We start from the raw sequence: 57,671 nt of genomic DNA on the forward strand, positions 1-57,671 counted from the left end.
CCGAATATTCAGTATCACTTCCTGCCGGTGGCGATTAACTACAACGGTTCGAACGCGGTGGAAGCACACGGCTTCCAGTGCCACGTTGGTTCGATGCGCTCACCGAGCCGCGGTCATGTGCGCCTGAAATCACGCGATCCGCGTCGCCATCCAGCGATTCTGTTCAACTACATGTCACATGAGCAGGATTGGCAGGAGTTCCGCGATGCGATTCGTATCACGCGCCAGATCATCAACCAGCCGGCGCTGGATAAATATCGCGGTAAAGAGATCAGCCCTGGCCTGGATTGCCAGACCGATGAGCAGTTAGATGAGTTTGTGCGAAATCACGGCGAAACGGCTTATCACCCGTGCGGCACCTGTAAAATGGGTAACGACGAGATGTCTGTCGTCGATGGTGAAGGCCGCGTTCACGGCGTTGAAGCCCTGCGCGTGGTAGATGCTTCAATCATGCCGCTGATCATCACCGGTAACCTGAACGCGACGACCATCATGATCGGCGAGAAAATCGCAGATAACATTCGTGGTCGACAGCCGCTGCCGCGCAGCGAAGCGGATTACTTTGTTGCCGGTGATAAACCGGTCCGCGCTGAACCGATGCGTGGTTGAGGTTGATTTAGGGGCGACGCTGGTCGCCCTTTTCTTTGGTGGCTAACTAGCCCAATCCTGAAGATCCAAATCAACTACCCGAGCGAATTCCCGAGTATTGTCAGGGACTAAAATTGTGCCTGCCGCAATGGCATGTCCGGCGATCGCCGCATCATTAGCACCAATCGGAGTACCAGACGCAGCCGAGGACATTGTCACTTTCGTCGTAGCATCTATAGCCGCGCTTCACTGTCACAACGACAACCGCACTGCTGCCAGGCTCACGATTAAGAAAACTATTAAAAGTATGTTGTAACTACAAACCTTAATGCTTGTCCCCTCGCATTTGTTCATACATAGCAACGCCCTCTTCATCTTTTCTGCTGATTTATCTGCTTCAATAAATCTCCGATTTCATGAGGAGCTGCCATGAAGCGCCGCCATTTTTTGTCGTATCTCACTCTTTCCGCGCTGACAGTGCGCAGCGTGCTAATCTGGGCTGCTTCGAAACGCGTAACAACCCAAATCTTGCCGCTATGGCCAGATTTACCGCCGGGCGGTGGCGGTCCTGCTGGCGCTTTGGTGATTTCAACCAAAGGCGCGCAGCGTAATATCGTACAGCCCACACTCACCGTATTAACGCCGCCCTCGCCTAATGGTCGCGCGGTATTGATTGCCGCAGGCGGCGGCTATACGCGCATTGAAATGGGTAAAGAAGCCTGGCCCGCTGCAGCCTGGCTGACGGCGCGCGGATATACCGCTTATGTGCTGAGTTATCGTTTACCGCATGAAGGCTGGAAAGATGGTGCGATGGTTTCACTGCAGGATGCACAGCGCGCGCTACGCATGGTGCGGCAACGGGAAAAATATGTCAGCGTGTTGGGCTTTTCCGCTGGCGGTCATCTGCTCGGTATGGCGGTCACGCGAGCAGATTTTCGATCTTACAGGGCAACCGATGCCCTGGATAACCTGCCCGCCACGGCCGATCGCGCGGCGCTGATCTATCCCATCATCACGCTGGAAGCGCCTTACACCCACACTTCAACCCACAAAATGCTGGTTGGTAACCACGCGCCCGCCAGTGAAAACGCCGCATGGTCAGTGCAGGAGTTTGTCAATCCGCAATCGCCGCCCTTCTTGCTGGTGCAGGCAGAGGACGATCCGATTTCCGATCCGCATAACACGCTGATTATGGCTGACGCCTGTAAGCGTGAGCATGTGCCGGTTGAGATGCATCGCTACAGCAGCGGCGGACATGGATTTGGTATGGGCAGGCCTGGCACGCCGACCATGGCGTGGCCAGAGCACTACGAAAAGTGGTTAAAGAGCTAATCCACCTCAACCGTTTGCTTGCTAATTAATCCCGCCAGCAAGGTCTGCGAACTGGCCACTGCACCAAAAATCCCGCCCTGCATATGGATCATGCTAAGCGCCGCTTCGTGGTGTTTCAGCTCCGTCGCCGCGCAGCAATCTGACAACACCAAACACTCAAAACCGCGATCGTTAGCCTCGCGCAGCGTGGTGTGGACGCAGACATCAGTGGTGATGCCGCTGATGATCATATTGCGAATGCCGCGGCTGCGCAGAATCAGTTCGAGATCGGTAGCGTAAAACGAGCCTTTGCCCGGTTTATCGATGATGATTTCTCCCGGCAATGGCGCCAGTTCCGGGATAATTTCCCAGCCCGGTTCACCGCGCACCAGAATGCGCCCGCACGGACCCGGCGCGCCGATCTCCGCCTGCATGCGTCTGGATCGCCAATGCTTATTCGCTGGCAGATCACTTAAATCCGGCCGATGCCCTTCGCGCGTATGGATGATCGGGAAGCCCAACTCGCGCATCGTTGCCAGCACCTGCTGCAGCGGCTTGATAGGCGCGCGCGTTAAGGCAATATCGTAGCCCATGCTATCGACGTAACCGCCCTTACCGCAGAAATCGGTTTGCATATCGATAACGATCAGTGCGGTATCCTGCGGGCTGCAGCGACCGTCATACGGCCACGGGTAAGGGGTTGAATCAATGGCGTAATCAGGCATTTTTTTCCTCCATCACTGTTACTGTGCTTTCACCTTTTAGTTTCACAATCAGCGTATAGCTGGCGGCAGCAGTCACCAGGCCAATCACCGCTTCACCGAACTGTGGGAAGGCGATGTGCGCAATCACCGCACACAAGCTACCAATCGCCCAGGCGGCAAAGGCGCTGCCGCGCATACGGCGCAATTGGCGCTGCTCGCTGATTTTGGCCATGAAGATCAAATCAACAATCATCACTGCGCCAAACGGCGGCACAACGATGCCGAGCAAGCTCAGCCATTCGAGGAAATAGGACCAGACGCCAGCCAGCGCCAGCGCCCCGCCAATCACGCCAAGGATCACCGTCCACAGACGCATTTTGCTGCTGAACAGATGACTAAAGCCGACTGCGCCGTTATACAGGCAGTGCGTACACACCGAACCGAGATTGATAAACACAAACAGGAAAGCAATCACCGACAGCAGCATGCCGTGCCCCATTAGCATTGGCAGGAAGTTGCCGCCGTTACTCGCCGGATCAACCGCCGCGCCCACCGCCACAATCACCACGCCAAACAGATAAGAGATAACGTTCGCCACCGGGAACGCTGAGAACGCGGCAATCACCGCCGATTTACCGTCTTTTGACCAGCGGGTGAAATCTGCCGTCATGGTGCCTGAATCGGCGAAACCGGCCACCACCATGGTGACGGCGGTGCCCATGCTCATCGCGCCCACTGCGCTGCTGCTGCCGGTAAACTGCGTGATGGTGCTGAAATCGTGATCCTTACTGATCAGCCACAGCGCCACCAATCCCAACACCACGAACAGCGGCGCAGCGATCATGCCGAGCACGGACAATGCGCGCACGCCGAGGAAGGTGATGGCGGTATACAGCACCATGGCAAACGCCGTCACCGCCAGTGCATTCCAGCCAAAGGTTTGATTAATCACCGTGCCGGTTAACCCGGTCTGGAAGGCGTACCAACCGATCACTACAGTAGAAAGGAAGCCCGAAACCAAAATGTAGCCTTTGGTGCCAAAGGTGCGTTTCGCCTGTAGCGCGAAGTTCATGCCGGTATTACCGGCGAACCAGCTCAGCGCACCCACATAGGCAAACAGCACAAGATTTCCCAGCAGAATGGCGATAAGCGCCGGCCAGAAGCCGAGATGCCAGGTAATGATGCCGCCAAATAGCGCATTGGTGAGGATCATCGGGAAACCAAACCACACCGCCGATACCGAACCCGTCGAGTGGCGATGGCTGAGCGGAACCGGTTCATGCTCGAACTCCTGCTCTAAAGCCGGTGAATTTTTGTTAGTCATGGGCAACTCCGATTGAAACAGGTGTGATGTGATTCCAGGGTTGTATGCGCTCGAACGCGGCACTCGCCGCCAGCACCAGGCCATCGTCCAGATGACGACCCACGATTTGCATGCCAATCGGCAATCCGCTGGCGGTAAAGCCCGCAGGAACAGACGCCGCCGGTTGGCCGGTGAAATTGAACGGGAAGCAGAATGAGAGCCAGTGATCGCTGCGCACCATGCGGCCATCGATGATCTCGGGTCCCTGCATATTGAGCGGGAACGGCGGCACCGCCAGCGTCGGCGACAGCAGCAGATCGTAATGCTGCATAAAGCGCCACATCTGGTTACACAGCTTTTTGCGTGTGGTATTGGCGTCGGTAAAGGTTTCAGCGCGCCAGTCGCGTTGCAGCATGGCGCTGAGATGCGGTGACATGCGTGCACCCAGTTCAGCTTGCATGTGACGCATGCCGGTGAGATCGCTCTCAAAAGCCACCAGCGCGGCAAAGGTGGCACCTTCATCGGTGATACCGGGATCGACTTCATCCAGTTCAGCGCCGAGCTCACGGGCAAAACGACGCGCGGCTTGCGTGACAATGTCACGCACTTCGTGATCAACGGCGATGTAGCCGAAATCCGCGCTGAAAGCGATGCGCAGACCGCTCAGCGGTTTTTCCAGCGAGGCCAGCCAATCCACGTCGTTGCAGGGAATCGAGTGGCGATCGCGCATATCTGGCCCCGACATCACCGACATCATCAGCGCGCTGTCGCGCACCGAACGCGTCATCGGGCCGATATGCTCCAGCGACTCCCAGCTGGAAACGCCGGGATAACGCTCGTCGCGACAGCCCGGCCATAAGGGTACGCGCCCCATCGACGCTTTCAGGCCAAACACGCCGCAGTGCGCGGCGGGGATTCTTACCGAACCGCCGCCATCGCTGCCCAGCGCAATCGGACACAAGCGCGCCGCCAATGCCGCTCCGGAACCGGCGCTCGATCCGCCCGGCGTTTTAGAGAGATCCCACGGATTACGCGGTGATGGAAACAGTGGATTGTGCCCAACGCCGCTATAGCCAAACTCCGGTGCGGTGGTTTTCCCCAGCAGCACCGCATCGGCCGCCAGCAGGCGCTCAACGGTGATATCATCTTCTTCCGGGATAAAATCAGCGTAGGCATGCGATCCAGAAGTGGTTTTCACGCCTGCGGTACAAATCAGGTCTTTCACCGCCAGCGGAACGCCCGCCAGCGCCCCCAGCGTTTCGCCGCGCGCGCGTTTTGCATCAACAGCGGCCGCCTGTTGCAGCGCCAGCTTTGGCGTAGCGGTACAAAACGCCTGAATCTGCGGCTCGCGCTGCTCCATGCGATTGATGGCGGCTTGCGTCACTTCCTGCGCCGAAACGTCTCCGCTGCGGATTAACGCCGCCAGCGTAGTGGCATCTTCATCCAACAGTGCATCAAACATGCGAATACTCCCGATTTATCACTTATCGGAAACGTTGCAGTTTGCGTGCCAGAAAATTCCATAAACGAGGGCGCTAGCGGCCAGGCCAGATGGGATACGCTCTTGGATACAAGATCGAATACTTATGTTTCTTTACAATGCAGCGGTTGCGATAGGAAGCACGAAAATGGCGCAGTCTTGCGCCACGATGGAGAGCGGCTTAATCGGCCGCAGGAATTAACGCATCCACAACCTGTTCGATCACTTCCACCACACGTTTGACGCGCAGCGGGATAAAGCGCGCATCGGGGAATACCGCGTAGAGAAAACGGTCTGGCAGACGATATTGTGGCAAGATGCGTACCAGCGAAGCTGATTTTAATGCCTCCTGCACCAGTGGTAACTGCATGCCGCCGACGCCGATGTCCGCCTGAAGCGCCTGCAACAACCCTTCGCTGCTGTTGGCGCGAAACACGGTATTCACGGTTAGCGCGACGGTTTTCTGGTTGGATATCAGGCGCAGCGGTGCCTGTTTGTCGATACCGCTAAAGCGAACATGCGGATGCGCGGCCAGCTCTGCCAGCGAGGTAATCGGTGTTGCGCGTACCCGCTCAGGCGCAGCAAACAGCGGTGTTTCAATACGCGGCAGTAAGCGCGCCGGAAACATCTCCGGCGGCGTTTCACTCAGGCGCAACGCAATATCCACGCCTTCACTCACCAGTTCGGCCACGCGATCGTCGAGCGCGATGGTCAGATGCAGTTCTGGGTTCGCGCGTTGCAGCCCCAGCAAAGGCGGCAGCAAGCGCTGGCCTAATCCGCTGGGTAATTGGATATGCACGCTGCCTTGCAGCGCTTGCTGTGCCGGCCGCAACTGACTTTCAACGTCCTGCATCGCGGCCAGCAGCGGCTGCATCTGCTGTAAGTATCGCTCGCCCTGCTCGGTCAATTTCATCGCACGCGTGGTGCGGTGCAACAACACGATGCCGAGTTCCTCCTCCAGCGCCGCGATTTGCTGGCTCACGGCGGATTGCTTCATCCCGCTCAGGCGCGCTGCTACCGAAAATGATCCGGCTTCCGCCACGCGAGGGAAGGTATTGATGGCGTTGAGTTTATTATTCATTTAATGATTTTTCTGATAAGTGGCATCTGGATAGTGGGATATCAGCAATAAAAATAATAGATAACACTGTGCCTGTCTTGTTCACAGGAGAATCATCATGTCGCAAACACATCACGTCGCGCTGGTCGCGGGCGCAACCGGCATTGTCGGCAGTGAGTTGGTAAAAACGCTGCGTCAGCAGGATTGGCAGGTGATCGGCCTGACGCGCCAGCCTGCAATCTCAACGCAGAATATCCCTTTCATCCATGTCGATCTGCTGGATGCGCAGCACAGTGCACAGGCGCTGGCCCCGCTCAATCAGGTCACGCATATTTTCTACAGCGCGTGGCTGAATGCTGCCAACTGGCGTGAAATGGTCGAACCCAACGTGACGATGCTGCGCAATCTGGTGGTTAACATCGATAAAATCGCGCAGTTGCGCAGCGTCAGTTTGATGCAGGGATACAAAGTGTATGGCGCGCATCTTGGACCCTTCAAAACGCCCGCGCGCGAAAGTGATCCCGGCGTCGCGGGAGCCGAATTCAATGCGCAACAGCTGCGTTGGCTAAGTGACTTTCAGCGCGGTAAAAGCTGGCACTGGCACGCCTTGCGACCCGGCGTGGTCGGCAGCGCGGTACCCGGTAATGCCATGAACCTGGCGCTGAGCATCGCGCTCTACGCATCGCTGTGTAAAGCTCAGGGCTTACCGCTACGTTTTCCCGGTTCATCGCACGCCTGGCACAGCATGGTCGATCATACCGATGCGGGATTACTCGCGCAGGCCACGCTGTGGGCGGCCAATGCGCCCGGCGCGCGCAATCAAGCTTTCAACGGTAACAACGGCGATTTATGGCGCTGGAGTGAGCTGTGGCCTGCGATTGCCCGGTGGTTTGAACTGGAAAGCGCGCCGGCGGTGAATCTATCGTTTTCTCAGCTGTTTCAGGATTACCGCGCGCTATGGCAAACCATCGCTATAGAACATCAGCTGATCGCGCCGGATATCTTGCAGCTGAATGATGGGCTGTTTGCCGATTTTGTTTTTGGCTGGGATTACGACATGTTTGGTGACGGCAGTAAAATACGGCGCGCGGGTTTTAACGGCTATCAGGCAACGGATGAGATGTTCTTTGCTCTGTTTGCGCAGTTACGCGCAGCGCGCATTATCCCTTAACGCTAACAGGGAAGCCTGTGCTTCCCTGTTATTACTTCATTAATGCAGAATGGTTTTGGAGAAAACCTGAATCACCACAATGCCTAACCCGATTAACATCAAGCCCGCCATTGCAGCGAAATCTAGTTTCTGGTTGTAGAAAAAATAAGACATGACCGACACCAAAAATATACCCATTCCGGCCCAGATAGAATAAGCAATGCCGACATTCATCTGTTTAACCACTTGAGATAATCCATAAAATGAAATGGCATAACCTATTACCACAACTACGCTGGGAATAAGGCGTGAGAATCCTTGCGAGGCCTTCATCATGGTTGTGGCAATCGTCTCAGCGACGATGGATATCGCCAGTATCACGTAAACATTTTTCATAAAGCCCTCTTAAATGTCCGAGAGTAAACATGCGTTATAGAGTAGCTGTTAGAGGTTGTTTTTCCAACGGATTAAATCGCGCTCCAGTAACGTCAGACCAATCGCCACCACCATAATATCTTTAAAAATAAACGAATCGAGTCCGCCTAACTGCGGTAACAGACTTAAGGTAACTAACCCGGTAAGTATCAACAATCCAGCGCCGATCATACCTAACAGTGGACGTTTAAAGCCTGCGATGAGCAGAATAACCGTCGTCATCTCTACTACGCCCAGGAAATAGCTGCTGCCATGGAGACCGAGGAAGTAGGGAAATATACTCAGCCATGTTTTTATAAATATGGGTTCCAGCGCCTGAACTTCGAATTCAAACCACTTCGCCACACCAAAAACCAGGAAAATAATAATCACCGATAATCGCAATACCATCGGTTCTTTGCTCGCGAGGAAATGGACCACTCGTGAAGTACAGACTTGATTAGCTGTTGTCATAATAAACTCTCCAGTGATTTATGCAGCCAGCTCAATAAGAAATGAGCTGGCATAAAGTCATGGTTCATGATCTCGATTACATCTCAACGCTGTCGTAATAGGTAGCGGGCGCTGACACATCTGCTGCGTCACGGGCCTTCCTCGCGCCGCCGGTCCGTCAGGCAGACGAGCGAAGTGAAGGTACCGCGCAAGCGGCGCGAGGACCGCCGGACCAAAAGTGACTTCGGCCTGCTCACTCGCGCTGGCTTAACTGACAAACATGAGGCCATGCATTGTGATGTTAAAAACAGCCATATCTCCGCTTACTTAATCGCTATATACTCCGGTGCATATCGAATTCAGGAGCTTTTATGCATACCTCTTTTAAGCGGATTATTCTGGCGGGATTACTCACTTTCACCTCGTTTCATAGCTATGCCAGCCGCATCGTCACCGATCAAATTGGCCGTCAGGTGGAGATTCCGGACAAGATTGATCGCGTGGTGGTGCTGCAGCACCAAACTCTGAACCTGCTGGTGCAGCTCAACGCCACCGATAAAATCGTCGGGATTTTGGCGAACTGGAAACAGCAGTTAGGTGAGGGTTATGCGCAATTAGTGCCGGAACTGACGCACAAAGCGATGCTCGGTGATTTGACGCATGTCGATCTCGAAAAGCTGGTGGCACTGCATCCGCAGGTGGTGTTTGTCACCAACTATGCGCCGAAAGAGATGATCGACCAGATTTCTGCCCTGGGCATTCCGGTGCTGGCGATCTCACTGCGTCACGATGACGCCGGTCAGCAAGGCAAAATCAATCCCAGTATGCAGAATGAAGATCAGGCTTACGATCTCGGCATTAAGGAAGGCATCACTCTGATTGGCAATGTGGTCAACAAGCCAAAACAGGCGCAGGAACTGATTGATGCCGCCTTTGCCGGACGAAAAATTATCAGCGATCGTTTAAAAAATATGTCTGAACAGCAGCGCGTGCGTGCCTATATGGCGAATCCCGACCTCACCACTTACGGCTCGGGCAAATATACTGGCTTGATGATGGCGCATGCGGGCGCATTCAATGTCGCGGCCGCGACCGTGCAGGGTTTCAAACAGGTCAGCATGGAACAGGTAGTAGCGTGGAATCCGCAAGTGATTTTCGTGCAAGATCGCTATCCCAACGTGGTGCAGGAGATCCAGCAGGATGCGCGCTGGCAAACCATTGACGCTGTGAAAAATCATCGGGTGTGGCTGATGCCGGAATACGCCAAAGCGTGGGGCTATCCGATGCCAGAAGCGATTGGCCTCGGAGAGCTGTGGATGGCGAAAAAGCTCTACCCGGAAAAATTCCGCGACATCAATATGCAACAACAAGCCGATCGCTGGTATCAGCGCTTCTACCGGACGCACTATCATGACCACGCTGAAGATTCTGGCGGCCGGTAGTTTGCGCGGCGTATGGCCGGATTTAGTGGTGGCATTTAGCGCGCTTTCCGGCTTCAAAGTCACCACCGATTTCGGACCGGCGGGCCTGCTGCGCCAGCGCATCGAAGCAGGTGAACCCTGCGACTTTTTTTGCTTCCGCCAATCGACGGCATCCCAAAGCGCTGTTGCTGTCGGGACGCGCAGCAGAAGTAGGATTGTTTGCCGCTAATATGCTTTGCCTGACAGTGAAGCGTGACAATGTCACGCAAGCGGATGATTGGTTATCGTTGCTATGCCGGGATGATTTGCGCTTAGCGACCTCAACGCCGCTCTGCGATCCTTCGGGCGATTACACCTGGCAACTGTTTGATAACATTGAGCAACGCCATCCCGGATTAGGGATGATGCTGAAAGCCAAAGCGCGTAGTTTGGTCGGCGGTCCAGATAGTTTGGTGATGCCTGCTGGTAAGCTGGCGGCACAATGGTTAATTGAGCAGCAACACGCTGACATGTTCATTGGTTACGCCAGCTATGCGCCGCGTTTGCGGCGCTGCCCGCAGCTACAGGTGATAAACATCCCCGCGCCCTTCAACATTCATGCCGAATACGGCTGGGCGTGCTGCTCAGCTGCCGCGCAGCCTTTTGCTACTTTCCTCTCATCCGCAGCAGCGCAAACGATTCTGCAGCAGCACGGTTTTATGCCGTTTATGGATCGGTAGCCGAACGCTTATTACCAGGTTGCTGCTGCAGCCAACTCGCCGCCCTTTTATAGCGACTCAAGCGCTCTGCCGGTGCCAAAACCTGGCGCAGCAGCAGGCAATAATCCATCACCAATCCCGGCGTCCAGGTCATGCCTTCCGCGCGACTGCGCACCAGGCTCAACAGCCAGAAGTCAGGATTGAACAGCACCCATAAACCCTGCAAACCGCGCTCGCCCAATAGACCTTCGGTGGCGACATCCAGCGCCTGAATCACGCTGGTGGAACAGTTACGTGAGGTCAGGTTATAGCGCGTGTCGCTGGCGTTGCTGAGCCAGAAATTACGCAGCGCCTGCTGATTGTAGTGAGGCAGCGTCAGGCGTTTGTCGGGCCGACACCACGCTTTGATCTCTTTCTCCAGTGAAGGCAGGAAACAACCTTCTACATCAAACTCCTCTTTCGCCCGCAACGTTTTCAGGAAGCCACGAAAATCGCGAGAAACGTCATCCGCAGGATAGAGGCTGATGTAAACCTCTTCGCCCATCTCCAGCGAAGTATGGCCGGTAGAGACTTCGCCGCGATGGTCAATAGCTGCCACCCAGCGATCAAACCACGGACGACGCCCCACCACATCGCCGGAACCCACCGGCGTCCAGATGTAGACGTTAAGTGGCGTGCTCACCGCATGCTGACTCATCGGCGGATGCACATAGCCTAATCCGTGCGGCGCACGCAGACCGGCACGCGTAAATATTGGCAATGCGGTGACGCTGGTGTTAGCGGGCAAGGCGTGGATTTGTGCCGTCATCACCAACAGATTGATGCCCCAACCCAACAGCAACAACGCAAAACACAGCGGCACAATCATATGCGGTGATAGCGGCCAGTTGGTGGCAATCAGCACGCTGAACACCAACTCGCTACAGCCGAGCGTTAATTTGCGCGTCCAGCGCCGACAGCGCATCAGGCAACATGAGATGACGCGGAAACCGCCATCGAGTAAAAACACCGTGGCGAATGCCAGTGAAAGGCAAACGCCGCTGTCGTGAGGAGCGAGAAACACCAGCGCGCCAAAGATCAGCAATACCGTTGATTTCAGCAGTGACGGCCAGGCGATAACGGCAGGTGCGTAAAATGCATTTAACGCTTCCGCTCCGCCCTCTAATGCCAAAAAAATGCCTAAAAGCTGCAAGGGAAAGGAGACCGTTCCATGTTGCAGCAGATCCATCACGATCCCGGCACTGGCCCCCAGACAAATCACACCTAACGCGGCGAGATAAGGCCAGCCGGATCTGAGTGCCGGCCCACCCATCAGCAGAAACAGTAATCGCAACAAATGAACACTCCAGCGCTTAACTCAAAGCTCAGTAAGCTCTGTAGACGCGGGCAATCTGCAGGAGTTCGGCGATCACCCTCTCATTCTGACTTCGTTTACTGATGGTTGTAACAATGAGGGCACTGTACGTGGCGAAGCTTAGAATTGGCTTAACGATTAACCGGTTTACACAGCGATAGCCAACAATACCATGCACAACAGCAGCACATAGACACGCGCATGCAAGACATCGGGCACCGCCGGAATACAGCGCCGGGCAAACAGAATTCCTAAAAATCCGGCGACCACCAGCAGCAACAATATCCTCAGGCTGATAAAGCCGAGATAACCGCTGACGGGAATCTGCTGCCAGCCGCTGACGGCGTAAGTTATCGCGCCAAAAACGGCGACCGGCAGCGACAGCGGATTGGCCGCGCTGACGCAGTCGCGCATGGCATAACCATGACGCCGCAGCAGCGGCACGGTCATTACGCTGCCGCCAACGCCGAGCATGGCGGCGATCACACCAATCACTGTGCCGCCCGCGCTGACGGTCAACCGTGACAACCTTCGCGGTGCAGTGCGGCTAATGAAGCCTTTCCGCAGCAGGCAATCAGCGATAGTCACCACCATGTAAAACATAAACAGCCTGCGCACCCAAATGTCGCTCATCACGCCCGCCAGCCACGATCCCATCACTGCTCCGAGCGCGATAAACCCGATTAGCGGCAGTAAAATATCTGTATTTAATTTGCCAGCCCGCCAGTTTTGATAACTGGCCCAGCCGGCGTTGAAAATCATCACGGCGGTCGAGGTCGCCACCGCGGTATGCATAGCCTGCGCCGCCAGTAACGGCTGCTGCAACAACAATTGATAGACAAACGGCACCACGACAAAACCGCCGCCAAAACCAAACAGCACCGTGGAGATGCCGGTAGCAAAACCCGCCAGCCCAATTATTAACAGCTCGTTCATCGCCTTTCTCTGCATCATGAAAAGAGTGATGCAGCTTACGCAGCAAGCTGCCCACTTCCCATTTGCGCAGCGCTCATTTACCCTTGCAAATCAGTCAATTTGCGGTGGATGTCGGGGATGCGAAATAGCCACATTGATGAATACGACCATATTGATCGTGACGTGGTGGCGCTGGGCAATGACTACGCGCAGAGATTTGTGCTGCCAGAGCATCGCCATCGCCGCGCGCAGCTCCTGTATGGCGCAACGGGTTTGATGCACGTCGCAACGCAGGCGGGCGAATGGGTGGTACCGCCGCAGCATGCGGTGTGGATTCCGCCAAACACTGCGCACAGCGTGAAGTTTGTGGGTGTTTCGACGCGCAGTCTTTATATCGAGCCGGTTTGTGCGGCAGCTCTGCGTGAAAGCGATCGCTGTCGCGTCATCAGCGTCTCGCCGCTGCTGCGACAGCTATTGATTGAAGCCGTTGATTTACCGCTGTTATACGCATCCGATCGCGATAGAGCGCTGGTGCAGTTGCTGCTGCTGGAGTTAGCGGCGATGCCTGCACAGGAATTCGATATTCCGCTGCCGCAACATCCGGCGCTGTTGGCGCAATGCCAGAACTTCTTACAAGCACCAACCATTCACGACCCGGCCGATCGTTGGGCCAACACACTGTTTATGAGTCCCAGCACCTTCCGCCGCCATTTCCTGCAGCAGACCGGTTTGTCTTTTTCCGCCTGGCGACAGCGCGCCTGCGTGGTGACGGCGCTGGCGTGGCTGGTGGCGGGCAAATCCGTTAACGACGTGGCGCTCTCGCTCGGCTATGACAGCAGCTCCGCTTTCTCCACCATGTTCCGTCGCGTCACCGGTCAGGCGCCATCATTTTACATCGACCATAACTGAGCAAAGTTTCACCACTCATTTGGCGATTTCAGGCTGAAATCGGATTTATGAGGATACGATCTCATGCATAACACACTGAAAATAATCTAATTTCTTTTGAAACAGATACGTGTCGAAATTCAGGCGGTTAACTGCTGCTGCACCGCATCTAAAAACGCCCGCAGCGCCGCCGGTTGCCGTTCGCGTGACATGTAGAGGCCATAGATCGCCAGCGTTTTTGGCTGATAAGCCGGCAGCACGGTTTGTAGCTTTCCATTGTCGAGGGCGTGACGTGCCTCCATTTCCGGCACCATCGCTAAACCGCAACCGGCAATCGCCGCATCACACAACACCGACGAGATACCGGCGCTGAAATTCCCGTGCACTGCCGCTGAAAGGGTTTCGCCCTGCGCATCAGAAAACTGCCAGCTCTGCCCGGCGAAACGGCTGTAATGCAGGCAATTATGCTGTGCGAGATCGGCAGGCGTTTGCGGCGCACCACGCGCCTGCAGATAGCCAGGCGAGGCGCACACCACCGAAACACATTCGCCTAAACGTCGGGCAATGGCGCCAGGTTCGGGATCGTCGGTAATCCGCACCGCCACATCAATGCGTTCGCCGATTAAACTCACCGGTTGATTGTTGATCTCCAGTTCGATACGCACCGCCGGAAAACGCGCGAGAAATGCCGGAATTATCGGGCCCAGAATATGCGTGGCGGTGGAATGTGCGCAGGCGACGCGCAAGGTGCCGTGCGGTTCGCTATCCGCGCCCTGATCGGCAATCTCTTCAGCCAATCTCGCCAGCGCGCGCGATTTTTCGAGGATCTTCTCGCCAGCGGGCGTAATGGTCAGTTTGCGCGATGATCGGTGCAGCAAACGTGCACCGGCCCACTTCTCCATTTCATCCAGATAGCGGCTGACCATCGGCCGCGAAATATCCAATGCACGCGCCGCAGCACTTAAGCTGCCCAGCTCGCAAATGCGGTTAAACACCGTTGCCGCCGTGACTCTGTCCATGTGAGCTCCATCTGATCGTTTTATGAAACTGATCATACCCAGTTTCGGGAATTCTACCAGCCAGCAATTTCTCTACAATAAAGCCCTCAAAGACGGCGAGGTGCCGGATAAAGGAAAATTCGATGAAAATGAAAACGTTGACGCTGGCATTGGCCTTTGCCGCCCTGCCGGCCTTCGCTGCGCCGCTTAATTTAGACGTGTATAACCAGCAGGAGAACGGCATTTTCCCGGTCTCTTCGACGCTGGTTTCTGGTCCGCATGAAGCGATACTGTTTGATGCGCAGTTCAGCACCAAAGACGGCGAAAAGCTGGTGCAGATGATCAATGCCAGCGGCAAGAAGCTGATGCAGATTGTTATTACCTCCGGCGATCCTGATTTCTATTTTGGTCTGGAACCCATTGTTAAAGCGTTCCCGCAGGTGAAGATCGTGGCAACGCCGGAGGTGGTACAACACATCGAAGCCAGTAAAGCCGCCAAGCTGGCATATTGGGGGCCGCAGATGAAGGACGGCGCGCCAAAGCAGCTGTATGTTCCGCAGGTTACGCATGCAACGACGTTTAAAATTGATGGTGAAACGCTGGAACTGCGTCACGCCAATGATTACGCGGCTTACGTGTGGATCCCGGCGAACAAAGCGATTCTCGGCGGCACTGGCGTGGCTTCCGGCATTCACGTCTGGACCGCCGAAACGCAAACGCCTGCCATTCGTCAGCGGTGGCGCAATGTGCTGAGCGAGATGCAAAAGCTGCAACCTAAGCAAGTGATTCCGGGCCATTATCTCGGCGAGCGCCCGGCGGGCGATGCGGCTGTTACCTTTACCCTGAACTATCTGCAAACCTTTGAGAAAACGCTGCAGCAGCACAAAGGTTCCGCGCAGGTGATCGAGACCATGAAAGCCGCTTATCCGCATCTGCCGGAGGAGAGTTCATTGGATTTGAGCGCCAAAGTGAATACCGGCGAGATGAAGTGGTAATTGATGTTCCTGTGAGTGAGGTCGCTATTAATGGCGACCGTTATTCCAACCCGCACAAAACCCAACCATCGCAAATATCCATATTCCAGCAATCCAAAGCCATTTTAGTTAATAGGAAAAACAGAATTCGCCTGTTAATTTCCCTGAGCCTGTATCGTTACTGATTATTCTCACCAAGGGTTATTACAATGAATTCATTACGGCTATTAGGTCGAATTTTATTATTTACACTATTGGGAATGCTTGTAATTAATTCTGCTAACGCAGAAACGCCGCAAAAAGGCGGTACGCTGACGCTGATTTTGCCAAGCGAACCTTCGGCGCTGGTGGCGCTGGCAACCGTGGCGCAGCCGGTAATTGCTGCCAGCGCCAAGGTCAACGAAGGCCTGCTCACCTACGATTACAACCTCAAGCCGCTGCCGCAGCTGGCGACTTCATGGGAGATCAGCCCGGACGGTAAACGTTATACTTTCCATCTGCGTCAAGGCGTGAAGTGGCATGACGGCCAGCCCTTTACCTCAGCCGATGTGGCGTTCTCGATTGATTTATTGAAGAAAACTCACCCGCGTGCGAAATCGACTTTCGCCAACGTCGCCAGCATCGAAACGCCGGATGCGTTGACCGCCGTGCTGATATTAAGCCATCCCGCGCCCTATTTAATTACCGCTTTTGCGGCCGGTGAAACGCCAATTCTGCCGAAACATATTTATGAAAACAGCGATGTTTTGAAGAATCCCAATAATAATGCACCGATTGGCACCGGGCCTTATATTTTCGAAAAGTGGGAGCGCGGCAGCTATATCCTTTATAAGCGCAACCCGAATTACTGGGATGCACCAAAACCGTATATCGATCAATTGGTAGTGAAGTTCTCGACCGATCCCACCGTGCGATCTCTCGCGCTGCAAACCGGCCAGGCTGATATCGGCTATCGCACGCCGGTGGCGCTCAGCGAGCTGAAGCGTTTGCAGGAAAATCCAAAGCTGGTATTTGAAACCAAAGGGAATAATTACTCCTACAGCGTGGCTTCGATTCACTTCAATCTGGATGATCCGCTGTTCAAAGATTTGCGCGTACGTCAGGCGATTGCGCATGCCATCAACCGCCAAGCGTTGCTCAACGTGGTCTATTTCGGTTATGCCACGCCAACCGAAACGCCGGTCGCGCCAGGCCTGAAAGCTTTCAACAGCAGCAAACCTTCGCCGTATCAGTACGATCTGGCTGCCGCCGATAAACTGCTAGACGAGGCGGGCTACAAGAAAGGCGATGACGGCGTGCGTCTGCGCGTCACGCTCGATTACAACACCTTTGACGATACCTTCCGCCGCAACGCCGAGTTTGTGCGTTCCGCGCTGGCGCGCATCGGTATCGCCGCCACGCTGCGTTCGCAGGACTTGTCGACCTACGCCACGCGCGTCTTTACCCAGCGTGACTTCCAGTTCTCCATCGATCAGTACGCCAATCTCTACGATCCTACCGTCGGCGTGCAGCGTCTTTACTGGTCGAAGAACTACCGTCCGGGCGTGCCCTTTACCAATATCTCCCATTACCAGAATGCTGAGGTTGATCGCCTGCTCGAAGCGGCGCAAACCGAGAATGACAACAGTAAACGTCTGCAAGAGTTCCAGCAGTTCCAGGATATCGTGCAGCATGACGTGCCGGATGTGAATCTCGCCTCGCCGCAGTTCATCACCATCAGCAACAAACGCGTGCACGATCACTCACCTACCGCCGATGGCCTCGAAGGCAATTTATCCAGCGTGTGGGTGGAAAAATGAGCCGCGCCGCTTACCAACCCGCCACCATTGGCATTCTGATGGTGAAAACCGCTTTCCGCCGCTATCAGGGCGATATTGGCAATCCCCAAACCTGGCCGTTCCCGGTGCGTTATCAGGTAGTGGAAGAAGCCATCCCGCAGCGCATGGGACATCTCGGCCAACATCAATTGCTGGAGCCGTTTAAACGCGCGGCGCAGATCCTTATCGATCAAGGCGTTGATGGCTTGACTACCAGCTGCGGCTACTTGTCGTGGTATCAGCAGGAGCTGGCGGCGTGGTCGCCGGTGCCGATTGTCACCAGCAGCCTGTTGCAATATGTCAGCCTGCGGCAGATTTTGCCTGGCGATAAACCGCCGCTGATCCTCACCTTTGATGAGAGCACGCTGAAAGCCGATTACCTGACGCGCGTCGGCATTCCCGCTGATGCGCAGGTTGCTGGCATGCCGCCCGAGTCGGAATTTGTGCGCTCGATTCGCGCCGGTGACAGCAGCGTCAACTGGGAAACACTCGCCGACGAAGTGTTAACGGCGACTGCTGCCGCGCTACAACGCTTCCCCAACAGCGGCGCGCTGCTGCTGGAGTGCACCAATCTGGCGCCGTTTAGCGCCCTGCTGCAACAGCGCTTTGGCTTGCCGGTTTACGACACGCTGACGCTGGTGAACAGTTTCCAGGCCGCGCTGCGCCCGCCGCACTGGGATCGAGGTGCGCAATGGACCCTTTGATGTCGCGCAGCCACGCGGCGGAACAGAAACCGGCGCTGCCGCTGTCGCACACCAGCAAACGCGTGCTGTACGCGCTGCGCAGTGCGCTGATTCAGGCGGTGCCCGCCGCGCTCGGCATTGTGCTGGTGGTGTTCGTGCTGCTGCAACTGGTGCCGGGCGATGTGGTGGATGTGATGGCGAGCCAGTCGGGCAGCGCATCAGCAGAAACCATGGCGTGGCTGCGTGCCGAGTACGGTCTTGATCAGCCGGTGCTGGCGCAGTTCTGGAACTATTTGTGGCATCTGGCGCACTTGAGCCTCGGTTATTCGCCGCGCTTTGGCACCGATGTTACGTCGCTGATTGCCGGCCGCTTGCCCGACACGCTGCTGCTGATGCTGCTGGCGCAAGCGGTGGCGCTGCTGGTCGGCATCGGCTTTGGCGTGATCATGGCGGTGTGGGCCAACAAATGGCCGGATCGCCTGTTAACGCTGGTCAATCTGCTGCTCTATTCGCTGCCGGGATTCTGGATCGGCTTGCTGGTGCTGCTGCTGTTTTCCGTGCAGTTGAACTGGCTCCCCAGCGGCGGCAATCAAACCATTGGCGCGAATTTGTCTGGCGGCGGCGCGCTGCTGGATAAACTGCGCCATGCGGTGTTGCCGGTGCTGGCGCTGAGCAGTTACTTCATCGCTATCTATGCGCGCCTGACGCGCAGCGCCCTGCTCGACATTGCCGATCAGGATTTTATTCGCACCGCGCACGCCAAAGGCTTAGCGCCGTGGCGCATCGTGTCACGTCACATGCTGCGCTGCGCCTTAACGCCGGTGACCACCGTTGCCGGGCTCTACTTTGGCAACCTGCTCGGCGGCGCAGCGGTGATTGAAACTGTGTTCAGCTGGCCGGGATTGGGCAGCCTGGCGATGGAAGCGATCATCGCGCGCGACTTCAACGTGGTGCTGGGTATTTTGCTGTTGTCGGCCTTTATGGTGGTGATCGTTAACGTGCTGGTCGATCTGCTGCAAAGCCTGATCGATCCGCGCATGGAGGGCCGCGCATGAAGAGCTTAGCGTTACATTCCTCACCAGTGCGGCCGCGCTGGCATCGTCTGTTTCGTTCGCTTGAAGCGATGGTCGGCAGCGTGCTGCTGGCCGCCGTGCTGCTGATGGCGTTGCTCGCCGATTGGCTATTCCCCGGCGATCCGCTGGAGATGATCGCGCAGCCTTTTCTCTGGCCCGGCGATGACGCGCAATTCCCGCTCGGCACCGATTCGCTCGGGCGCGACGTGGCCGCCGGGATTTTCCACGGGGCGCGCGTCTCACTGCAAATCGGCGCGACGGCGGTGCTGGTAAGCCTGGTCACCGGCCTGCTTGCCGGAGCCAGCGCCGGCTATTTCGGCGGCAAAACCGACCGCATCGTCACGCGCATCAGCGAGCTGTTTCAAACCTTTCCGGCGTTTCTGCTGGTGGTGGTGTTAGTGGCGATCGGTCATCCCACGGTGAATTACATCGCCTGCGCCATTGGCGTAGCGAGCTGGCCGATGATTGCGCGGCTGGTGCGCGCCGAATGTCGTCTGCTGCGCCATCAGGAGTTTGTACTGGCCGCGCAAACGCTCGGTTATAGCCCGCTGCGGATTCTGCTGCGTGAGCTACTGCCCAATTTGCTGCCGACGCTGATCGTCACACTGTCGGTGATGATGGCGAGCGCCATTCTCACTGAATCCTCGCTGGGTTTTCTCGGCTTCAGCGATCCCAATCGCATCAGTTGGGGCGGCATGATTGGCGATGGTCGACAATCGCTGCAAAACGCCTGGTTCCTCGCGGTGCTGCCCGGTAGCGCACTGGCCGCCACCATTCTGGCGTTGAATCTGCTGGGCGACGCGCTGAATGACTGGCTCAATCCCCGCCGCAAAGGAGCAGCATAATGAGCGCGATTCTCGAGTTCCGTCACTTTAGTGCGCATTTCGGCGATCGCCATGCGGTGCAGGATCTAGATCTCAGCTTGCAGCCCGGCGAAATGCTGGCGCTGGTGGGCGAATCCGGCAGCGGTAAATCGATCACCGCGCTTGCCGCGCTGCGCTTGACGCCTTCAGCCGCCACGCTCGCCGGAGAAATCCGTTATCAGGGTCTGGATTTACTGGCGCAGCCGGAAGCGACGCTGCGCCGTTTGCGTGGCAAATCCATCGCCATGATCTTTCAGGATCCGATGACGTCACTCAATCCGGTGCTAACCGTCGGCCAGCAACTTGCCGAAACCGTGCAGCTGCATCTTGGGCTGCCTGCGCGGGAAGCGCGTCAGCGCGCGATTGCTTTGCTGGAGCAGGTGAATATTCCCCACGCGCTGCAACGTATTGATGATTATCCGCACCATTTTTCCGGCGGGCAGCGCCAGCGTATTATGATTGCCATGGCGATTGCCTGCGAGCCGCAGCTGCTGATTGCCGATGAACCAACCACCGCGCTGGATGCCACAGTGCAAAAACAGATCCTCGAACTGCTGGATCGCCTGCGCCATCAACTCGGCATGAGCGTTCTGTTTATCACCCACGATTTAGGACTGGTGGAGCAATACGCCGATCGCGTGGCCGTGCTGTATCGCGGAATCAAAGTCGAGGAGAGCAGCAAAGCCGCGCTGTTCGCTCAGCCGCAGCATCCTTACACGCGTGGCTTGCTGGCCGCCTCGCTGCACGCTGGCGAAACGCCGCATTATCGCCAGCGACGCTTGACGGAGATCGTGCATCATCCGGATGGACCGCCGCGCCTGATGACGCCGGAGGCGTTAGCGCTGCCGGAGATTGATGCGCAATCTGCCCCGCTGCTGTCGCTGGATCAGCTGCATTTTCGTTATCCCGCGATGCCGCCGGGCAGCGCCTCGGTACGCGGTGTGTCGCTGCATATCCGACAAGGTGAAACGCTTGGATTGGTAGGCGAATCGGGCTGCGGGAAATCCACGCTATCGCGCCTGATCCTCGGCCTGCTGAAACCCGACGGCGGCGAGATTCAGTTTGCCGGGCAGCGCATCGATCACCTGCGCAACGGCCAGCGCGCGCTGCTGCGTCCGCGTATCCAGATGATTTTTCAGGATCCGTTTTCGTCGCTTAATCCACGTCACTCGGTGGAGGAGATTTTGCGCACGCCGCTGCGTTTACACGGACGCGGATCACGTGCTGAGCAGCAGCGCGCGGTGCGTGACATCCTTGATCAGGTGGGTTTGCCGGAGCATGCGTTGCAACGCTATCCGCACGAGTTTTCCGGCGGCCAGCGCCAGCGCATCGGCATTGCGCGCGCGCTGATTCTCGATCCTGATTTGCTGATTTGTGATGAGCCGGTGTCGGCGCTGGATGTGTCGGTGCAGGCGCAGATCCTCAATTTGCTGGTGAGCCTGAAGCAGCAGCGCAATCTTTCGCTGCTGTTTATCTCGCACGATCTGGCGGTGGTGCGTTACATCGCCGACCGCGTGATGGTGATGTATCAGGGCGAGATGGTGGAGCAAGGCGATCATCAGCAGATTTGGCAGCGCCCGGTGCATGCGTATACCCAACAGTTGCTGGCGTCGGTGCGTAAGCCTGCGGTTCAGTCGCTGATGACGGGAACGGGTTAACTTTGCGGTCACTATAAATGGCGACCATCATCCCAGAAGGAAATCCAGCAAATACAAAGCGCGTTTGATTTGATAGGATTTTGGCCCGAATTTGCGAAATAAGGTGGCGGGTCATGCCCCAAAAAAAGGCGACGCTGATTGGCATGCTGGCCATTCTGCTGTGGAGCGCGATTGTAGGACTGATTAAAAATGTCAGCGAAGGATTCGGCGCGGTAGGCGGCGCGGCGCTTATCTACAGCGCCAGCGCTATTTTGCTGATTTTCACCGTAGGCTTGCCAAAGTTGCGCACTTTTCCGCGCAGTTATTTGATTATCGGCAGCGTGCTGTTCGTCTGTTATGAACTCTGCCTGTCACTCTCATTAGGCTTTACCCACAGCGGTCGCCAGGCGATTGAAGTTGGCATGGTCAATTATCTGTGGCCAAGTTTAACCATTGTTTTCGCAGTGATAGTGAATCGACAAAAAACCCATCCGCTGATTATTCCGGGTTTGTTGCTGGCGGTTGCCGGCATTTGTCGCGTATTGGGCGGCGACCAAGGTTTTTCATTCAGCGAAATCACCCATAACGTGATGGATAATCCGTTGAGTTACGGCCTGGCGTTGAGCGGCGCGGTTATCTGGGCGGTGTACTGTGTGGTAACCAAAAAAATTGCTGACGGCAACAATGGGATAACGCTGTTCTTTATCCTGACTGCGCTGACGCTGTGGCTGAAGTTTTTGCTCTCACCCCAGCCGCCGTTTGTGTTATCACCTGAAGTTTGTATCAGTCTGGCGCTTGCTGCGATGGCGATGGGTTTTGGCTATGCCGCATGGAATGTCGGCATTCTGCATGGCAACGTGACCATTTTGGCCGCCGCGTCTTACTTCATTCCGATTATCTCTTCGATTCTCGCCGCCTTTATTCTGCGCTCGCATCTGACCGTCGCCTTCTGGCAGGGCACCGCGATGGTCAGCCTTGGATCGCTGATGTGCTGGTGGTCAACGCGGGTGCAGCAAGCATAATGCTTATCCTGAGAACAAAATTAACTCGTTGATCATTTCCTGCACAGATCGCGATGTGTTGCTACTATAGCGACGCAACACACAGCAATGCGTTGCTACGAGAATTTCAGATTGGTAACCTTTACCTGGCCCGCGCTTAGCGGGCTTTTTTTTGCCGGTTATAAATAACGCGGCTTTTCGGTGCGGAAGCCGAGGCCAATCAAGCGGCCAAACAGATGGCGCAGGAACGGAAAGCGGCTGATGATCTGCGGCACTTTGCTTGGTGTGCTGCGTTTACGCTTGTTGCTGCTCATTTTGATTTGCAGGAATTGGGTGGCGACGGTTGGGAACTGGCGGCGCTGCTGCACTTTTTGCAGATCGTGCAAGGCTACATTGCCCTGCTGCAGCGGTTTGGTCAGCATATTGGCTGCGGCCACCGCATCCTGAATCGCCAGATTAACCCCCACGCCGCCAATCGGCGACATGGCATGCGCAGCATCACCGATACAGAGCACGCCAGGTTTCATCCAGCGATCGAGGCGGTCAATGCGAATCGACAGCAGCTTAAGTTTGTCCCACTCATCAACTTCCGCCATGCGCTCTGCACTGAACGGAGCCACCTGCGCCATGGTGCTTTTTAGCGCGTCCAATCCCGCCAGCTTTAACTCGTCGAACTGATTTTTCTGAATGGTGTAGCCGCACTGCCAGTAATCACCACGATCGATAACGATAAAGTTTTGCTTTGGACCTTTATGACCCATGCCGAGTTGCGGATCGTCGGGATGTTTCTCAAGCCGAAACCACAATACATCGCGTGGCGCACCAAAGCTTTTTCCGGTTAATCCGGCTTTGGCTTTGACCTGCGAATTGCGGCCATCTGCACCTATCACTAAAGCGGTGCGAATGATGTGAAGCTCGTTACCCTGTAACGTTTTTACGCCACTGATTACGCCATTTTCATAAATAAAGTCATTAAATGCGGTGGATTGCAGCAGGGTAAACCCCGGAAATTTGGCGGCTTTTTTAGCGAGAAAATTGAGGAAATCCCATTGCGGCATAAAGGCGATAAAGCGGCACTCAACCGGTAGACGTGAGAAATCGGCCATGGTGATCTCTTCACCCGCTACTTCCGCCTGCAGCTTCTCCGCGCGCTGGTGCGGCAAGGTGAGCAGCTCATCGAGCAATCCCAGCTGGCGCATGACCTCCAGCGTTGAGGGATGAATGGTGTCGCCACGAAAATCGCGCAGGAAGTCGGGGTGTTTTTCAATAACCACGGCGCGTAAGCCCGCGCGCGCCAGTAAATAGCCCAGCATTAATCCCGCCGGGCCGCCGCCAACGATACAACAATCCGCGCTTATCGCGTTTTCCTGTGCTACCTGCATCCTCTGCCTCACGCCAAAAATGATAATCGTTATCATTTATAGCATAACCTGGCGTTAATGCGATGAAACGAACGTCGATGCCTGATGCGCCGGCGGCACGGCAAAGTTACGCTGCATGCGTTTGATCTCTTCGGCCGGCGGTGAACCGAACAGGCGTTTGAACTCACGATTAAACTGCGAGGCGCTTTCATAGCCCACTGCGTGACAGGCCGCAGCCGCCGTCATCTCCTGACGCACCATCAACATGCGCGCCTGATGCAATCGCACCGACTTCACGTACTGCATCGGCGGCTGATTGGTGATGCTTTTGAAATGGGTGTGAAAAGTGGGCACGCTCATGCCCGCCAGCGACGCGAGTTGTCCCAGCGTTAGCGGCAGCGCAAAGTGCGCGTGAATGTGGCTCAGCGCTTTGCCCACTTTGCCAAATTGGCCTTGCAAGGTTAACGCCGCTCGCAGCGCGCTGCCCTGCGCACCGGTCAGCACGCGGTAATAGAGTTCACGCACCAGCGCTGGGCCTAGCATCTTCGCATCCAGCGGATGATTTAGCGTTGTGAGAAAGCGCAACACCGTCTCGCGCAACGTCTGGTCCATGGGGCTCGACATCATGCTCTGCGCCGCCTGGCTCTCAAGGGCCACATCTTGCTGCTCCAGCTGCAACAGCAACTCCGTCGCCACGCTGAAATCGAGATGCAGGTAAATCGCCAGCAGCGGATGTTCCGCCGATGCCGCGGTTTCCATGGTAAAAGGCACCGGTACCGAAACCGCCAGATAGTGCTGCTCATCGTAGAGATAAACCTGATCACCAAAGAAGCCGCGTTTCGATCCCTGACAAACAATCACGATGCCCGGGTCGTACAGCACCGGCGTACGCGCCAGCGGCCGATCGGAACGCAGGATACGCACGTCCGGCAGCGCGGTGAGGTTGTAACCTTCCTGCGGCGCTAACGTTTTAAGCCGTTCTACCGTTTTCTGCTGGAGCGTTTCTTTCATCGGATAACATCACATTCATAATATTAGGCAAGCATTACACAAAATAAGGCCTTATGGCCGTTTCAGCGCCAGAATATTATGCATCCTCTACTTTTTGAGGAGAAACCGCAAATGTCCAACGTTAAAACATTATTCATCACTGGCGTCAGCAGCGGATTTGGCCGCGCGCTGGCGCAGGTTGCGCTAAATCGTGGCTATCGCGTGGTCGGTACGGTGCGCAATGCTACGGCAAAAGCCGAGTTTGAAAATTTGCATACGGAAAATGCCTTCGCCTATGAATTGGATGTTACCCATTTCGCCGCCATTGAGGCGGTAATTGCCGATGTTGAAACCCGCGTTGGCCCAATTGATGTGCTGGTGAACAACGCCGGTTACGGTCACGAAGGCGTGATGGAGGAATCATCACTGGACGAGATGCGCCGCCAGTTTGACGTCAACGTGTTTGGCGCGGTGGCGATGATTAAAGCGCTGCTGCCCTTTATGCGCCAGCGCCGTCAGGGCCACATTCTCAACATCACCTCGATGGGCGGTTTTATCACCCTGCCTGGCATCAGCTATTACTGCGGCAGCAAGTTTGCGCTGGAAGGGATTTCGGAAACCCTGAGCAAAGAGCTGGCGCCGTTCAATATTCATGTGACCGCCGTCGCACCCGGATCGTTTCGCACCGATTGGGCCGGGCGTTCGATGGTGCGCAGCGCACGCAGCATCGCCGATTATGATGCGCTGTTCGATCCGATTCGGCAGGCGCGTGAAGAGAAAAATGGCAAACAGTTGGGCGATCCGTTTAAAGCCGCCAGCGCGATGCTCGATGTGATCGAAAGCGGCAATCCACCCGCGCATCTGTTGCTGGGCAGCGATGCTTTGGCATTGGTGCGGCAGAAGATGGAATCATTCAGCGCGGAGATTGATCGCTGGGAAGCACTGACGCGATCGACGGATGGCTGATGGAATAATTGCGGTGATATTCAGGTGCGCATGAATGCGCACCCTATAAAATCTCGCCACGCTGACATTCATGGCGACCGATTTACCCTCAACTGACAGGCATTATTGCAGCACTTCCAACCCCTTTCGCTCGATAAGATTGAGCAATCGCAGTGCTGCTCCGTTAGGTTTTTTCTCTTCTCGTTCCCACTTCACTACCGTCCCCACTGACATGCCGACGTAGGCGGCCAGCATCGCCTGGCTCAGATTATAACGTTGACGTAACTGATTTATTTCATCTCCCGACATCATGTGCAGGACAGGTAGCGAAGCGCGCAATTCACGCAATCTCACACGAGAATCAATTTTTTCTTTTAGCTCATCGGTGACCACGCCAATTTCATTAAAATCCTTGGCGATCTCTTGTAAATCTTTCAGATGATTAACCATCACATTTTACCTCACGCATCTTGCCAGTATTGATGGCTACTTTTGCTTGTTCTGATGTCATTTCAAACAGTTGTTTGGCCACTTCCTTGTAGAGAGCGAGATCAGATTCAGATATCTCTCGACCACTACTTTTGAATGCGGATTTAGCATAGCCGTTGACGAAAAAAAGATGTTTTTCAGTTTTGAAGGCTACAACCGCCCGGGCCCCGCCACTTTTTCCAGCAACTAAAGGAATGCGCTTCTTGTAAACTCCCCCGCCGAAACTGGCTTCATAAATCCCTGCCATGACTTCCAGCGCCGCTTTGCATAATTTTGCACTATCGATAGCGTCACCTTTGGTGTTTCTATCGAATGGCTTTAAGACATAAATTGCCATGTGTTCCCTCCGTTCTTAATGAGGACTCTCCTTGTCCTGGCATGAAAACCTATTGTACTAAGTGCAATACATATACTCAAGAACAGCCTTCATCATTGAGCATCGTATGAAATACATTCAGCCTCCCTGACCTGTTCCTTAAGTGATTGTTAACAATAAATTAGCACTTTTAGCCAAATGACTAGGCAACTGATTCGCCATATTCCTGTACATATTAATTAAACTTGTATAAGTTTGATGGCTAAAGTTATACGTCAACCTTGAGGATGGAACCATGCGTCAGGATCGTAACTTTTCCACAGCGTCGGAAGCTATTGCACGCTACTTCAAAGAAGCCTCTTTGCCTTCGCAGCAGGAAACGCTGGGGCAGATTGTGGTTGAAATCTTACGTTCAGGACGGACGTTAAGCCGTAAAACACTATGCACCAAGCTGCTGTGCCGTATGGAGCAAGCACGCGGTACTGAAGCGGAAATTCACTATCAGCAATTAATCGGCCTGATGTTTTCCGTAGAACGAGAAGCCTAAATCAGGCGCCGCTGGCCTGAGAATTAACCAAGTGGTTTCCGCCTCATTCAGCTACTGGTTAGACTGAATCCACTTCGTTATTTGCCGCAGGTCTGCCGCGGTAATCAGAGAGAATATATGTACAGAAGTGATGAAGAACGGCTCACCGACATCATCATGGGCGATGCGATTTTACAGTTGCTGAAAAAATCCGGCCCGGTTTCTACTCGCGCGCTGCTTGATAAATTGCGCGTGATGGCTTCGATTGAACGCGATCCGCCGCGCCAGCAAGCGCTGAGCCGTGCGATGTCGGAAGTGATGAATCATATCGAAACCCCGCAGCAGAGCGGAATAGCGATCAAAAACACCGATAACGTGACGCATATTTTCCGCAATCGTGACGGTTCAGGTAATGGAACCAAGCACTAAACGTTGGGCGAATGCTGGTTGATCCGCGTTCGCCCTTTTGTTTTTCAATGTAAACACATCACGCTTGTTTTCTTCGCGCGCCACCCTGGACCGGAAGGATCGCCTTTCGCCGAGAGCAGCCTGCTGACTCAGCTTATTCCTGAAATGCAGATGGATGCATTGCAAGATCGGATATTGGTGAAGCGTTATCCTAATAAACTTACACCAACTCAATACCAAAACGCTTGAGCAGCGTGGCCCAAAGCAGAAATAGCAAGATGGTGAGCACGCAACTCGCGAACAACGTCGGCCAGAATCCGAGGCGTTGATAAAGAAATGGAAAGGCGACAAACATCGGCAAGGTCGGCACCACATACCAGAAGGTGTACCACGCGTGACTGGCAATCTTGGCCTGACTTTGGCCTTCCAGCTTCATCCAGATCAGCACCAGCACCGTAACCAAAGGCAGTGCGGCAATCAGCCCGCCAAGGCGATCGCTACGCTTAGCCACTTCAGATATCAGCACCACCATGCCAGCGGTTATGGCGTATTTGGCGATGAGCCATAGCATCCGATTCTCCTTCCTGCTGAAGGCGATTAATGCCGAATCGCACATCCGCACTGCGACATTTCGCCCGGCACATGTTTGCCGTGATGTGAATGGCGCACCTGCAATTCGCCCTGCTGCCAGGCGTTACTGGTATCGGCACGGTTTTCCAGTAAACGATTCAGCGCTTCGGCCACCAGCAAATCCCGTCGCTGCGCCCAACTGGTGAGATGCCAGGTTGACGCGCGCGCCTCATCGACATCATCAAAACCCACCACCGCAACATGTGCGCCTTGCGCGAAGTCGCGCACCGCTTGTAACGCGCCAAATGCCACCACATCGCTTTCGCAAAACAGCGCATTGATGCGCTCGGCAGCGCGCGTTTTCTTCAAGTACGCCATCATTGCCTGATAAGCCAGTTCGCGATCGTTGCCACCGGCAGAGAGCTCGATATTCAGTTCTTTCTGTTCAGCTTGCAGGCTAGCGACAAAACCGTCCATCTGGCGCGCGGGCGCGCTATTTTCCTGACTGTGCATAAAGCCGAAACGTTGATGACCTTGCGACAGCAGCAGCAATCCCATCTCTTCGCCTGCATCATAACCATCCGCAATCACAACGTTAGCATCCGCGCTGGCGCTGTGGATGAGATGAACCGTTGCCGTCTGCGGCAGAATCTCGGCCGACACACTCAATTCATCGCTAAACAGCGAAGTCAGAAAAACCAAGCCGCCGACAGGAAGTTGCGCCGCATTACGCAGCGCGCTTTGAAAACTTTCGCGGGAATTCGCATTCAGCAGCAGCGTAATAAAACCACGCTCATTCAACTGGCGAGTGACTTCATTAAGCAGCTTTACGGTGTGGGGGTTGATGAACTCATCGCTGACAATGCCGACGATATTAGAATTAACGGCCATGAAATGACTCTCCTGCAACTTAGCGTGCGGTAATTATTGTAGGTAACAAAGTTAAGCATTCCACGTTACCCGAATAATCCGCGAGCGCCAATCGCTGGCCGTTGTTCCTAAGATGAATTTGTTAACGACGCGTCAGCGCCAGGCGCACGCCTAAACCGATAAAGGTGATGCCCACCACACGATCAAGCAATTTCTGCAACATCACATTGCGCGACACCGCGCTAGCCGCGCTGCCAGCAACCAGAGCAAATATCACGTCAGTCATTAAACCCACAACCGCATACGTCAGGCCGAGCAACAGAAACGAGCTGGCATGATGATCGCCATCAACTACCACGAATTGTGGAAAGAAGGAGATGAAAAACAGCAATACTTTTGGATTGGTAATCGATGTAATAAAACCGCGAATTAATAAGCTGCGCGTATTAGAGCGTGGAATTTCAGCCTGCGGTGTTTTCTCTTCTTCACGGCTAAAAAAGGTTCCCCATACCATCTTACTGCCCAGATAAATTAAATACGCCGCACCGATATATTTAATCACCGTAAATAACAGTGGCGAAGCGGTAATTAGCGCCGTCAAACCGACGGCGCTGGCAATGGCATGCGTGCAACTTCCTAGCGCTACGCCACTCGCTGATATCACACCGCTACGTCGTCCATTCGCTACGCTTTGTCCTACGACATAAGCTAAATCCGGTCCCGGTGTAATACACAGCAGAAATACGGATGCGAGAAAAAGCGGAAAGTGCGTGATATCCAGCATAGTGACTCCTTGTAAAGGGTGAATAATTCCAGCACCTATCGTAGCGGCGCAATTAATTGCACACAATAGAAGTAAGAGACACACAATGATTAAAAAAATAGCGCAATAAATCGCGTAAGGCCGATCAATTAAGTACCGCATCAAATCACCGTACATTTTGTAGCGGCGCGAATTACCGCGCAATAAATTGCGCCGCTACGGTTCACTGCAGTTGCAAATACTCAACTACGCCTCCAGCAAAATCGCGAATCCACCATAGATCATACGCTTACCATCGAACGGCATATTCTCGCCCATCTCTTTCATACGCGGATCGGACATCATTTTGGCATTGGCGGCGTCACGTACTTCCTGCGATGGGTATTCGATCCAGCTGAACACCACCGTTTCGCCCTCTTCGGCTTTTACCGCGCGATAAAAATCGGTCTGCGTGCCTTCGGGAACATCGTCTGCCCAGCACTCGACAACACGCGTGGCGCCAAACTCTTTAAACAGCGGTGCGGCTTTAGCCGCCATGGCACGATAATCCTCCTTATTAGCTTCCGGCACCGCTACGACAAAACCATCAACATACGACATAGCTCGTTACTCCGTCGTCATTTGCGCGGTCAGTAATAACCGCCCATTCATTGTATGAATAACGCGCAACAAGAGCCGAAACAGAGATGAAAATTTGCGCGCTTACTCGCAGATTCTGCGCGCGCCAGACGATTTACGTTACACTGACGCCTTTGATCGTTACGTCACCGAGAAATCTATGCGCATCACCATTGAACCGGCCGATCAGCCGTTTATTCACCGTTTGTTGGGTGAAGAGATTGAGAGTATTGACACCGCATCCACCGATGCCACGCTATTACAGCAGGCGCTGCACAGCGCACGACAGCAGAAGAATCACGAAGCCGAACTCGACTGGCGCCGCAACGCGCTGTTTCTGCTACTTTTTGTATTTTTATACGCCGCACTCGGCGCGTCGTTAACGCTGGACCTCACGCCGCAGGCATCGAGCCATAAAAGCCTCGCTTATGCGCTGGAAGCGGTGCCGGTACTGATTGCTTTTTCTGGTTTATTCGTCTCGCTGCTGTACGTATTTCTGACTCGCAGCGGCGCTCGACGCTTGCGTAACTGGGAACAGGGAATATTTGTGCTGGAGAAATACAGCGGCGCGAATTTCAGTCGGCAAATTAATGAAATGGGATCACGCACCACGAATTATTCGCAATCGGCAATTAACGTTGCGCTAGGGCTGTTTATTTGTGTGACCTGGGTGGTGATGTATAACTATTTCACTTTCACCACCAGCGGCGTGATTGGCAGCGTGATTTCACTGTTCATCACCACTATGACCTACGTGATTCTGGATATTCAGCTGCTGAAATCTAATTCATCCATCGCTATTGATGAACCGCTGATTCCAGTTGAAGACGAAAAAGAGAAGCCATAAGGATCTCAATGTGCGACATCCCTGTCGCACATATTTCACTAAAGTTCTTTGCCGTTGCTGGCGATGACCCGGCGATACCAGTCAAAACTCTTCTTCTTCAAGCGGGAAAAATCTCCGCTACCATCATCGTTTTTATTTACGTAAATAAAGCCATAGCGCTTGCTGTATTGGCCGGTGGTGAAAGACACGCAGTCAATACATCCCCAAGGGGTATATCCCATGAGATCGACGCCATCTTCGGTCACGGCTTTCTTCATCTGTTCAATATGCGCCCGCAGATAATCGATGCGGTAGTCATCATTGATCTCGCCCTTTTCATCCATTTTGTCGATGGCACCAAAACCGTTTTCCACCACGAATAGCGGCTTTTCGTAACGCTCATAAAGAATATTCAGCACATAACGCAGCCCAACCGGATCGATCTGCCAGCCCCAATCTGAGGCTTTAACGTGCGGGTTCGGTACGCTGCCCTCGAAGCCTGAAAGCGCCGTCCCGCTGCCGGCATTTTCTTTACTGACCGCATTACTCATGTAATAGCTCAGCCCGATATAATCGGCACAGCCTTCCCGTAGGATCTGCGCATCATCGGCTTCCATTGCAATGTGGTATCCCTTGCGTTGCCATTCATTGAGAATATAAGCCGGATAATGACCGCGCATGTGCACGTCACTGAACAGGAATCGCTCCCTCATCGCTTCCTGAGCATACATCACGTCATCCGGATGACAGGAAAACGGATAGAGCGGCACCATGGCGATCATGCATCCAATTTGTAGTGCAGGATTAATTTCATGTCCCAACTTCACCACTTGAGCACTCGCCACAAATTGATGGTGCAGAACCTGATACATGCACTCTTCAGGATTAGGCTCGTGGGTGAAAATAACGCCCGAGCAGCAATAACCAAACAGCGGGGTTTTCCAGTTGCGCTGATTATTAATTTCGTTGAAGGTCATCCAGTATTTTACTTTGTGCTTGAAACGATTAATGACCACCGCGCTGAAGCGGACAAAGAATTCCAAAACTTTTCTATTTTTCCAGCCGCCATATTCGGTGACCAGGAAGTTTGGCATCTCAAAATGGGACAGCGTAATTACCGGTTCAATCCCGTATTTCAGCAGCTCATCGAATAGCGCATCGTAAAAACGCAACCCCTCTTCGTTCGGCTCGGCTTCATCGCCGCGTGGAAAAATACGCGACCAGGCAATTGAGGTGCGGAAGCAGTGGAAGCCCATTTCTGCCAACAGCGCGATATCCTCAGGATAGCGATGGTAAAAGTCTGATGCCTCGTGATTGGCATAAAAGCAGTCATCCTGAATGTCGGCGGTGATGACGCGATCAACACCGTGCGCCCCGCTGGTCAGGACATCGACTATGCTCGGGCCTTTACCGCCTTTATCCCAGGCTCCCTCGACCTGATGAGCGGCAACAGCACCGCCCCACATGAAATTTTCTGGAAATGGCTTATTCATAATCTGTATCTCTATTTATCAGAGGGTGCCAGGCTGCGGCACAGAGCGAACGTCAGGTTGGCTGTTTTCTTTGAATCCCGCGACCCAAGAGAAAACCATGCCCAATATGAAGGCGACGAATATGGACACCAGGAAGCCGAGGAACTGCGTCATGTGCCCCTCTTTAAAGAACACCGGCAGGACGGCAATACCGGGAATGCAGTAACTCCATGAAACCGCGTTGAAAGCCCCGGCGATCATGCCGCCGGCAGCACCCGCCAGGCAGCCACAAATCATCGGTCGTTTAAGACGCAGAGCCACACCGTAAATGGCGGGTTCAGTGATGCCGAACAGCGCCGTTACACCCGCAGAAAGCGCCATGCGCTTAAGCTCAGCGTCTTTCGCCTTCAGGTATACGCCCAGCACCGCGCCCGCCATACCGAATACCGCGGAGGCTTGCAGTCCGGTAAAAGTGTCGTAGCCCAGGGTGGCATAGTTACCGACGGTCACTGGCGTGATGCCCCAATGCACGCCCAAGGTAACCAGTGGCATCCAGAAGGCACCAACCACAAATCCGGCAATGGCAGGACTGAGATGATAAAGGGTGTTATAGACGCCACCGATGGCGCCGCCGATCATATTGCCGATCGGACCGAATGCCAGAAGCGTGAACGGAACCATGATGGCGAGGCAGAACATGGGCGTGAACAGGTTGCGTATCACCATCGGAAGCAGGCGCTCGAAGAAACGCTGTACATACGACATGCCCCACACCATCAAAATAATGGGGATCACCGACGAGGTGTAACTCAAATACTCTACCGGCAGCCCCATAAAGGTCAGCGGCGCCGCATCAAGCGGAATGCCAACGATCTGCACCATCACCTTTGAAATCTCGAGATTTTCAACCACGCCCTTCATCAAAGCCTGCAATGCGGGATCGGCTGAGTTGGCGGTAAGGATTTTGTTGGCCGTCAACATACTCAGGTAATCCGGCGACACCAGCGCGCAGGCGGAGATAACCGCTGTGAACGGATTGACGTTAAATTTTTTGGCGGCGGTAAACGCCACCATCACGGGCAGAAAGGTAAAGCCGGTCCACGAAACGAAGTTAAGGATGCGATAAGTGCCGCTTGCCGGATCCATTAGGTCGATGGCGGTCAGCAGCGAAATGATGCCCTGCAGCACACCGCAGGCTGCCAGTGGATAGAGAAAAGGCGCAAAGATACTAGAGATGATATCCATAATGCGGCTAACGATACCGATATTAGGCTGTGGTACCGCTGCACTTTCGTCGATAGTGAGTAGATTCTGCACTTCGCGGTAAGCATCACCAACGTGATTACCAATCACCACCTGCATCTGGCCGCTGGCCTGCATCGCGGTGATAACGCCTTTTACCCGCTTTAGTGATTCAACCTCGACCAGAGAATAATCTTTCAGCACAAACCTCAGACGTGTAGCGCAATGTGTCACACTTATCACATTATTATCGCTACCTATCAGTCTAACGATCTCTTTCGCAGAATCCGCATAATCTATTGCCATGGTTTTCTTCCATTGCCAGAGGGAATTCAGCCCGTCAGGAGCGGACTAATTCCGGCAATGTTAGAAAATCATCCCGGCAATGTCACGAGGTCACAATATGTTATAACGGGTCGCTAATTACAAAAATGTCACACCGCGTGACATATCGCTGAGATTATTCACCACCAGCTTTCTGCCTATCGATTCAAGAATAAAAATGACCGGAACCTGAGTGGTAATATCGTATTCGCTTTCAATCAAAATGCGAGAAACATGGTAAGGAACAATAAAGTCAGAAAGTTTTGCCAGTGTTGAATCCGGGTTGCAGGTAATAGAAATCACTTTGCACTTGTGAATAACAAACTGCCTGGCAAGCTTCAATATTTCGGGAGTTTCGCCAGAGACAGAAAGCACGATAGCCACTGAACTCTGCACCATATCGGTACTCACCGGATAATAGGGATCATCAATGTGATTACTGAACTTGCCTACATTAGAGAAGAAACGCGCACCATACCTACCAAGCGTGCCAGAGCTGCCTGCGCCAGCAAAGAACACCCGTTCGGCATCACGAATGTATTGAGCCGCCTGATTGATCATCTCATCAAATTCATCGTTTCTGATGCTTTTAAAAAAGGTCAATATTTCCTCAGCTCCATGAGGAATCAGTAATGTGTTATTTTTGTTCAGGTGCAACTTCATACTGGCTTTGAGTTCTGAGTAACCTTTGAAGTCCATTTTTTTACAGAATCTCAGAACAGTCGCGGTAGATACGCCAGAATCATCAGCTAGCTCTCTTATCGTCATATAAATAACGGCATTGATGTTTTTAATAATGTAATTATGCACGCTGCTTTCGAGGGCATTTAAGGTTGATAGTTTTCTGGCGTTAAACATCTATTCAAACATCCTGACGATTCAATTATGACGCTTATCATGTCACAAACCGTGACATCTGAGGGATGTTTAACGAGTAAACCCGCGCGGCAAACCAAAAGAAATTGTATTAATTGTGATAGCTCGCACAATTTGGATCAAGCATGGCGGAATGCATATTAGTTTTCCAGCGCAGTAAGGATCGTCGCTTCCATTTTTTCTGGTTTGGTGATCGGTGCAAATCGCTTGATCGGTTTGCCGTCGCGTCCGATCAGAAACTTAGTGAAGTTCCATTTGATCCGCCCGCCCAACACACCGGGTAATTCGGCTTTCAGGTAGCGAAATACGGGGTGCGTTGCGGCGCCGTTAACTTCGACTTTCTCGAACATCGGGAAGCTCACACCGTAGTTGATGAGGCAGGTCTGCGCGATATCATCGGCTCCGCCAGGTTCCTGCTTGCCAAACTGATTGCAGGGGAAACCCAATATCATCAGCCCATTGTCCGCGTACTTCTTGTAGAGCGCTTCAAGGCCTGCATATTGAGGAGTAAATCCACAATGGCTGGCGGTATTCACCACCAGAACCAGCTTCCCGGCGTAATCGGCCATAGAGATGGGCTGGCCTCGCAAGCTGATGGCATTAAGTTGATGAAAGGTGGTCATGTATCAATCCTCAGAGCAGAATCAGTTCGGCATTAAAGACGGTGCTTTAATCAGCGGCCTCTGCGCCTTATTCTATGATTAAAGCGCCTGTGATTCATGTTAGACGTGATGTGTGAAACGTCATGACTACCGCACCAAGAAGTAATAATGCACTCAAGCCGAAAGCACTTTGCCAACCCAGACTGTCGAAAATCAAACCCCCAACGGTTGATCCAAGCGCAATGGAGAGTTGGATGACAGCAACCATCAGACCACCACCTGCCTCTGCATCTTCGGGTAGCGTCCGCGCGAGCCATGTCCACCATCCGGTTGGCGCGGCTGTCGCAAGCATTCCCCACAGGCTCAGCAAAACGGCAACAATCCACATGCTGTGGCCAAATATAAGTAACGTACCGGCAATCGCTGACATAAGCAGTGGTATCAAGATTAATGTCGGATAAAACCTTGAGTTCAGGAAGGTCGAAACAAACGTTGTGCCGATAAAACCTGCTGCGCCTATAGCAAGTAAAATCCAGGACAGGCCAGGCGCGCTCACTCTGGTCACGTTCTCCAGAAACGGTCGCACGTAGGTAAATAAGGAAAACTGCCCCATAAAGAAGAGTCCGCAAGCTAACAGCCCCATTGATACGATAGAGGCTCTGAAAAGACCAAGCACCGATCCCTGTGGCTTAGGCTCATTATCGCTTTCCATCGAAGGCAGGCTGAGGCATTGCCAGATGAATGCAACTATCGCAAGCGGTACCAGACATAAAAAGGCACCCCGCCATCCGACAGTCGCCCCCAGGTAGCTACCCAGCGGTGCCGCCACAACGGTGGCCAGCGCGTTCCCGCCGTTAAAAGTCGCCAGCGCGCGGGTAACCTTGTGCTGCGGTACTAGCCGAATGGCTGTTGCGGCCGACATTGACCAGAATCCACCGATGACGATTCCAATCAGCGCTCTCCCGAGCATATAAACCGAATAACTGGCCGCCAGCGCGACAATGATTGCCGATACCGCCATCAAAATCGTTAGTCCCAGCAGAAGATATTTCCGATTCAGGTCCCCGGCAATGCGGGAGATAGTCAGGCTGGTAATCACCGCCAGCGCGCCAGAGATGGCAATTCCCTGTCCTGCCAATCCTTCCGTGACATGCAAGTCGCGGGCAATAGGTGTTAGCAGACTGACCGGCATAAATTCAGAAGCGATCAATACAAAAACGCAGAGCGTCATGGCAAAAACGCCCCCCCAATACGACTGAGTTTTATGGTGAGAGGATTTAATATTTACTGTGGACATTATCAACTACCCTTCAAATCGATCCGACCTGATTCAGGCGAAAGTGGGAGATGCGCTTTTCAGGGAATAACATCATCATTTCACTGCGTTACATCAGGCGAGTTAATGCCTAATGCTCGTCAGTTAAGACATGAAAACCCGTAATTACCGAGAGCACGCATTGTAGCGGCGCAATTTATTGCGCGATAAATCGCGCCGCTACGGAAGGTGCGGCGATTTGATACGGCGCTTAACTGAACGGCATCAGGGGAGTTAATGCCACCCGTGAAGTAGGGGTGGCATGGTAAATGCAAATTATTTCAGAAAATTACCTTAAATTTGATTTGAAAAATTGTTCAAACTTAGCAAACGGGATCTTTCCAGCCACGTTGTCATATAAGTCCACATGATTTGCCCCGGGAATAATCACCAGCTCTTTCTTGTTACTCCCGATCGCCTTAAAAGCGTCTTCAGCAAAATATCGTGAATGGGCTTTTTCACCGGTCACAACAAGCGCAGGGATAGTGATTTCATTTGCATAACTCAGCAGCGGCATATTCATAAATGACAGTGGCATTGTTGCATTCCATGCGCCGGTTGAGTTGACCGAACGCGCATGGAAACCGCGTGGCATGCGGTAATAATCAAAGAATTCTTTCAAGACTGGATTTGGATTAGCGGGTAACGTTTCCGGCAGAATACGCTCAGAAGCGCTGACTTTGCCTTTTTCGTCAACATCAATGTCGTGACCACCGGGCGCGAAAGTGCCGTTTTCCGCATCCTTCCAGCGCTGCGCGTTCAGATACTGCAACACAGCACGACGATCGGCGCTGGTGTAACGATCTTTGCCATCGCCTACGCCGTGGCCCATTGCGCGGCTCATGTCATACATCACGCTGGTTGCTACTGCTTTAACGCGTGTATCCATCGCAGCGTCGTTTAATGCCATGCCGCCCAGACCGCAAATACCGAGCAGCCCGATATGGTCGCGGTCCACCTCATTTTGCAGACCTAAGAAATCAATTGCCGCGCTGAAATCCTCAGTATTGATATCCGGAGACGCCACATTACGCGGGTAGCCGCCACTTTCGCCCGTATATGAAGGGTCAAACGCGAGGGTGACAAATCCCTTTTCAGCCAGCGTTTGCGCGTACAGGCCGCTGGATTGTTCTTTGACTGCACCGAAGGGCCCGCTGATGGCAATGGCTGCCAGCTTGCGCTCGCCGCGATCCTTTGGAAGATAGAGATCCCCAACTAAAGTGATCCCATAGCGGTTCTGAAAGGTAACCTTACGGTGCTCAACTTTCGTACTTTCAGCAAAGGTTTTATCCCAATTTTTGACCAGCGAAATAGGTGCGTTCGGATTGCTGGTATCAGCATAACTCATCGTTGTAACTCCACTTAATGATGCGCATAGCAGCATTGCAGGTAACACTGCTGTCAATTTTTTAGTGAAAACAGTCATTAAAATCCTCCTGAATAAACATCAAAGAGGCAGGTTTCATACCGACAACGCTGCTGTGCTTTGTTGCAATGTGCACATTCTAGTTAGCAGCATGTGTTCTGATTAGAGGGGAATTTTTGCTAAGATTGATATCAAATTGTTCCAAATAACGATGTAGTCATAAGGGCGGGATGATGGCAAAACGGGAAAACTACAACGATCTCTACCTGTTCATGCTGGTGGTGCGCGAGGGGAGTTTTACCGCTGCGGCGAAACGCCTTGGCCTGGCACAATCAGGTATCAGTCGTTCAGTGCGTGAACTTGAAGAAAGACTGGGCGTTCAACTCATTGTTCGCACCACGCGCAGATTATCGCTCACCCATGCTGGTGAGCAGCTTTATCTAACCGTTGAGTCAGGATTCGATGCTTTAGATATGGGGCTCGCTAAGCTGGCCCACTATCGCCAGACCCCATCCGGTACGGTGCGTATCAATGCCAGCCAGCACGCGATAGATAAAGTACTCCTGCCAAAACTTGCGGTATTCAAACAACGCTATCCCGATATCAGACTGGAGCTCATCAGCGAAAGCCGGTTTGTGGATATCATTGCGGAGAGATTCGATGCGGGTGTACGTCTGGGGCCGGAGGTTGGCAGCGGCATGATCGCTGTACGCATTTCGCCCGACATGGAGATGGCCGTTGTCGGTACGCCAGAACACTTTCGTCGCTACGGCTTTCCGCAGATCCCCGCAGATTTGGCCGTTCATCCCTGCATCGCTTATCAGTTAGGCGATGGCAGCCTTTATGCCTGGGAACTTCATCAGGATGGCAAAAAAATCACCCATAGGCCGCAAGGGCAATGGTTTTTTGCTGACAGCTATATGGAAGCGAAAGCCGCTACTCTCGGGCTCGGGCTGGCTTATGTCCCGGAAGAGCTGGTTTCTGAGGATCTGGAACAAGGAAAGCTGATCAGGGTTCTGCAACGGCACAGCCAACGTCTGGAAGCTTCATTTCTCTATTATCCGCATCGCAATGTGTCACCCGCTTTGCGCGCGGTTATTGATACATTGAGAATTTAAAAGGTTTTCAATGGAAAATATGTATACCTGCCAATATCATCATCTCTCTCATTCGCCCACTGTTAATTAATCCTGAAGTAAATAAAGGCTTCTTAGCAACCTGAAACTTTAATCAGCATTGGCACTCTCCCTCCCGACGTTTTCTGGAAATCGATTAAACACCAGCAAATACACGTATTTTTGCTGTTTGGCCGTGCATAATTTGACATGTTGGGAAGCGGCGCAAAAAGCAGATTTTGCTCTGGTATCAACAGTCTGAATAACCATGATGAATTCAGAGCTTATCTGAAAAACCATAGCCTTACATAACCCAAATACTCTTTTATCCTCTCAATAACGAGGACATTTAAATTAATTCTGTTAATTTTTTGCACTCGCCAGCAGGGGGAAGAATGAAGATTATCGTCGGTGGAAACGGCTACCCAGAAAAGAGAAACATCATTACAGACCCTTCAAATCGCTATCTGGATTACCGTCCCAGAAATATCTGGACCTGGATCAACGTTATAAGGCGGCGCTTATTGCATAAAAATAAACTGTTTATTTTTCGACCACTGCCCCTGATGTCTTCAGGTGATGCGGACATTATCCACCTTTTTAACGAAGTTTCTTCGGGGCCAGGCGACTGGGTAGCGACCTTTGAAACCGAACTGCCCCGTGTTCTTCCCGTTGAGGGAATACCCAAATTTGCCAACCCCGAGCTGGCGCGGGAACTCCGGTACGTCTGCTCTCCGCGCTGCAAAGGTATCATCGCTATCTCAGAAGCCACACGTCAGATCCAACTGCGGCTGCTGGAACATTTCCCCAGGGAGCAGGCTATCATCGGGCCCAAACTGCACGTACTGCATCCCCCGCAACCTGTACTGCAGGAAAAAATTGCTGCGGTTGAAAAAGGTCCGCTGAATTTTACCTTCGTGGGCAAGGAGTTCTATCGCAAAGGAGGGGCAGAAGTTGTGCTAGCCTTTAGCCAGTTATTAAGGGAAAACCTGATAAGTGTGAACGAAGTACGCGTAAATCTGGTTGGTGATCCTGGCAGAACGCATAACGTGGCTCACCAGGCGTTCCAGGATGATGACGCATTTAGAAGAAACGTGGAGGACACACTTCGTGAATGCCCTCTATTCCAGCACCATACGTCGCTGACCAACGACGCGGTACTGGCGTTGATTAAGACCTCTGATGTCGGGCTGCTGCCCACATGGCAGGAGACATACGGCTTTTCCGTTCTGGAAATGCAGGCCTGCGGCTGCCCGGTAATAACGACGAATCTCAGAGCCTTGCCGGAAATCAATCCGGAAAATGCCGGCTGGCTGATTCGCTGCCCCCTGAATCCGATGTTGGAGCTGACGGTGGCATCAGTAAGTGACAAAACCTCTCTGAGAAGTGCCATCATATCTCAGCTTAAAACCTATATATTGCAAATTATCAGCGATAGAAAAATCGTATCAGAGCGCGCTAAAAATTCGTTAGCGCGAATATGTCTGGAACACGATCCAATATTATTTAGAAAGCGACTCAATACGATATATATGGGTGTGAAGACCGAATAAAATAAAAGGCTTATCTAATCGGGTACCGTCCTTCTACTCGGTATTAGCATCCAGTCAGGTATGTGACAGTTGCGCTCGGGCATCAGGTGAGCTAAGTAAAGCGGCAGCCGTCGTAGTCAAGCCGGCTATACGAAACATGATTGTCCCTGAGTTCACGTGACGCATCACGCCGAAATCTATAATTTTTATTTCAGAGGATAATAGCGATGTGGATTGGGTATAAACCGAGTAAATAGCGAAGAAATAGTGGGCGAATCTGTTTCCAGTTAATAACCGTAGTGCACAGCATCAGCGCTAATGATGTTTGTCACAATTATTGATTCGCTATAAGCTTTTGCGCTATATGAAGAGATAGCGAATTATATCTAGATCGTGACTAAAATTTCTCTTGGTTACGTCATAAGCGCGCCATTATAAACAATTTTGGTTAGTGATAGGTCATGGTAAAAGACGCCGTGGCGCTCAACGATCCTGAGCGTGCATTGGTTGAGGTCATGTAATACGCGGCCTTGAAGGGAATATTGACGACCTCTCCTGGCGAGGTCGTCGTGCCGTATTTAATAAGCTTGCCGAACTGAACGGGTACATCGTTGTACTTCAGCTGAATGCCCAAACCTTTTGCTGTCGAGCTACTGTTTAATCCCAAAACTCCGTTGGCAGGATCGGCAAGCGGGCTGACGTTATCCAGCGTCACATTTACTGCGGTCTGTTCGCTACAAATAAGCGGTATGGAAAACCTTACCGGATTTTGGATGCTGCCCACGCCAGTAAACTTCGGCATCAGCGCAATTCCCATATTAATATTCAAATTACTATCCCCAATTTGACAGGATGCGGTGCTGATATTGATTGGCGAAAATATATATTTATAAAGCGGCAGGCGAGTAATGTTATTACTGACCGGCGTACTGTATTCCATATTTAGCGTCAGCGCGGGTATTGAGCCCGTCGCCGGGGTGGTACTCGTTTTGATCAGCTCAAAGGTATCCGTGAACGTTGATACGCCATTCTGAAGGATCCCTCGCCTCCAGCTCGCGTTATTGAGGTTCAATCTGGTGACAAATTCGCTGGTTCCGGTTGTGCTGGAAAAGTTTTTCCACCGGATGCCAATGCCCTGGACCTCCGTTGCCCGAACGTTGGCCAGCGGCGAGGCGCCATAATCCCTATTCGTCCCCGATAGCTGAATAAACCACGAGCCATCATATCCAATGACCTGACCCTCAGGGTCACATTGCATGGCATTACTCGTGGTTATCGTGGCTAATACCGTCCCGACGGGCGCATCCCGCTGAACGATAATATTGTTATCAAAGTTGACCGCTACGTCATTTGCAGAACACAGCGCAAAGGCATTCAGTGAGATGGCGCTACCCATCGCAGCCATCGAGATTTTAAATACGGTGGACATCTTATGTTCCTTCATTTAAGCACGGCGCAGGCCTTCTCTCGCAAGAGTAATAATGCGAATCAAGGCAATGAGAAATTTAGCGACATACTGCAGTAGTACGTTGGATTTTACCCGGTAACGCGTTTAGGGTTATTTTGGCGCGGCAGGTTTTCGCTCCCCACTGTACCGTAATGCCGTCACCGTCGTTCAGACCGCTCATATAAACCTCGCCATCGCTTCCCACAATGCTCATCGCATCGCTTTCGTTGAGCTTTGCCGTCGCGCCAAAAGGCACAGGCGAATTCTGATACATCAGTGTTACCAGGGCGCGCCGCCCCGTTAGCGTATTGAACGTAGCGCGCACCACCGCGCCGCGCGTAGGCACAACGTTGACCACCGACTCGGCCACATCCACGTCTGCCCCCAGCGAACCCGTGTCTAATGCAATACGGTTTTCCTGATAGGCACTGGCATAAGGCACCACGGCGTACCCGCGCGAGTCCGTTTTAACGCCGGGGTTATTGCGCACCCTCACGCCGGATGCGCCCTGCGCCTCCAGCAGCACTACGGTATCTCCCAGCGGCTGAGAGAACGTCACGCCATGCTTATGGCCGATAATCCCCCCCTGTAGGCCGAAGTTCAGCTGACTGTTCTGTCGGCTTTGGTTGTAGCCCGCGCTCACGGTGCCGTGGCCGCCCTTGTAGGTTCCACTCAGTGAGCTTCTTGAGTCACCGCCCGACGAGGTATAGCCCTGCTGGACCATGTAACTCAGGTTATTATCGTCGAGCGCGGTGCCGCTAAGCCCCACCTGGTGCGTTTCAGGACCGTTTTTTTGCATATTCACGCTGTAGCTGGCCCAGCTTTGCGATAGCCATTTGCTCAGAGGAACCTGCAGGCTAAAAGCTATAATCTGGTCCTTACGGTCTTTGCCTGGCGTTTCGCTATAGGTGTAGCCAAGTGAATAATTGATATCGCTGATACTGGTGTTAAAGCCGGTACTGACGTTGCGTTCATAGCCCCGTTTGCTCCAGTAGTCCTGCTGGTAAGCCGCAATATAAAAATTTCCCCAACTTTGCAGCGACTGACTAAGGTTGAGCTGCAGTCGGCTTCGCTTGTTGTAGCGCTGGCTGCTGAATTCATTCACCTCCTGGAAGGTATAAAACCCTTCCGTGGAGTAGCGATAGCTGGCGAGCGTCACGGTGGTATCGGTCGCGGCCACCGTTTTTGAATATTGCACACGATATGACTGTCCCCGGCTGCGCCGGTTTTTCTCATCAACGAGTTGGCTCTCGGCAGCGGTGATGTCTGCCGAGAGCGAACCTATATCGCCAAAGCTAAGGCCGGTACCGAATACACCTGACGCATAGTTGCTTGCCCCCAGGACGCCGCCGTACAGCGTGAGATTATTGTTGAGGCCATAGGCGAGCGTGCCCAGGCCGAATGAAGGCGTTAGCGCGCCATGCTTCGTGGTTCGGTATTCACCTACGCTCAGCGCATACTTTATGCGCCCTTCCCGCAGCATGACGGGAATCGCGGAGAAAGGCTGCACGAAATGCTGGACGCTGCCGTCGGCTTCGGTGACGACAATTTCCAGATCGCCGCTCGCCGATGTGGGATAGAGATCGCGAATTTCAAAGCTGCCGGGCGCCACGTAGGTTTGATAAACCGTGTAACCGTTTGCTTCACTGTAACCGTGGCGTTGGTGCGAGCGATCCCTCGAATAATGGGGGCGAAACCGCGCATGCTCTCCGGCAGCATGGTGTCATCGGAAAAAATCTGCGTGCCGCGAAACATCACGCTGTCAAACACGTCACCTGGCGTGCTGGTTTCACCCACCTGAAACTGCCCTCTCAAAAACTGGACGTCGCGGCTCAGGGTGGTATTCAGCGACGAAAACGATTGCTTTCCGTTGTTCTTCGTCGCGGTGCTGTAGTTACGCAGGCGCCATGGCCCCACGTTAATACCGCTTTGCAGGTTGGTGTAAAACTGCTCCTGCGTCTCACCGTATCGGCTCCAGTTGCGCGAGCCATTGATACTGTAATTTACCAGCAGTGCAGAAATGCCTTGATCCCAGAGCGAAGGGTCAACAGTGCCGCGCGCCCGCGTATTAAGCGCAGATTGAGGGATTGAGATATCCAGTCTCTGCTTGTCAAAATCCAGCCGGGTGGTGGCATCCGGTATAAATGCACCGGGATCAGTAATAATAACTTCAGCCGGCAGCATGGCTAATTCAGGAAATGCCTTAACCCTGACACCAAATGATTCCAGCACTCTACGATTAAGCTCGGGCGCCAGCCCAAACCCTTTCACAGGGACAAAAGAGACATTTTCCGTCCGGATATAATTTTCATTAAGCCATATTTCCACCCTATAGGTGCCGGGTAACTGCTCTCCCCGCTCAAAGCGGCTCAGATCAATGTCCTGGGATGTTGAGTGTGTTTTTTCAAGTGCATCGGCCATGAAATAAACATCGTCTGCGGCTGCGGGAAAAATGCCCGACAATAAAAATGCTATCGTCGAGAGTCGACATACGCAGTGAGACCCCGATCCATAGAAAATTGCATTTTGAGAAAAAGAAACAGTATTCACCTTGCTTACCTGCGCGAGTAACTTAGCGTATTGTTAATATTCTTCACTTCAGCACTTGGCGTTTTTCTGTCGTTACTCCACCAAAGTCATTTATGGCTTTCCAGGTAACCTGCTTTCCAATGCCGGCCACCGTTTCAGAACTAAAAGGTGATATCATTGGTGGCTGAGAAATAGACTTATCACCAACCTTTAATGAATAAAGAGAAACATAGAACGGCGTAGGATTGATAATCAGCAGGTGTTCACCACGTGGCTCAAACTTTAATTTCTCCCATGCCTCACCTGCTAATTCTGACGCCAGTAATGCTGGCCGGTAGAAAAGCTTCATGCGCGTCTTAACGGCAATGAGCAACCGATTCTCATCTGACCGGGTCATTGAAGGGATAGACTTAACGTTAAGCCAAAAAACTGATTCGCGATTTTCAGGTAGCTTCTTTTCGCCGGTATAAATGATCCGCAGCGTATTTTCATGGCCAGCATCAAGACGAAAAAGCGGCGGCGTGACGATAAAAGGAACCTGCCCCTCTGAATTTTCACTTAACTCAACCCATGACTGAATTAAATAGGGAACACCATCCTGAGTGTTACTCACAGGGAGTGAGGCTTCGTTTTCAGATGCATTATAAATTAATCGCGTTCCCCCGACGGTTATGCTGGCCTGACACGTTAAAGAGATTATGCAGGCGCCTGATAATAATATCGTTCGAATTAGTTGATTCATTATACATTTCCGACATTTCAGCAATAGGCAATAGGGCGCCCCTCAGGTACGCCCGGCGTATTACTGGTAGGTAATGGTGAAATCTGACGTTGCGTTTGCTGTTCCCGCAACCACGGCGGCCTGGGTCGCCTTATATTTCGCTACGAAGGTCATTTTATTGCTGTTGGAGGGCTCTTCGCCTGCGCTGGTGTCAAGAGTGATGCTCTTAGATTGTGTAGCCAGCGGAATCGCAGTGATGCCATCCTCCTCATAAAACGCGATACCAACGCCTTTCGCCGTTTGACCGCTGTTCAGCGCAAGAATATTGGTGTCGGAGCTATCCGCATTACCATCAAACTTAATGGAAGCAGAGGTAACCGCAGCAGGGCAATTGTTCAACACAATGCTAAAGCGGGTTGCGGCAGCAACGGCTCCGGCCGCGTTAAACGAGCTTTTCGGTATTTTGCCGAGGTTGACGGTCTGATTAGCCGTATTAGTATCGATCGTACAGGCAGAATCCAGAATGGTGCCAGTAAAGTTGATTTTTCCATCTGCTGCGCTGGCGGAAAAAGTTATTCCAGAAACGGCTGCGGCCGCAACTAAATTTCGACATAGATTACTTAACTTCATTTGCATAGCTATTTATCCTCAGGATTAAAGGTACCTGCGCAAAAGAAACTTTTGCGCAGTAAGGGCGGAACAGTGCCGCTAAATTAAAGTTTTTATTCAAGGCATTAATTGGGCGTTATTTATCTATGAGCACCTCGGGCTCTGCGATGATAAAAGTAAAATAAGCTGCTTCATCTCCAGACCGCTGCCTAACGCCAGACGATTTCGCAAATAGTAATTCTTATTAACTTCGCATTTATTTCTAATTCGATACTGCCGCGTCGATTTATCATAAACCTTCAGGAGAAAGTTCAAATGTTCGTTCGACAGTCGCGTCGATAGCCTCTGATACAACACGTCTTTTAATACGCATGAACTTTCCGCCGCCCGGAATTTAGATGCGCGCTCGCACAATTGCTTAAGATCTTTAAGCGAGGTGACAAGTCGGAATGATTTTAAGAAAACGTTATCTGCATTTTCTTCTGGTGCAATAAAATAGGTTAGCGATAATAATCCCCTTTCCTCAAGCCGATAATAGATCCACCGAATGTTTTCGCTACTTTCTCCTATTGTATCGATAAGAATGTAGGACTTACTCAGGACGGTCGCACTTACTAAAAATTCTAACCGGCTATCGAAATAAAATACTTTTCCATTGGCTAAGATTAATGAAGTAACTGCCTGCTCTATGGCAAAATTTCGTGAAAAAACCAATAGCGCTGTCAAAATTTATTCCTTATAAATTTATCATCGTCATTGTGAAGAAGGTCTGAAAACATATATGCGTTCTAAAGAATCGCAGTCGATTTTGTACGCTTTCCCATACATTCTTATAAAAGGGTATCGTTCAAATCCCACGCTATTAAACGCGTGCTGGATTTTCTTCATCATGGACAACAAATAGGATTTCGAGCACCGCAGTCCATAATCTTCAAAAACGTGTACGATGATGTCATTATCGAAGACAATGTCGTTATCCATCCCCGCAAGGAGATATTCGAACAGTCTCGCTTTCGTCTTACCGAATCTTTTAATACGTCCATTCTTGGTATTGATAAGCGTTCTTGTTAAAAGCCGATACTCAAGATGATTGAAAATCGTGTATCCATACAGAAGCTCGTCAGAGACACAAGGCACAAAGACTCCTTAGAAGTTTATCGTTCCCATTTCCATGTCGGCGCCTTCTCCATTCGAAAGGTTTTGGTGTTCATCTGATGCAATGAAATGTTATTAAAATGGAGAAAATGTGACAATGGGACTAATTTATTAAAGCAAAAAACCACTTATTACATAAAAATCAACATAAAAATCCATATATTGTTATTTTATAAGTTTAAAACCCTGGATGTTTATTTTTTGTTTCTATCTATCGCGTTATAAAACAAAAAATTCACAAAAATATATTTAGCTAAAATTCACATTAAAATAGCAAATATATCTGAAAAACATAAATATCACTTTACAATCAATTAGTTAAAAAGATAACTCAGTCCAGCTAAACCTAGCCTTAATAAGGATATTTTAGGATTTTTCGTAACGTTAATTACGAATTTTCGGGACAAAAACTGACAAGCACTGAATTTCCTTTACATTTATGGCAGTTCGGCACTTATAAAAAGCAAAAAACGCATCTAAGCAGTAAGCTGAATAGAATCATTTCTTCGCTCAATGTTCTTAATTCAAATTAACAACGGTAGCCGCTGCGTCCTATATGTAAGAAAGTCTTCAGCTAATAAGATGTCGATTTGTCCCGCGCGCCCGACACGTCATAGCGATCTGTGCCACACTCCCGGTACTTTTCGCTGGAAAACAGACCTTTCCGCCACTATCATCAGCTCACTTATTCACCCACTGATAACTAAGGAGGATTACTATGCCACTGTGTGAATTGTTTATTTACTCACACTTCTACATTAATTGGCCGCGTTCAGGCATTTCCGCACTCGTGCTGCGATAATCCGTCCTGAGCGAAGTTAACTGAAAATCTAATCCCTTCCTCCGGCTTACCGGGTTGTCGTCAGCGATTTCTGACGTCGGGCCTTTTTGCGCCTGCAACTTATGAGTAAGCACATGAGCACTTTACTGTCCGCCCACGCTGTCGGTTTCGATAACGCCTTCGGCACGCTATTTCACGATATCCACTTCAGCCTGAAAAAAGGCGATCGCATCGGTTTGCTGGGTGATAACGGCACCGGTAAAAGCACCTTATTGAAAATTCTCAGTGGTGAACTGGAAGCCAGCCACGGCAGCGTTGCGCCGGCTAATCACTGTTTACTGGCGCGCATCGAGCAGCATCTGCCAACAGAACTGCACAACGCGTCACTGCTGGATGGCGTGATGGCGCGCTTGCCGGAACAAGCCGATCGCTGGCGCGCCGAAGCGCTGCTGGGCAGCCTGGGTTTCACCGCTGAGCAACAAACGCAAACTGCCGCAACGCTAAGTGGCGGTCAGCATATGCGCCTGCTGCTGGCGCGTGCGCTGATCCTGCAACCGGATCTGCTGCTGCTCGATGAACCCAGCAACCACCTCGATTTGCCGACGCTATTGTGGCTGGAGAATTTCCTCAACGGCTGGAGCGGCAGCTTCGTGCTGGTTTCCCATGACAGCACCCTGCTCGATCGGGTGACTAACTGCAGCTGGATTCTGCGCGATCGCGGTCTGCTATTCTTCCGTCTGCCCTGCAGCGCGGCGCGTCAGGCGCTGATCGAGCAGGATGACGCTGACACTCAGCGTTATCAGGCCGAGCAGAAAGAGATCGATCGCGTAGAGAAAAGCGCCAAACGTCTGGCGATCTGGGGCCGCACTTACGATAACGAAGGTTTGTCGCGCAAAGCGCAGCAGATGGAGAAACGCGCCAATTGGTTGAAAGAAGCACAAACCACGCTGAGCGAAGGATCGCTATGGCGGCTGCAGCTGCAAGGTGAAGCGCTGGATGCCGATCGCGTGCTGGCATTGCCGCAGATGTCGATTCGGCCAGCCGATGACGCACCTGCACTGTTTTCACTACCAACGCTGCAGGTGAAAAGTGGCGATCGTGTAGCGATCGTTGGCCGCAACGGTTGCGGTAAATCGTCGCTGCTGCGCCATTTGTGGCGTGAATTTCAACAAGCAGATAGCGCGCTTTTTCATCCCCGCGCGCGCCTCGGTTATTACGATCAAAGTCTGCATCAGTTGCACGATGCGGAAACGCTAAGTGATGCGCTGGCGCATTTTGCGCCGCTCAGCGATGAGCAGCGCAAGATGGCGTTGATCGCTGCGGGTTTTCCGTATCTGCGTCACCAGCAGCTGATTGGATCACTGAGCGGCGGCGAGCGCTCGCGTTTACTGTTTGTGGGGCTGACGCTGGCGCGCTATTCACTGCTGCTGCTCGATGAACCCACTAACCATCTGGATATGGTAGGTAAAGAGGAGCTGGCGGAAGCGCTGAATCAGTTCGAGGGCGCGGTGTTGCTGGTGTCGCACGATCGTCAGTTAATCGCCAACAGCTGCAATCGTTTCTGGCTGATAGAGGACCAGCAACTCAGCCAGTGGCACGATTTTGACGCGGTGACCGAGCGCCTGCGTGCTGAACAGGTGATAGCCATGTCTGAGGTTGTTGCACCTGCGGCGTCGGAAAACGCGTTGGATGAAGATGCTTTGCTGCTGGCGTTATTAGAGGTGGAAAGCAAACTGGATGAGGATCTGGCGCGTAAGCCGAAGCATCAGAAACCCGCGTTGCAAGCGCAGTGGCGTGAGGAGATCGCGAAGCTGAAAACCCAGCTCGATCTGTAAATCGGCAGTGAAACGGTCGCCATAAATGGCGTAATGCCGCTCAGTTAAGCGTTGTATCAAATCACCGCACCTTCCGTAACGGCGCGACTTATCGCGCAATAAATTGCGCCGCTACAATGTGTGCTCTCGGTGATGAGGGGGTTTCATGGCTTAACTGACAAACATTACGCCATAAATGGCGACCCTACGCCCAATCAGTGACTGAGATACGCTGTAAACAACCCAGCCGCCCTTTCTATTCGGAAAACTTTAATCATTTTTCAACCAGCGCGCATTACCCAGATAAATCCGGCGAATTCTCTCCAGTTTGTTCCCTTTAGTGATTATGATTCTCGCTTCATATAAGGGACGCTTATGCTCAATATCTCAAAAAAGTGGCTATTCGCCACGCTCGCTGCCGTCATTCTCCTGCTGTTGATCTGGCATTTCGCCGGTTCACGCCATAAACCTAACGCGGTGGTCACCGCCGAAGTGCGTCAGGGAAATATCGAAAACGTGATTGCTGCCACCGGCAAAATGGATGCGGTTGAACGCGTCAACGTCGGTGCGCAGGTTTCTGGTCAGGTGAAAAAGCTCTATATCAAATCTGGCGATAGCGTCAGTAAAGGCCAGCTAATCGCCGAAATTGACGATCAACCGCAGCGCAGCGATTTGCGTAACGCGCAGGCGGCGCTGAGCGTGGCGCAGGCCGATCTGGAAACCCGCGAAGCCGCGCTGGTGCGACAGCAAGCGCAATATCAGCGCTTGCAGCAAATGATTAAAACCAATGCGATCTCGCGTCAGGATTTTGATACCGCCGAACAAGAGTGGCGCAGTGCACGCGCCGAGCTAACCGCGCAAAAAGCGCGCGTGATTCAGGCGCAGATTGAGGTGGATAAGAAGCAGCTCGATCTCGGTTATACCCGCATCATGGCGCCAATGGACGGCACGGTCATCGCCATCGTCACTAAGCAAGGTCAAACGGTGAACGCGGTACAAACCGCGCCGACCATCGCCAAGCTGGCGCAGCTCGACACCATGACGATTAAAGTGCAGATCTCCGAAGCCGACATCAACAACGTGCAGCCAGGCCAGCAAGCGTGGTTCACCACCTTCTCCAATCCAGACAAGCGCTACAACGCCACGCTGCGCAGCCTCGAACTGGCGCCGGAATCGGTGATGAAAGATGACGCGCTGATGGGCAACAGCGAAAGCACGCCAGCCAGCAGCACCAACGCCGCAGTCTATTACAACGCGCTGCTGGATGTGCCAAACCCCGACAACGCGCTGCGCATCTCCATGACGGCGCAGGTCAACCTGCTGCGTGATTCCGCCAAAGACGCTTTGCTGGTGCCGGTGCAGGCGACGAAGAAAGACGCGGATGGCAAAACCTACGTGGAAATCCCCGATCAGGATAACCAGCCGGTGAAACGCATCATCACCACTGGCATCACTGACAGCGTTGATATTCAGGTGCTGAGCGGTTTAAAAGTCGGCGAGAAAGTGATCCTTGCTACGCAGACGGCGGTCACTGACGAGGTGTTGATGTGAATATCATCGAACTGAAAAACATCCAGCGCAGCTATGTTAACGGTTCGCAATCTCTGCATGTGCTGAAAAACATTAACCTGAGTATCGCTAGCGGCGAGCTGGTGGCGATTATCGGGCCGTCCGGTTCGGGTAAATCGACGCTGCTGAATATTCTTGGCTGCCTGGATGCGCCGGATAGCGGCGACTATTTCATTAGTGGCCAAAACATCGCCACGCTGTCGCCGGATGCGCTGGCGAAAGTCCGCCGCGAGCATATCGGCTTTATCTTCCAACGTTATCATCTGATGCCGGATCTCAGCGCCTTGAGCAACGTCGAGATTCCATCGATCTACGCCAATCTGCAGGGCAAAGCACGGCTGCAGCGCGCGGCGGATCTGCTGGCACGTTTAGGTTTACAGGGCCGCGAACATCACAAACCGGGCGAGCTATCCGGCGGCCAGCAGCAGCGCGTCAGTATCGCGCGCGCGCTGATTAACGGTGCCGAAATTATTCTTGCCGATGAACCGACCGGCGCGCTGGATTCGCATTCCGGCGAAGAGGTGCTGCGCATCCTACACGATCTCAATCGCGAAGGTCACACGGTGATCATCGTCACGCACGACATGAAAGTGGCGCAGCACGCCGATCGCATTATTGAGATTCAGGACGGCGAGATTTTTGCCGACAGCGGCCGCAAACAGGATGCAACCCGCGCGCAATATGTCCCCGCCGCGCCTAAAAGCCAGAGCAAGCTGCGCGGCTTGCTCGATCGCTTTCGCGAATCATTGCGCATGGCGCTGAATGCCATGAACGCGCATCGGCTGCGCACCGCGCTGACCATGACCGGGATTATTTTTGGCATCGCGGCGGTGGTCACGGTGGTGGCGCTCGGCCAGGGCGCGCGGCAAAAAACGCTGGAGAGTATTTCCGGGCTCGGCACCAATGTGGTGTCGATCTATGCCGGTGGTGATTTTGTCGAGGATGAAGCGCATCCGGTGCTGACGCTGGTGATGGCCGATGTCGACGTGATTGGGCGTCAGCAGTTTGTCGCAGCGGTCAGCCCGGAAATGATCGCCAATCAGCCGATTCGCTATCTTTCCAACGCGTCCAAAACCTCGGTGTACGGCGTCGGCAAAGCGTATTTCCAGATTCAGGGCATTAAATTGCTGGAAGGCAGCAACTTCAGCGATGAACGCCACGCGCGTCAGGAGATCATTATCGATACCAACACGCGCAGCAAACTGTTTGGCGAACACGGGGAAAGCCCAATTGGCAAGATGATCGTGCTGGGTTCGGTGCCGGTGCGCGTGATTGGCGTGGCGGATAATAACGATGGCATGTCGCCCAATCGCCTCAGCGTGTGGCTGCCGTGGAGCACCGTGATGTATCGCATCAGCGGGCAAACCGCGCTAACCAGCATCAGCATTAAGCTGAAGGACGATGTGGTGAGCGGCCCGGCGGTGGAATCGCTGACGCAACTGCTAACCGCGCGTCACGGCAGCAAAGATTTCCTGGTGTTCAACCGCGACAAATACCGCAAAGCGATTGAAGATGCCGCCGCGACGTTAACGCTGTTGATTCTGCTGGTCGCCTCAATTGCACTGATGATTGGCAGCATCGGCGTGATGAATATCATGCTGGTCTCGGTAACGGAGCGCACCCATGAAATCGGCGTGCGCATGGCGGTGGGCGCACGGCGCGGCGACATCATGCAACAGTTTATGATCGAAGCAGTTTTAGTCTGTCTGGTGGGCGGATCGCTCGGCGTCGCGCTGGCGCTGGTGATTGGTCCGATTATCAGCCTGCTGGCGGGCGGCATGATCACGGCGATCTTCTCATGGCAGTCAGCGGGTGCGGCCTTTGCCTGCTCCACCATCATCGGCATGATTTTTGGTTACCTGCCCGCGCGCAAAGCCGCACGCATGGATCCGGTGGCGGCATTGGCAAGCGAATAACTGAAATACCGCTTTAATCTATTAGCACTGTTCCGTAGCGGCGCGATTTATCGCGCTCTTTTGACCTTTTTACTTGTGTAAAAACGCGCAATAAATCGCGCCGCTATGGATTTGCCGTTTTACATCAACATCGGCAAGGTCGCCGTTGCTGTCTGCTGGCTGGCCGCCTGATACCGGGCATCATGCGTCATCAACTCGTTAATCAATACTTCCACCAACATCATTGCACCCACTTTACCGCTCAGCGCGCCGGCGTTGAACGGGCCTTCCGGCCGCGCAGCCACCAGCAGCATATCGGCTAAACTGCCCATCGGGCTGCGCAGCGTGTTGCTCAGCATCAGCACGCGCGCGTTTTGCTTCTTCGCCAGCTTCACTACGTGCATTACATCTTTGGTCGAGCCGGAAGCGGAGATGGCGATCACCAAATCGCCCTCTCTGAGCGTCGAGGCATTCATCGCCGCGCGATGCATATCACCAAACAGCTGCGCCGATTTACCTAAGCGCAACAGGCGATAGTGCAAATACTCACCGGTAATCGCGCTGGCCGCCACGCCGTAGATCTGGATAGTTTTAGCCTGATGCAGCGCTTCCACCGCGCTCTGAAGCACTTCGCGGTTAATGAATTTCCCGGTATCGCGCAGCGCCTGCACAGTTTCTTCCACCAGCATGTCGATGCTGTCACCGCTAGCGACGGCGGCGGGCTGATTGTGTTGCACATCCAGCGCCAGCGCCATTTTGAATTCGGTATAGCCTTTGCAGCCGAGATGACGACACAGCCGCGTCACGCTTGCTTCGCTGGTGTCGGTCTCGCGCGCTAATTCAGTGATGGTGAGATACAGCACTTTCTGCGGGTCGGTGAGGATGAAATCGCCCAGCTTTTGCAGCGTCGGACTGTAGCCCGGCAAGCCCTGGCGCAGGTGCAGCAAGATGTTTTCGTTGTCCGTCATGGCGGCCTCTTCTTCACGACATTATGGCGCACAGTGTGCAGCAGATTAGGGCATAAGTGAAAGCTATCACAATAATGATGGAAATTTTCATCTTATGAATGAGATTGTGATAATAATTTTTACCACAAAATCACTTCAGGGATAAAAATTTATGTCATCACTGTTCAGCGGTGCCTCTTCAGGGGGTTGGTTTGAAAAAGCCCAGCGGTTTGGTAAGTCGTTCATGTTACCGATCGCCGTGCTACCGGCGGCCGGTTTGCTGCTGGGCATTGGCGGCGCACTTTCCAATCCCAACACCGTCAAAGCCTATCCATTCCTCGATGTCGCCTGGCTGCAAGGCATGTTCACCATCATGGCGAGCGCCGGATCGGTGGTGTTCGCCAACCTCGCGGTGCTATTTGCGGTTGGCGTAGCGGTAGGATTGGCCAAAAGCGACAAGGGCACCGCAGGATTGGCCTCGCTGCTGGCTTATCTTGTAATGAACGCCACCATCAATGCGCTGCTGACGCTGACCGGCGTGCTGGCGCAGGGCAACCTTAGCGCGGTGGGACAAGGCATGGCGCTCGGCATTCAGACGCTGGAAACCGGCGTATTTGGTGGCGTGGTGATCGGGCTGGTGACGGCCATGCTGCATAATCGCTACAACAAAATCGCCCTGCCGCAATTCCTTGGCTTCTTTGGTGGCTCGCGCTTCGTGCCGATTATCAGCTCCTTGGTCGCCATTGTGGTGGGCGCGGCGATGACCATCGTCTGGCCGCATTTCCAGAAGCTGATTTTTGGCATGGGCGGATTGGTGGATGCCACCGGTTATTTCGGCACCTTTATTTACGGCTTCGTACTGCGCATGCTCGGCCCGTTCGGCCTGCATCACATCTTCTATCTGCCGTTCTGGACCACCGCACTCGGCGGCAGCGAAGTAATCAACGGACATCTGGTGGAAGGCACGCAGCGCATCTTCTTCGCCCAGCTTGCCGATCCCCACACGCAACAATTCTACATTGGCACCGCGCGCTTTATGTCCGGGCGCTTCATCACCATGATGTTTGGCTTGATCGGCGCGTGTCTGGCGATGTACCACACCGCTAAGCCGGAAAACCGTCAACGCGTGGCCGGATTGCTGCTGTCGGCGGCGTTGACTTCTTTCCTTACCGGCATCACCGAACCGATTGAGTTCTCGTTCCTGTTTGTCGCACCGGTGCTGTATGTCATCCACGCGCTGTTTGATGGGCTGGCGTTTATGATCGCCCACATCCTGCACATCACCATCGGCCAAACCTTCTCGGGCGGCCTGATTGATTTCATTCTGTTCGGCGTATTGCAGGGCGAAGCGAAAACCCATTGGTGGTATGTCCCGCTGGTTGGCGTGCCGTGGTTCCTGCTCTATTACTTTACTTTCCGCTTGCTGATCACCCGCTTCAATTTCAAAACGCCGGGGCGCGAAGACGCCAGCGTTGATACTGCACCTATGGTCGCCGGAGAACGTCCACTGCAGGTGATCGCGGCTTTAGGCGGCAAGCAGAACATCGCCGAACTGGATTGCTGCGCCACACGTCTGCGCATCACGCTCATCGACAGCAGCAAACTCGATGAAAACGCATTGAAAGCTACCGGCGCACGCGCCGTGATCCAACGCGGCAAAGGCGTGCAGGTGATTTATGGCCCGCACGTCACCATTATCAAAAATGAAGTAGAGGAGTTACTTGCGCTATGAAAGCACCGATGCTGGCCCAGATTCAGGGAAAACTGGTGGTCTCGTGTCAGGCTCTGGAAGATGAGCCGTTACACAGCCCGTTTATTATGTCGCGCATGGCGTTAGCGGCGATGGAAGGCGGTGCGGCGGCGATTCGCGCCAACAGCCTGATCGACGTGCAGCAGATTATGCAAACCGTGGATTTGCCGATTATCGCCATTATTAAGCGCGACTATCCCGGCAGCGATGTGTATATCACCGCGACGCTGCGGGAAGTGGATGAGTTGATGGTGGCGAATCCGGCGATGATTGCGCTGGATGCCACGTTACACACACGTCCCGGCGATTTGCAGTTGCCGGCGTTGGTGGCAGCGATTCGCCAACGCTATCCGCAACTGTTGCTGATGGCGGACATCGCCACGGTGGAAGAAGCGCGTCAGGCGGCGCAATTAGCTTTCGATTGTGTCGGCACCACGCTGCACGGCTACACCGCAGAAACGCAAGGCTGCTATTTGGCCGCCGATGATTGCCGCTTCCTGCGTGACGTATTGGCTGCGGTAAAGGTGCCGGTGATTGCCGAGGGGAATGTTGAAACGCCGGAAATGGCGGCGCATTGTCTGGCGCTGGGCGCGCATGCGGTGGTGGTCGGCGGCGCGATTACGCGTCCACAGCAGATAACGCGCCGCTTTGTGAATGCCATCAATTAATTTTTGAGGTGCCCATTAGGCACCTCGCCTAAGGTTATCCACAATCCCCGTGCGTAGAGTCGCCGTTAACCTGTGGATAAAACTCGCCTCGCACCACACCGCGCCCGATGCGCGCAGGCGGTTACTTTTCGCACGATTGTGAATCTCAAACACGCTAATACATTTGATGCGTTAGCGTGTTTAGGTGAGTCAGTATCCGGCGTTAAACCGAATCTTCTTTTTCGATCACTAATACGCGCGCTTCGCCTTGCGGGTGCGCAACATGCTCGGTGCCGATGCTGGCGTAAAAAATGTCGCCGCTATTCAGCAGCACTTTCTTCACCTCGCTTGCTTCGCGGTAATGCATCTCTACCGCACCATCCAGCACTGCAAACACTTCTTCGCCATCATTGATGTGCCACTTGTAAGGTTGATTGGTCCAGTGCAGACGCACGCTGGTGCCGGCGAAGTTGGCGATGTCTAATGCATCCCAAGC

Annotated in this window: 53 protein-coding genes and 3 pseudogenes (2 of these 56 running past the window's edge); 24 read left to right on the forward strand and 32 right to left on the reverse strand. The window is 53.2% G+C overall.

What is annotated here, in order from left to right; genetic code table 11:
* Positions 1-609, forward strand: the 3' end of a protein-coding gene (gene betA, locus AAF463_RS21880) for a choline dehydrogenase (RefSeq protein ID WP_350262072.1). Its footprint begins 1,071 nt before the window's first position; 609 of the gene's 1,680 nt are visible here — the last part of the coding sequence; the start codon falls outside the window, past its left edge; its stop codon occupies positions 607-609.
* Between the two features lie 42 nt (positions 610-651).
* On the opposite strand, the pseudogene AAF463_RS21885 reads toward betA, so the two are convergent.
* Positions 652-831: pseudogene (locus tag AAF463_RS21885) on the reverse strand (VapC toxin family PIN domain ribonuclease); the annotation flags it as partial.
* Between the two features lie 186 nt (positions 832-1,017).
* Between AAF463_RS21885 and AAF463_RS21890 the strand changes: the two are divergent.
* The gene (locus AAF463_RS21890) at positions 1,018-1,920 is read left to right on the forward strand and encodes an alpha/beta hydrolase (RefSeq protein ID WP_350262073.1); all 903 of its coding nucleotides are present in this window, start codon (positions 1,018-1,020) and stop codon (positions 1,918-1,920) included.
* Here AAF463_RS21890 and AAF463_RS21895 read toward each other — a convergent pair.
* The 4 genes from AAF463_RS21895 to AAF463_RS21910 all read right to left on the reverse strand — a co-directional run bounded on the left by AAF463_RS21895 (position 1,917) and on the right by AAF463_RS21910 (position 6,467).
* Positions 1,917-2,624 (reverse strand): isochorismatase family cysteine hydrolase, encoded by a 708-nt coding sequence (locus AAF463_RS21895; protein ID WP_350262074.1) that lies wholly within the window; start codon positions 2,622-2,624, stop codon positions 1,917-1,919. The genes AAF463_RS21890 and AAF463_RS21895 overlap by 4 nt on opposite strands.
* Positions 2,617-3,927: a cytosine permease gene (locus AAF463_RS21900; RefSeq protein ID WP_222183440.1), complete on the reverse strand. Its 1,311-nt coding sequence runs from the start codon at positions 3,925-3,927 to the stop codon at positions 2,617-2,619. Before AAF463_RS21900 ends, AAF463_RS21895 begins: the two co-directional genes overlap by 8 nt.
* Positions 3,920-5,368, reverse strand: coding sequence for an amidase (locus AAF463_RS21905; protein WP_350262075.1), 1,449 nt, complete (start codon positions 5,366-5,368; stop codon positions 3,920-3,922). The genes AAF463_RS21900 and AAF463_RS21905 overlap by 8 nt, the downstream gene beginning before the upstream one ends.
* A 199-nt stretch (positions 5,369-5,567) precedes the next feature.
* Positions 5,568-6,467, reverse strand: a complete 900-nt coding sequence (locus tag AAF463_RS21910) for a LysR family transcriptional regulator (protein ID WP_350262076.1) — start codon at positions 6,465-6,467, stop codon at positions 5,568-5,570.
* 97 nt (positions 6,468-6,564) lie between these two features.
* Between AAF463_RS21910 and AAF463_RS21915 the strand changes: the two genes are divergently transcribed.
* The gene (locus AAF463_RS21915; protein WP_350262077.1) at positions 6,565-7,617 is read left to right on the forward strand and encodes an SDR family oxidoreductase; all 1,053 of its coding nucleotides are present in this window, start codon (positions 6,565-6,567) and stop codon (positions 7,615-7,617) included.
* A gap of 39 nt (positions 7,618-7,656) precedes the next feature.
* Here AAF463_RS21915 and AAF463_RS21920 read toward each other — a convergent pair whose 3' ends face one another.
* Together AAF463_RS21920 and AAF463_RS21925 are read right to left on the reverse strand one after the other, a co-directional pair.
* Positions 7,657-7,992 carry an SMR family transporter gene (locus AAF463_RS21920; RefSeq protein WP_217548331.1) on the reverse strand — a complete coding sequence of 112 codons (336 nt, stop codon included), beginning with the start codon at positions 7,990-7,992 and terminating at the stop codon, positions 7,657-7,659.
* 48 nt (positions 7,993-8,040) lie between these two features.
* On the reverse strand, positions 8,041-8,484 hold the full coding sequence (locus AAF463_RS21925; RefSeq protein WP_350262078.1) for a DUF417 family protein: 444 nt from the start codon (positions 8,482-8,484) through the stop codon (positions 8,041-8,043).
* A 350-nt stretch (positions 8,485-8,834) separates the two neighbouring features.
* On the opposite strand from AAF463_RS21925, the gene AAF463_RS21930 reads away from it, so the two are divergent.
* Positions 8,835-9,905, forward strand: coding sequence for an ABC transporter substrate-binding protein (locus tag AAF463_RS21930; RefSeq protein WP_350262079.1), 1,071 nt, complete (start codon positions 8,835-8,837; stop codon positions 9,903-9,905).
* Positions 9,874-10,603, forward strand: a pseudogene (locus AAF463_RS21935) (molybdate ABC transporter substrate-binding protein). Before AAF463_RS21930 ends, AAF463_RS21935 begins: the two are co-directional and overlap by 32 nt.
* Here the strand turns inward: AAF463_RS21935 and AAF463_RS21940 are convergent.
* Entirely contained in the window at positions 10,590-11,915 is a 1,326-nt protein-coding gene (locus AAF463_RS21940) for a hypothetical protein (protein ID WP_350262080.1), read from the reverse strand. The pseudogene AAF463_RS21935 and the gene AAF463_RS21940 overlap by 14 nt on opposite strands.
* 168 nt (positions 11,916-12,083) lie before the next feature.
* Positions 12,084-12,872: a sulfite exporter TauE/SafE family protein gene (locus AAF463_RS21945; protein ID WP_350262081.1), complete on the reverse strand. Its 789-nt coding sequence runs from the start codon at positions 12,870-12,872 to the stop codon at positions 12,084-12,086.
* A 117-nt stretch (positions 12,873-12,989) separates the two neighbouring features.
* Between AAF463_RS21945 and AAF463_RS21950 the strand changes: the two genes are divergently transcribed.
* Complete coding sequence (locus AAF463_RS21950) at positions 12,990-13,760, forward strand: helix-turn-helix transcriptional regulator (RefSeq protein ID WP_101761575.1); 771 nt, start codon at positions 12,990-12,992, stop codon at positions 13,758-13,760.
* Positions 13,761-13,879: 119 nt separating this feature from the next.
* On the opposite strand, the gene AAF463_RS21955 is transcribed toward AAF463_RS21950, so the two are convergent.
* Positions 13,880-14,758 (reverse strand): LysR family transcriptional regulator, encoded by an 879-nt coding sequence (locus tag AAF463_RS21955; protein WP_280173183.1) that lies wholly within the window; start codon positions 14,756-14,758, stop codon positions 13,880-13,882.
* A gap of 122 nt (positions 14,759-14,880) precedes the next feature.
* On the opposite strand from AAF463_RS21955, the gene AAF463_RS21960 reads away from it, so the two are divergent.
* From AAF463_RS21960 to yddG, 7 genes are all read left to right on the forward strand, one after another.
* Positions 14,881-15,732, forward strand: coding sequence for a Vmh family MBL fold metallo-hydrolase (locus AAF463_RS21960; protein ID WP_350262082.1), 852 nt, complete (start codon positions 14,881-14,883; stop codon positions 15,730-15,732).
* Positions 15,733-15,971: 239 nt separating this feature from the next.
* On the forward strand, positions 15,972-17,510 hold the full coding sequence (locus AAF463_RS21965) for an ABC transporter substrate-binding protein (RefSeq protein WP_350262083.1): 1,539 nt from the start codon (positions 15,972-15,974) through the stop codon (positions 17,508-17,510).
* On the forward strand, positions 17,507-18,232 hold the full coding sequence (locus AAF463_RS21970; RefSeq protein WP_210080394.1) for an aspartate/glutamate racemase family protein: 726 nt from the start codon (positions 17,507-17,509) through the stop codon (positions 18,230-18,232). Before AAF463_RS21965 ends, AAF463_RS21970 begins: the two co-directional genes overlap by 4 nt.
* Positions 18,232-19,266 (forward strand): ABC transporter permease, encoded by a 1,035-nt coding sequence (locus AAF463_RS21975; RefSeq protein ID WP_336768263.1) that lies wholly within the window; start codon positions 18,232-18,234, stop codon positions 19,264-19,266. Before AAF463_RS21970 ends, AAF463_RS21975 begins: the two co-directional genes overlap by 1 nt.
* Positions 19,263-20,129, forward strand: a complete 867-nt coding sequence (locus AAF463_RS21980) for an ABC transporter permease (protein ID WP_350262084.1) — start codon at positions 19,263-19,265, stop codon at positions 20,127-20,129. The genes AAF463_RS21975 and AAF463_RS21980 overlap by 4 nt, the downstream gene beginning before the upstream one ends.
* Positions 20,129-21,805, forward strand: coding sequence for an ABC transporter ATP-binding protein (locus tag AAF463_RS21985; RefSeq protein WP_350262085.1), 1,677 nt, complete (start codon positions 20,129-20,131; stop codon positions 21,803-21,805). The genes AAF463_RS21980 and AAF463_RS21985 overlap by 1 nt, the downstream gene beginning before the upstream one ends.
* Positions 21,806-21,918: 113 nt before the next feature.
* Positions 21,919-22,806: an aromatic amino acid DMT transporter YddG gene (gene yddG, locus AAF463_RS21990; protein WP_350262086.1), complete on the forward strand. Its 888-nt coding sequence runs from the start codon at positions 21,919-21,921 to the stop codon at positions 22,804-22,806.
* 158 nt (positions 22,807-22,964) lie between these two features.
* Here the strand turns inward: yddG and AAF463_RS21995 are convergent, their stop codons facing one another.
* Both AAF463_RS21995 and AAF463_RS22000 read right to left on the reverse strand, forming a co-directional pair.
* Entirely contained in the window at positions 22,965-24,167 is a 1,203-nt protein-coding gene (locus AAF463_RS21995; RefSeq protein WP_350262087.1) for an FAD-dependent oxidoreductase, read from the reverse strand.
* Between the two features lie 54 nt (positions 24,168-24,221).
* Positions 24,222-25,157 carry an AraC family transcriptional regulator gene (locus tag AAF463_RS22000; RefSeq protein WP_350262088.1) on the reverse strand — a complete coding sequence of 312 codons (936 nt, stop codon included), beginning with the start codon at positions 25,155-25,157 and terminating at the stop codon, positions 24,222-24,224.
* A 111-nt stretch (positions 25,158-25,268) separates the two neighbouring features.
* On the opposite strand from AAF463_RS22000, the gene AAF463_RS22005 reads away from it, so the two are divergent.
* Complete coding sequence (locus tag AAF463_RS22005; protein ID WP_350262089.1) at positions 25,269-26,102, forward strand: oxidoreductase; 834 nt, start codon at positions 25,269-25,271, stop codon at positions 26,100-26,102.
* A gap of 102 nt (positions 26,103-26,204) precedes the next feature.
* On the opposite strand, the gene AAF463_RS22010 is transcribed toward AAF463_RS22005, so the two are convergent.
* A complete protein-coding gene (locus AAF463_RS22010; RefSeq protein ID WP_101761582.1) occupies positions 26,205-26,531 on the reverse strand; it encodes a helix-turn-helix domain-containing protein in 327 nt (108 codons plus the stop codon).
* Positions 26,524-26,907, reverse strand: coding sequence for a type II toxin-antitoxin system RelE/ParE family toxin (locus tag AAF463_RS22015; RefSeq protein ID WP_271460482.1), 384 nt, complete (start codon positions 26,905-26,907; stop codon positions 26,524-26,526). The genes AAF463_RS22010 and AAF463_RS22015 overlap by 8 nt, the downstream gene beginning before the upstream one ends.
* A 274-nt stretch (positions 26,908-27,181) precedes the next feature.
* On the opposite strand from AAF463_RS22015, the gene ycgZ reads away from it, so the two are divergent.
* Both ycgZ and AAF463_RS22025 read left to right on the forward strand, forming a co-directional pair.
* Entirely contained in the window at positions 27,182-27,433 is a 252-nt protein-coding gene (gene ycgZ / locus AAF463_RS22020) for a regulatory protein YcgZ (protein ID WP_110866812.1), read from the forward strand.
* 117 nt (positions 27,434-27,550) lie between these two features.
* The gene (locus AAF463_RS22025) at positions 27,551-27,841 is read left to right on the forward strand and encodes a hypothetical protein (RefSeq protein WP_101761585.1); all 291 of its coding nucleotides are present in this window, start codon (positions 27,551-27,553) and stop codon (positions 27,839-27,841) included.
* 199 nt (positions 27,842-28,040) lie between these two features.
* On the opposite strand, the gene AAF463_RS22030 is transcribed toward AAF463_RS22025, so the two are convergent.
* The 4 genes from AAF463_RS22030 to AAF463_RS22045 all read right to left on the reverse strand — a co-directional run bounded on the left by AAF463_RS22030 (position 28,041) and on the right by AAF463_RS22045 (position 30,623).
* Positions 28,041-28,391 (reverse strand): DUF3147 family protein, encoded by a 351-nt coding sequence (locus AAF463_RS22030; protein ID WP_210080402.1) that lies wholly within the window; start codon positions 28,389-28,391, stop codon positions 28,041-28,043.
* A gap of 26 nt (positions 28,392-28,417) precedes the next feature.
* Entirely contained in the window at positions 28,418-29,281 is an 864-nt protein-coding gene (locus tag AAF463_RS22035; protein WP_350262091.1) for a substrate-binding domain-containing protein, read from the reverse strand.
* A gap of 121 nt (positions 29,282-29,402) precedes the next feature.
* A complete protein-coding gene (locus tag AAF463_RS22040; RefSeq protein ID WP_101761587.1) occupies positions 29,403-30,044 on the reverse strand; it encodes a LysE family translocator in 642 nt (213 codons plus the stop codon).
* Between the two features lie 225 nt (positions 30,045-30,269).
* Positions 30,270-30,623: a DUF1428 domain-containing protein gene (locus AAF463_RS22045; RefSeq protein WP_192234707.1), complete on the reverse strand. Its 354-nt coding sequence runs from the start codon at positions 30,621-30,623 to the stop codon at positions 30,270-30,272.
* Positions 30,624-30,801: 178 nt separating this feature from the next.
* Here AAF463_RS22045 and AAF463_RS22050 point away from each other — a divergent pair, with 178 nt between their 5' ends.
* The gene (locus AAF463_RS22050) at positions 30,802-31,488 is read left to right on the forward strand and encodes a hypothetical protein (protein ID WP_350262453.1); all 687 of its coding nucleotides are present in this window, start codon (positions 30,802-30,804) and stop codon (positions 31,486-31,488) included.
* A gap of 38 nt (positions 31,489-31,526) precedes the next feature.
* On the opposite strand, the gene AAF463_RS22055 is transcribed toward AAF463_RS22050, so the two are convergent.
* The 6 genes from AAF463_RS22055 to AAF463_RS22080 all read right to left on the reverse strand — a co-directional run bounded on the left by AAF463_RS22055 (position 31,527) and on the right by AAF463_RS22080 (position 38,724).
* Positions 31,527-32,963, reverse strand: coding sequence for a 6-phospho-beta-glucosidase (locus AAF463_RS22055; RefSeq protein WP_350262454.1), 1,437 nt, complete (start codon positions 32,961-32,963; stop codon positions 31,527-31,529).
* Positions 32,964-32,978: 15 nt separating this feature from the next.
* Positions 32,979-34,487, reverse strand: coding sequence for a PTS transporter subunit EIIC (locus tag AAF463_RS22060; RefSeq protein ID WP_350262092.1), 1,509 nt, complete (start codon positions 34,485-34,487; stop codon positions 32,979-32,981).
* Positions 34,488-34,604: 117 nt separating this feature from the next.
* Positions 34,605-35,363, reverse strand: coding sequence for a MurR/RpiR family transcriptional regulator (locus AAF463_RS22065; protein ID WP_350262093.1), 759 nt, complete (start codon positions 35,361-35,363; stop codon positions 34,605-34,607).
* A gap of 158 nt (positions 35,364-35,521) precedes the next feature.
* Positions 35,522-36,004: a glutathione peroxidase gene (locus AAF463_RS22070; RefSeq protein WP_101761592.1), complete on the reverse strand. Its 483-nt coding sequence runs from the start codon at positions 36,002-36,004 to the stop codon at positions 35,522-35,524.
* Between the two features lie 94 nt (positions 36,005-36,098).
* Entirely contained in the window at positions 36,099-37,280 is a 1,182-nt protein-coding gene (locus AAF463_RS22075) for an MFS transporter (RefSeq protein ID WP_350262094.1), read from the reverse strand.
* Between the two features lie 307 nt (positions 37,281-37,587).
* Positions 37,588-38,724 carry an alpha/beta hydrolase gene (locus AAF463_RS22080; protein WP_350262095.1) on the reverse strand — a complete coding sequence of 379 codons (1,137 nt, stop codon included), beginning with the start codon at positions 38,722-38,724 and terminating at the stop codon, positions 37,588-37,590.
* 173 nt (positions 38,725-38,897) lie between these two features.
* Between AAF463_RS22080 and AAF463_RS22085 the strand changes: the two genes are divergently transcribed.
* On the forward strand, positions 38,898-39,782 hold the full coding sequence (locus AAF463_RS22085) for a LysR family transcriptional regulator (protein ID WP_350262455.1): 885 nt from the start codon (positions 38,898-38,900) through the stop codon (positions 39,780-39,782).
* 392 nt (positions 39,783-40,174) lie between these two features.
* Positions 40,175-41,332, forward strand: coding sequence for a glycosyltransferase (locus AAF463_RS22090; protein WP_350262096.1), 1,158 nt, complete (start codon positions 40,175-40,177; stop codon positions 41,330-41,332).
* A gap of 427 nt (positions 41,333-41,759) precedes the next feature.
* Here the strand turns inward: AAF463_RS22090 and AAF463_RS22095 are convergent, their stop codons facing one another.
* The 6 genes and pseudogenes from AAF463_RS22095 to AAF463_RS22120 all read right to left on the reverse strand — a co-directional run bounded on the left by AAF463_RS22095 (position 41,760) and on the right by AAF463_RS22120 (position 47,343).
* Positions 41,760-42,740 (reverse strand): fimbrial protein, encoded by a 981-nt coding sequence (locus tag AAF463_RS22095; RefSeq protein ID WP_350262097.1) that lies wholly within the window; start codon positions 42,738-42,740, stop codon positions 41,760-41,762.
* Between the two features lie 76 nt (positions 42,741-42,816).
* Positions 42,817-43,032 (reverse strand): FimD/PapC C-terminal domain-containing protein, encoded by a 216-nt coding sequence (locus AAF463_RS22100; protein ID WP_350262456.1) that lies wholly within the window; start codon positions 43,030-43,032, stop codon positions 42,817-42,819.
* Positions 43,033-43,128: 96 nt separating this feature from the next.
* Positions 43,129-45,179, reverse strand: a pseudogene (locus AAF463_RS22105) (fimbria/pilus outer membrane usher protein); the annotation flags it as partial.
* A 172-nt stretch (positions 45,180-45,351) separates the two neighbouring features.
* A complete protein-coding gene (locus tag AAF463_RS22110; protein WP_192413142.1) occupies positions 45,352-46,029 on the reverse strand; it encodes a molecular chaperone in 678 nt (225 codons plus the stop codon).
* Between the two features lie 60 nt (positions 46,030-46,089).
* Positions 46,090-46,644, reverse strand: a complete 555-nt coding sequence (locus AAF463_RS22115; protein ID WP_350262098.1) for a fimbrial protein — start codon at positions 46,642-46,644, stop codon at positions 46,090-46,092.
* 117 nt (positions 46,645-46,761) lie between these two features.
* Positions 46,762-47,343, reverse strand: a complete 582-nt coding sequence (locus AAF463_RS22120) for a hypothetical protein (protein ID WP_350262099.1) — start codon at positions 47,341-47,343, stop codon at positions 46,762-46,764.
* 1,344 nt (positions 47,344-48,687) lie between these two features.
* Here AAF463_RS22120 and AAF463_RS22125 point away from each other — a divergent pair.
* The 3 genes from AAF463_RS22125 (at position 48,688) to AAF463_RS22135 (ending at position 53,852) form a co-directional block, all read left to right on the forward strand.
* Positions 48,688-50,388 carry an ATP-binding cassette domain-containing protein gene (locus AAF463_RS22125; RefSeq protein WP_350262100.1) on the forward strand — a complete coding sequence of 567 codons (1,701 nt, stop codon included), beginning with the start codon at positions 48,688-48,690 and terminating at the stop codon, positions 50,386-50,388.
* A gap of 354 nt (positions 50,389-50,742) precedes the next feature.
* Positions 50,743-51,918: an efflux RND transporter periplasmic adaptor subunit gene (locus tag AAF463_RS22130; RefSeq protein WP_350262101.1), complete on the forward strand. Its 1,176-nt coding sequence runs from the start codon at positions 50,743-50,745 to the stop codon at positions 51,916-51,918.
* On the forward strand, positions 51,915-53,852 hold the full coding sequence (locus AAF463_RS22135; RefSeq protein WP_350262102.1) for a MacB family efflux pump subunit: 1,938 nt from the start codon (positions 51,915-51,917) through the stop codon (positions 53,850-53,852). The genes AAF463_RS22130 and AAF463_RS22135 overlap by 4 nt, the downstream gene beginning before the upstream one ends.
* 119 nt (positions 53,853-53,971) lie before the next feature.
* Here AAF463_RS22135 and AAF463_RS22140 read toward each other — a convergent pair whose 3' ends face one another.
* Positions 53,972-54,799, reverse strand: coding sequence for a MurR/RpiR family transcriptional regulator (locus AAF463_RS22140; protein ID WP_192413146.1), 828 nt, complete (start codon positions 54,797-54,799; stop codon positions 53,972-53,974).
* Positions 54,800-54,950: 151 nt separating this feature from the next.
* On the opposite strand from AAF463_RS22140, the gene AAF463_RS22145 reads away from it, so the two are divergent.
* The gene (locus AAF463_RS22145; RefSeq protein ID WP_350262103.1) at positions 54,951-56,510 is read left to right on the forward strand and encodes a PTS transporter subunit EIIC; all 1,560 of its coding nucleotides are present in this window, start codon (positions 54,951-54,953) and stop codon (positions 56,508-56,510) included.
* Positions 56,507-57,196 carry an N-acetylmannosamine-6-phosphate 2-epimerase gene (locus tag AAF463_RS22150; RefSeq protein ID WP_101761682.1) on the forward strand — a complete coding sequence of 230 codons (690 nt, stop codon included), beginning with the start codon at positions 56,507-56,509 and terminating at the stop codon, positions 57,194-57,196. The genes AAF463_RS22145 and AAF463_RS22150 overlap by 4 nt, the downstream gene beginning before the upstream one ends.
* A 202-nt stretch (positions 57,197-57,398) precedes the next feature.
* On the opposite strand, the gene AAF463_RS22155 is transcribed toward AAF463_RS22150, so the two are convergent.
* Positions 57,399-57,671, reverse strand: partial view of a cupin gene (locus AAF463_RS22155; protein ID WP_350262104.1) — the 3' portion only. It continues 39 nt past the right edge of the window; only the last 273 of its 312 coding nucleotides appear in the window; the start codon falls outside the window, past its right edge — the gene reads right to left on this strand; the stop codon is at positions 57,399-57,401.

Origin of the sequence: Pantoea sp. BJ2, assembly GCF_040255075.1 — a bacterium.
Lineage (GTDB): Bacteria > Pseudomonadota > Gammaproteobacteria > Enterobacterales > Enterobacteriaceae > Pantoea > Pantoea leporis.

Bases quoted from the DNA above. Each gene is read 5' to 3' on its own strand.
- AAF463_RS21945 (WP_350262081.1), bottom strand. From the start codon at position 12,872: ATGAACGAGCTGTTAATAATTGGGCTGGCGGGTTTTGCTACCGGCATC.
- AAF463_RS22050 (WP_350262453.1), top strand. From the start codon at position 30,802: ATGCGCATCACCATTGAACCGGCCGATCAGCCGTTTATTCACCGTTTG.
- AAF463_RS22075 (WP_350262094.1), bottom strand. From the start codon at position 37,280: ATGTCCACAGTAAATATTAAATCCTCTCACCATAAAACTCAGTCGTAT.
- yddG (WP_350262086.1), top strand. From the start codon at position 21,919: ATGCCCCAAAAAAAGGCGACGCTGATTGGCATGCTGGCCATTCTGCTG.
- AAF463_RS22090 (WP_350262096.1), top strand. From the start codon at position 40,175: ATGAAGATTATCGTCGGTGGAAACGGCTACCCAGAAAAGAGAAACATC.
- AAF463_RS21980 (WP_350262084.1), top strand. From the start codon at position 19,263: ATGAAGAGCTTAGCGTTACATTCCTCACCAGTGCGGCCGCGCTGGCAT.
- AAF463_RS21985 (WP_350262085.1), top strand. From the start codon at position 20,129: ATGAGCGCGATTCTCGAGTTCCGTCACTTTAGTGCGCATTTCGGCGAT.
- AAF463_RS21915 (WP_350262077.1), top strand. From the start codon at position 6,565: ATGTCGCAAACACATCACGTCGCGCTGGTCGCGGGCGCAACCGGCATT.
- AAF463_RS21930 (WP_350262079.1), top strand. From the start codon at position 8,835: ATGCATACCTCTTTTAAGCGGATTATTCTGGCGGGATTACTCACTTTC.
- AAF463_RS21925 (WP_350262078.1), bottom strand. From the start codon at position 8,484: ATGACAACAGCTAATCAAGTCTGTACTTCACGAGTGGTCCATTTCCTC.
- AAF463_RS21960 (WP_350262082.1), top strand. From the start codon at position 14,881: ATGAAAATGAAAACGTTGACGCTGGCATTGGCCTTTGCCGCCCTGCCG.
- AAF463_RS22080 (WP_350262095.1), bottom strand. From the start codon at position 38,724: ATGACTGTTTTCACTAAAAAATTGACAGCAGTGTTACCTGCAATGCTG.
- AAF463_RS21905 (WP_350262075.1), bottom strand. From the start codon at position 5,368: ATGTTTGATGCACTGTTGGATGAAGATGCCACTACGCTGGCGGCGTTA.
- AAF463_RS22115 (WP_350262098.1), bottom strand. From the start codon at position 46,644: ATGCAAATGAAGTTAAGTAATCTATGTCGAAATTTAGTTGCGGCCGCA.
- AAF463_RS21975 (WP_336768263.1), top strand. From the start codon at position 18,232: ATGTCGCGCAGCCACGCGGCGGAACAGAAACCGGCGCTGCCGCTGTCG.
- AAF463_RS21955 (WP_280173183.1), bottom strand. From the start codon at position 14,758: ATGGACAGAGTCACGGCGGCAACGGTGTTTAACCGCATTTGCGAGCTG.
- AAF463_RS22125 (WP_350262100.1), top strand. From the start codon at position 48,688: ATGAGCACTTTACTGTCCGCCCACGCTGTCGGTTTCGATAACGCCTTC.
- AAF463_RS22045 (WP_192234707.1), bottom strand. From the start codon at position 30,623: ATGTCGTATGTTGATGGTTTTGTCGTAGCGGTGCCGGAAGCTAATAAG.
- AAF463_RS22030 (WP_210080402.1), bottom strand. From the start codon at position 28,391: ATGCTATGGCTCATCGCCAAATACGCCATAACCGCTGGCATGGTGGTG.
- ycgZ (WP_110866812.1), top strand. From the start codon at position 27,182: ATGCGTCAGGATCGTAACTTTTCCACAGCGTCGGAAGCTATTGCACGC.
- AAF463_RS22140 (WP_192413146.1), bottom strand. From the start codon at position 54,799: ATGACGGACAACGAAAACATCTTGCTGCACCTGCGCCAGGGCTTGCCG.
- AAF463_RS21995 (WP_350262087.1), bottom strand. From the start codon at position 24,167: ATGCAGGTAGCACAGGAAAACGCGATAAGCGCGGATTGTTGTATCGTT.
- AAF463_RS21895 (WP_350262074.1), bottom strand. From the start codon at position 2,624: ATGCCTGATTACGCCATTGATTCAACCCCTTACCCGTGGCCGTATGAC.
- AAF463_RS22095 (WP_350262097.1), bottom strand. From the start codon at position 42,740: ATGTCCACCGTATTTAAAATCTCGATGGCTGCGATGGGTAGCGCCATC.
- AAF463_RS22065 (WP_350262093.1), bottom strand. From the start codon at position 35,363: ATGTTTAACGCCAGAAAACTATCAACCTTAAATGCCCTCGAAAGCAGC.
- AAF463_RS22060 (WP_350262092.1), bottom strand. From the start codon at position 34,487: ATGGCAATAGATTATGCGGATTCTGCGAAAGAGATCGTTAGACTGATA.
- AAF463_RS22100 (WP_350262456.1), bottom strand. From the start codon at position 43,032: ATGTATCAGAATTCGCCTGTGCCTTTTGGCGCGACGGCAAAGCTCAAC.
- AAF463_RS22025 (WP_101761585.1), top strand. From the start codon at position 27,551: ATGTACAGAAGTGATGAAGAACGGCTCACCGACATCATCATGGGCGAT.
- AAF463_RS22145 (WP_350262103.1), top strand. From the start codon at position 54,951: ATGTCATCACTGTTCAGCGGTGCCTCTTCAGGGGGTTGGTTTGAAAAA.
- AAF463_RS22010 (WP_101761582.1), bottom strand. From the start codon at position 26,531: ATGGTTAATCATCTGAAAGATTTACAAGAGATCGCCAAGGATTTTAAT.
- AAF463_RS21890 (WP_350262073.1), top strand. From the start codon at position 1,018: ATGAAGCGCCGCCATTTTTTGTCGTATCTCACTCTTTCCGCGCTGACA.
- AAF463_RS21920 (WP_217548331.1), bottom strand. From the start codon at position 7,992: ATGAAAAATGTTTACGTGATACTGGCGATATCCATCGTCGCTGAGACG.
- AAF463_RS22040 (WP_101761587.1), bottom strand. From the start codon at position 30,044: ATGCTGGATATCACGCACTTTCCGCTTTTTCTCGCATCCGTATTTCTG.
- AAF463_RS22035 (WP_350262091.1), bottom strand. From the start codon at position 29,281: ATGGCCGTTAATTCTAATATCGTCGGCATTGTCAGCGATGAGTTCATC.
- AAF463_RS21965 (WP_350262083.1), top strand. From the start codon at position 15,972: ATGCTTGTAATTAATTCTGCTAACGCAGAAACGCCGCAAAAAGGCGGT.
- AAF463_RS22085 (WP_350262455.1), top strand. From the start codon at position 38,898: ATGGCAAAACGGGAAAACTACAACGATCTCTACCTGTTCATGCTGGTG.
- AAF463_RS21950 (WP_101761575.1), top strand. From the start codon at position 12,990: ATGCGAAATAGCCACATTGATGAATACGACCATATTGATCGTGACGTG.
- AAF463_RS22015 (WP_271460482.1), bottom strand. From the start codon at position 26,907: ATGGCAATTTATGTCTTAAAGCCATTCGATAGAAACACCAAAGGTGAC.
- AAF463_RS22070 (WP_101761592.1), bottom strand. From the start codon at position 36,004: ATGACCACCTTTCATCAACTTAATGCCATCAGCTTGCGAGGCCAGCCC.
- AAF463_RS22130 (WP_350262101.1), top strand. From the start codon at position 50,743: ATGCTCAATATCTCAAAAAAGTGGCTATTCGCCACGCTCGCTGCCGTC.
- AAF463_RS21970 (WP_210080394.1), top strand. From the start codon at position 17,507: ATGAGCCGCGCCGCTTACCAACCCGCCACCATTGGCATTCTGATGGTG.
- AAF463_RS21900 (WP_222183440.1), bottom strand. From the start codon at position 3,927: ATGACTAACAAAAATTCACCGGCTTTAGAGCAGGAGTTCGAGCATGAA.
- AAF463_RS22000 (WP_350262088.1), bottom strand. From the start codon at position 25,157: ATGAAAGAAACGCTCCAGCAGAAAACGGTAGAACGGCTTAAAACGTTA.
- AAF463_RS22005 (WP_350262089.1), top strand. From the start codon at position 25,269: ATGTCCAACGTTAAAACATTATTCATCACTGGCGTCAGCAGCGGATTT.
- AAF463_RS22110 (WP_192413142.1), bottom strand. From the start codon at position 46,029: ATGAATCAACTAATTCGAACGATATTATTATCAGGCGCCTGCATAATC.
- AAF463_RS21910 (WP_350262076.1), bottom strand. From the start codon at position 6,467: ATGAATAATAAACTCAACGCCATCAATACCTTCCCTCGCGTGGCGGAA.
- AAF463_RS22150 (WP_101761682.1), top strand. From the start codon at position 56,507: ATGAAAGCACCGATGCTGGCCCAGATTCAGGGAAAACTGGTGGTCTCG.